The sequence below is a fragment of the Shouchella lonarensis genome (assembly GCF_900096965.1).
In the GTDB taxonomy this organism is placed as follows: domain Bacteria; phylum Bacillota; class Bacilli; order Bacillales; family Bacillaceae_D; genus Shouchella; species Shouchella lonarensis.
In genome coordinates, this window is the sequence record NZ_FMYM01000007.1 from 57672 (window position 1) to 115210 (window position 57539).

Here is a 57539-nt window from a genome sequence, read left to right on the forward strand (position 1 = left end):
TGTTCTCTTTGCTACCATGATGATGTTAGCAGCAAATATGGTGTGGGATATTGAAATTAAAGGAGCAAGCCCGAAAGTGGCGCAGGAGCTACGTGAAGTAGTGGACGCACTTGGAATCAAACGAGGAAAATTCCAATTTCTTTTACCACCACCGGATGAAATTCAACTTCTTGTCACAGAAGAAGTGGACGAGGCAACTTGGATTGGGGTGCGTAAAAAAGGGACGACCTTTGAATTTGAGGTTGTGGAGCAAGTGAGGCAAGCGCCAGCAGAGCGGTTAAGCCCTCGCCATCTCGTTGCTTCAAAACGGGCGGTCATTCATAAGATTTTTGTCGAAAACGGGAAAGCTTTAAAACATACAAATGATTATGTGGAGAAGGGGGATGTCATTGTTTCGGGTGTCATTGGTGTAGAGGGAAAAGAAAAGATTGTTGCCGCAAAAGCGACTGTGATCGGTGAAATATGGTATACTTCAAATGTAACCATTCCATTAAAAAACACGTTCACAACGTTGACAGGCACGCAAAAAAACCGACGCTCACTTATGCTTGGTGGTTTTGAAGTTCCCGTTTGGGCGTTTACAAAGCCGGCGTATGAGCAGTATGAGACATTTGAGCGAGAAACAGACTGGTCATTATTTGGTTATCGGTTACCAGTTCAGTTCAAAACGACAGAACAACGTGAAACATTTTCATTTGAACGTACGTATACAGAAGAAGAGGCAAAAAAAGTCGCAATGGCAGGGGCACGGACAGAATTACGGGAGCGGCTACCGGAAGATGCAGTCATTAAATCTGAAAATATTTTGCAGCAACGTGTTGAGGATGGTACAGTTTCATTAACGATTCATTACCAAGTTTTAGAAGAAATTACGCAAGAAAAACCAATTATACAAGGAGACTGATGCGATTGTCAGAAGCATTTGTAATCCAACTAGATACAGAAGATGCTGCGTTGACGCAAGCATTATATGGTCCAGGTGATGCACATTTACACCAGTTAGAACAAGCATTATCCCTTCAACTCGTGACACGCGGAGAGGAGATTTTGGCAACCGGAGAAAAAGGCAATGTTGATCGGGCGACCCGTGTGCTGAAAGCGCTTGTCCAAGTAGTGAGCCAGAAAATCGAATTGACGGAACGTGATGTGCTCTATGCGGTCCAATTAGAAGCGCAAGGGAAACTGGATGACTTACATGACCTATACGGTGATAAAATTACAACGACGATTAAAGGAAAAGAGGTCCAGGCGAAAACACTCGGACAACGACATTACGTGTCTCTCATCAAAAATAAGGACATGGTTTTTGGTGTCGGACCTGCAGGCACAGGAAAAACGTATTTAGCTGTTGTCATGGCAGTAACGGCACTGAAGGAAGGCAAAGTGGAGCGCATTGTTTTATCAAGACCTGCTGTAGAAGCAGGCGAGAGCTTAGGTTTTTTACCGGGTGACTTGAAAGAAAAGGTTGATCCGTATTTGCGTCCTATTTATGATGCGTTGCATGACGTTTTAGGTGTAGAACATACAGCGAGACTGATGGAAAAAGGAACGATTGAAGTGGCGCCACTCGCATATATGCGCGGACGTACTTTAGAAAATGCGTTTGTCATTTTAGATGAGGCACAAAACACGACAGAAGAACAAATAAAAATGTTTGTGACCCGGTTAGGATTTGGTTCAAAGATGGTCGTCAACGGTGACTTGACGCAAATTGATTTACCAAAGGGAAAACGATCGGGATTGAAAGCTGCTACTGAAAAGTTAAAGCACGTATCTGGCATTGGATTTTCATATTTACAAGCAAGTGATGTGATTCGTCATGTGTTGGTACAGCAAATTTTACATGCGTATGAGAGCGAAAGTCAGGAGTCTGAGGCGGGAAGTTAGAAAGGATTTTAATGAGTTAGCCCGGAGCTCCCCTCCGGCAACCAATTTCTGAACGCTTGAATGGAGGTGATGAAATGACAAAGAAGAAAAAAGCTTCTGCGGCGTCTGGATGGTGGTCGAAAGTCAAACATCAGCCATATACGCGAGCGGTGATTTTCGCGCTCATTGGCGTGATCATGTATGTCATGATGATTGACAATATCATACCTGAGCGTTTAAACATTGCATTGTCAACGCCTGCGGAACAGGATCTTCATTCCCGTGTAACAGTGGAAGATAAACAAGCGACGGAAAAGCGGCGTGAAGAAGCAAGAGAAAGTATTGAATCACAGATGAAGCACAAGAAAAATTATAAAGAAGAGCGTCGGCAACATGTAGAAACGATTTTTAGTGTGGTTGCTAAAGTGCGTGATGAAGCGAAAGAAGCCGACAAGAAGATGTCGGTCAAGGATCAGATTAAGGAAATACGTAACGATTTTTCAGATAGCATGAACACAGAGATTTCTGATGATCAGTTGACTGTCTTGTTAGATACGCCCGATCAACAATTCGAGCTTGCCAAAGATACAGCGGTAAGTGCTGTTTATGAAACGATGAGTGAACAAATTCGCGTCGGTGAGCTGCAAGAGGCAAAGCAGCTGGCAAAAGAGCAAGTGGCAAGTGTGTCTAATTTAATGGCAGGTGTGCGAGAAACGGTAAGTGGTCTTGTCGATACTGCAATTACGTTTAATGTGACATATGATGCAGAAGCTACAGAACGTTTACGTAAAGAAGCTGCAGATGAGGTTGAACCGGTAGTGATTCGCGATGGGGAATTGCTCGTGAAAGCAGGGGACATGATCACACATCCTGTGTATGAAAAGTTACGGCTAGTCGGTTTGTTAGATGATGCCCCGATTATTTATCCTTATATTGGACTAGCGCTGCTCGTATCTTTAATCGTGGGGATGTTGGTTTATTTTTTAAACGACTCTCAAACAAGTGTCGCGACAAACCATTCACACTTACTCATGTTTGCAATGGTGTTTGTCATGATGTTATTAATTTTAAAGGGATGTAGTTATTTGGCTCCAATGGTTGATCAGAGTGGTTTAGGGTATGCCGTTCCAGCAGCTGCAGGTGCGATGTTACTGTCACTACTCATTCATCCTAAGATTGCGATTATGACAAGCTTTATTTTTGCGATCATTGGCAGTGTATTTTATAACAACGATTCTCCAGGGACATTTGCATTTACGTACGGTTTATATATTCTTATCAGTTGCTTAAGTGCCATTTACTTTTTAAAGCATACAAATCGGGCCACGCGTATTTTGCGGGCAGGATTTTTTGTCGCTTGTGCGAACATCGTGACGGTACTCACACTTTTGTTGATCAAGACAATTCATATTGATTGGGTTGAATTTGGTATACATTTTGGCGCAGCATTCTTATCGGCTTTTATTGCTGCTGTACTAACGATTGGAATTTTGCCGTTTATTGAGACAGGTTTTGGTGTGTTGTCTGTATCTCGCTTGATTGAGTTGTCAAATCCGAATCATCCGTTACTGAGAAAAATATTAATTGAAGCACCCGGAACGTATCACCACAGTGTTGTTGTCGGTAACTTATCAGAAGCAGCTTGTGAAGTGCTCGGTGAAAATGGATTGCTCGCACGTGTGGGTGCGTATTATCATGACTTAGGAAAAACAAAACGTCCTCACTTTTTTATCGAGAATCAGTTAAAGGGGGAAAACCCTCATGATAAAATTTCTCCGCAACTGAGTAAAACGATTATCATTTCACATCCGTATGACGGTGCAGAATTGTTACGTGAACATAAAATGCCAAAAGAGATCATTGATATCGCTGAACAACATCACGGGACAAGCTTGCTAAAATACTTTTATCATAAAGCGAATGAAGAAAGCGATCAGCCATTACCTGAATCCCAATTCCGTTACCCGGGTCCGAAACCACAAACGAAAGTCACATCGATCATCTCTATTGCTGATAGTGTGGAGGCAGCTGTTCGCTCAATGCAAAAACCAACACCGGAGAGAATCGAGCACCTTGTTGATAAAATCATTAAAGATAAGCTAGAAGATGGTCAATTTGATGAATCAGACTTAACGTTAAAGGAATTGAATAAGATTAAGCGATCAATCTGCGAGACGTTAAAAGGAACTTTCCATCAACGGATTGAGTACCCAGAAGACACGTTAAAAGGAGACAAGTAAATGTTAGAGATTGAAGTAACCGATGAAACAAACACACTGACTTCAGCACAATTAACGATTGCTAAGCAAGTATTGACTCATGCAGCAGCAGAAGAAAATGTCAGTCGTCTAAGTGAAGTGTCTGTAACGTTTGTTGATGAAAAAGAGATCCAGTCTTTAAATGCTACACACCGCGGGTTAGACAAAGCAACAGATGTGTTGTCCTTCGCTTTACATGATGGTGAAGAAGAGGTGGATTTGATTCTGCCTGAAGGGATGAGGGACATGCTTGGCGATATCGTTATTTCGGTGCCGCATATAGAGCGCCAGGCATCAGAGTACGGGCATACGTATGAACGAGAGCTTGCATTTTTACTTGTGCACGGTTTTTTACATCTATTAGGGTACGATCATATGAATGAAACGGATGAAAAAAAGATGTTCACAAGACAGGAGGAGATTTTACAATCTTATGGGCTTGGAAGACCGCAATCGTAAAGGGATTCGTCGGCTGTTTCGATCTTTTGGTTATGCAATGTCAGGGCTCGCTTATGTATGCAAAAATGAGCAAAACATGCAAGTTCATCTTGTCAGTGCCGCACTTGTCATATGTGCGGGATGGTATTTAGCTATTCCCCTAACCCATTGGCTCGTGTTGCTGCTCGTGATTGGGGGCATGCTTACGTTAGAAATTATGAATACCGCCATCGAGCGAACGGTTGACTTAGTTGTAGAAGCGTACCATCCATTAGCGAAGCGGGCGAAAGATATTGCAGCTGCGGCGGTGTTTATGTTCAGTTTATTTGCTGTAATAATTGGTCTGTTTATTTTTATCCCGCCAATTGTAAAATTGTTTTGAGAGGAGCATATTTATGGATAAGAAAGCATTAATGGAGCAAGCGCTGGAGGCACGACGTCATGCGTATATTCCTTATTCATCCTTTGCAGTCGGAGCGGCATTGTTACTTGCTGATGGGACAGTTGTACATGGTGCCAACATTGAAAATGCTTCGTACGGTTTAACAAATTGTGCCGAGCGAACAGCACTTTTCAAGGCATACAAAGAGGGGCATGCGCCGTTTCAAGCGATCGCGGTTGTCGCTGATACCGATGAACCAATTTCTCCTTGTGGGGCTTGTCGTCAAGTATTAGTTGAGCTTTGTCCGCCGGATATGCCTGTTTATTTAGGGAACTTACAAGGTGATTGGCAAGAAACAACTGTTCAAGCACTATTACCAGGATTTTTTAAAGCGGAGGACATGTATGAGCGTTAAGGAACAATCATTTAAGTCAGGTTTTGTCTCGATTATCGGTCGACCGAATGTCGGCAAGTCGACGTTATTAAACCATGTGATCGGTCAAAAAATTGCAATCATGTCAGACAAACCACAAACAACGAGAAACAAAGTACAAGGCGTGTATACGGATGCTGATGTGCAAGTTATTTTCATTGATACACCAGGGATCCATAAGCCGAAACATCGTCTCGGTGATTTCATGATGAAAGTGGCTAAAAATACGTTACGTGAAGTCGATCTCATTTTATATGTCATTTCTGCCGATGAACAATTCGGCCCGGGTGAACAATATATTCTCGAACGTTTACAGGAAACGAACCAGCCGGTATTTTTGGTCGTTAATAAAATTGATAAGGTGACCTCAGATGAATTGCTTCATATGATCGCATCTTATAAGGATCGGTATGATTTTGCAGAAATTGTTCCGATTTCAGCACTGGAGGGTGAGAATGTCCCAACACTGATGAAACAAATCGTGTCTTATATGAAAGAAGGACCTCAATATTATCCGGCTGACCAAGTGACAGACCACCCAGAACGATTCATTGTTTCCGAGCTCATTCGTGAGAAGGTGTTGCAGTTAACACGCGAAGAAATTCCCCATGCAATCGCGGTTGTTATTGAACAAATGAAGCGGCGGGACAATGGAAAAGTGTATGTAGGAGCGACGGTCATTGTCGAGCGTTCTTCGCAAAAAGGAATGATTATCGGGAAGCGTGGGGCAATGTTGAAAGAGATCGGTCAGCTTGCACGTGCAGATATTGAAGCCTTGCTTGGTTCGGGCGTGTTTTTAGAATTATGGGTGAAGGTGCAAAAAGATTGGCGTAATCGTCCTGCACAACTACGCGATTTTGGTTTTAATGAAGAGGACTATTCGTAAGCAGGACACGTAATTTTGAAAAAGTCAAGGGTGGGGAATTAACAATTTTTCCATAGCATGATACGTGCGTCTACAGGTGAACATAACAAGCAAAGGGTCGCCCCGTAGAAGACGGTGCGTTTGTAAAAGAACCTAGGAAATGAAAGGGTGGCTTTTAATGCTTGAGCTATTATGGAAAGTATTTTCGCAGACAGGGAATGTAGACATGTATTTGTTATTGAAAGAGCTAGAGGAAAACGGAGAAGACCTTGAAAATAACACAAGTGAAACCGGCTCACTTGGTCCTTCTCCTCTTTAAAAACCCGCACCAATATAGGGAGAGGTCATGTTAAAAAAAGTCGACGGCATTGTGCTGAAATCGATTGATTACGGAGAGACAGATAAAATTGTGACATTGTATACAACGTCTTATGGGAAGATGGCTGTGTTAGCAAAAGGGGCCAAAAAAGGGACGAGCCGTTTTTCAGCAGTGACACAGCCATTTGTGTATGGGTCGTTTTTGTTTTTTCAAGGACGAGGCATGCCATCACTTAGTCAAGGTGATGTGTTGCAGTCGTTTAAAACAATTCATATGGATATGACAAAAGCTGCGTATGCCGCATACATGGTAGAGTTAGTCGATAAACTTACAGAAGCGCGGCGGATATATTTGCATGTATTTGACTGGCTTATTGTCGCACTAAAACAACTTGAAACAGGATACGATGGTGAAGTGATTGCACGTATCGTCGATTTGAAAATGTTAACGGTCGCCGGCGCAAAACCTGTGTTGGATTATTGCGCGGTTTGTCGTTCAGACACTCATGATCCAACCGTATTTTCGATTACACAGGCAGGTTTTTTATGTGTCACTTGCGCGTACCGTGATCAGCATGCTTATCCAATATCAATTACCTTTGCCCAGTTGTTACGTACACTTTATTATGTCGACTTAAACAAGATCGGCACAATTTCAATTTCAGCAAGCACAAAGAAGCGACTCCGTACAATGTTGCATATGTATTACGACGAATATGTAGGGATTCATTTAAAGACACGGGGGTTTATTACGCAACTAGAGCGGTATGATCCACGTCTTTTCACGCTTGACAATGATTAAAAAAGCGACTATAATGAGCAAACAATGAAAAGGTGCGTCTGAGGGAAAAAAGAGCGTTTGCGTCACTTGATGCATAGCGATCCTAGGGTGGTGTGAGCTAGGACATCAAAGCAAGTGTACAGGCAATTCCCGAGCATAATCGGATAAAGTGATCGACCATCAGCAGTCAGGAATTAGAGACCAGAAGTCGGAACAAAAGGGCATCATCCGACCTCGGGCGACTGATTTTTGACTTCCGGTCGATAAGTAGGGTGGAACCGCGGGCAAACTGCTCGTCCCTATGCCACATGGGCGTAGAGGCGAGTTTTTTTTGTCGTCTACTGCCCCTAATAAAGGAGGACAATCAATGGATGTTCAGTCAATGATTTTAACGTTGCAATCTTTTTGGTCAAAGCAAAACTGTATCATTATGAATGCCTATGACATAGAGAAAGGGGCAGGAACGATGAGTCCGCATACGTTGCTACGTACAATTGGCCCTGAGCCATGGAACGTGGCCTATGTGGAACCGTCGCGCCGTCCTGCTGACGGGCGTTACGGAGAAAATCCAAATCGCTTATACCAACATCACCAATTTCAAGTCATTATGAAACCATCGCCGCTTCATATTCAGGAGCTCTATTTAGATAGTTTGCGGGCGTTAGGTATTGATCCGTTAGCGCACGACATTCGTTTTGTGGAAGATAACTGGGAGAATCCGACGCTTGGCTGTGCAGGCCTCGGCTGGGAAGTATGGTTAGATGGCATGGAGATCACGCAATTTACGTACTTCCAGCAAGTAGGTGGTATGGAAGCGAATCCCGTCTCTGCCGAAATTACGTATGGCCTTGAACGGTTAGCGATGTATATTCAAGACAAGGAAAATGTGTTTGAGCTTGCCTGGGTCGATGAATTTACATACGGTGATATTTTCCATCAGCCAGAGTACGAGCATTCTAAATATACGTTCGAGGTGTCGGACACGAAGATGTTGTTTTCGCTGTTCTCGACGTATGAAACAGAGGCGACGCGTGCACTTGAGGCAGGACTTGTCTTTCCTGCGTACGATTACATTCTCAAATGTTCGCACACGTTCAATTTGCTTGATGCACGGGGCGCGATTTCAGTCACTGAACGAACTGGATATATTGGGCGTGTACGTACGCTTGCGCGGAAAGCAGCGCGTCTCTATTATGATGAAAGAGAAAGGCTTGGTTTTCCGATGTTAAAGAAGGAGGGCTCCTCACATGAATCATAAGCCATTGTTATTAGAAATTGGTGTAGAAGAATTGCCAGCACGAGAAGTCGTACCGGCTGTGAAGCAGCTCGGTGAGAAAGTGCGCGCATGGCTGGATGACAAAGGATTGTCATATGAAAAAGTCGAGACGTACGCGACACCGCGGCGTTTGGCTGTCATTGTTGAGGCACTTGCTGTAAAGCAGCCAGATGTCACTGCTGAAGTACGTGGACCGGCAAAAAGGATTGCGATGGATGCTTCTGGTGAATGGACAAAAGCGGCCCTTGGGTTTGCCCGCGGTCAAGGCGTCGAGGCGCAAGCACTTCAAGTCAAGCACGTTGGAGATGTCGAATATATTTTTGCCAATACATTTACGGCTGGAAAAGAAACGATTTCCCTTTTGCCTGAGCTAAAAGACATCGTAACGTCGCTTAATTTTTCGAAAAATATGCGTTGGCATACGTATGATTTACGTTACGCGCGCCCGATTCAATGGCTTGTGGCGCTTTATGGAGAAGACGTTGTCCCTTTTTCAATCACAGCCGTTTCAACAAACCGACATACAAAGGGGCACCGCTTTTTAGGGGAGGAAGTCACGTTACACTCTCCGGATGAGTATGTAGAAAAGTTAGAAGCGCAATATGTCATGGTTGATGTAGAGAAGCGTAAGTCGCGCATTTGTATGCAATTAGAACAACTGATGACGAAAAATGGTTGGCATATTCCAATTGACAAAGCATTGTTGGAAGAAGTGACGAACTTAGTGGAATATCCAACGGCACTTGCTGGTCAGTTTGATGAAGCATTTCTATCTTTGCCAAAAGAAGTGCTTGTAACGACCATGCGTGAGCACCAACGCTATTTTCCAGTTACAGACGCCAATGGTCAGTTGCTTCCTTATTTTGTGACCATTCGCAATGGGAACGATGCATCTATCGCGCAAGTGGTGAAGGGCAATGAAAAAGTGTTACGAGCGCGCTTGGCAGATGCGAAATTTTTCTATGAAGAAGACGGAAACCGTTCGATTGAAGAGTCAATTGCGAAGCTAGACCACATTGTTTTCCACGAATCAATTGGGACAATTGGCCAAAAAGTGGCGCGCACGACTGCGATAGCCACATGGTTAGCAACACAAAGTGGTTTATCGGAAGCGGAACAAGAGACGGTGCGTCGTGCTGCAGCAATGAGCAAATTTGATCTTGTGACGAATATGGTAGGTGAATTTCCAGAACTACAAGGACGAATGGGGCAAGTGTACGCGCTGAAAGCAGGTGAGGCGGAAGCCGTTGCAACAGCCATTTATGAGCAATATTTGCCACGGTTTGCAAAAGACGTGACGCCAACAAGTGCAGCGGGAACAATGCTTGCGTTAGCAGACCGCCTAGATACGCTTGTATCATGTTTTGGAATTGGACTCATTCCAACCGGTTCTCAAGATCCCTATGCACTGAGACGACAAGCAAGTGGCGTTGTTTACCTGTTACTTGCCTATAAATCCCGACTACATTTGGATACATTACTTGATTATGCGTTGGAAGTTGCCTCAAAAGAAGGATTTATGACTACGTCTGTCGAAGAAACAAAGGAGGCGCTCTTAACATTTTTTGAGACACGTTTGAAATACGCTTTTACTGAAGCCGGAAATCGCTATGACGTGGTCGATGCGGTGCTACAAGCTCCACAAACGGATGTAGAAACAATGCTTGCGAAAAGCCAGTTGCTCACAGAAAAGGTGGATGACGCGACATTTAAAAAGAGTGTAGAAGCGTTTCGACGTGTGACAAATTTAGCAACAAAAGCAACACACGACGAGGAAGTGTCAAATGATCTTTTTGAAAATGAGTCAGAAAGTATGTTATGTCAAGCAACGTTGAAAGTCGAAAAAGAGATGGGTCAAGCTTTAGCGGCACGTGATGTGAAAGCAGCGTTTGCATCATTAACAGCGTGTGAACCGGCAATTGCTGCGTTTTTCGCGGACACGATGGTCATGTGTGACGATGCGCGCATCCGTCACAATCGGTTGGCATTGTTGCGACGGCTGGCACAGTCGATAGAAGCTTTTGCTGACTTTCAGCAACTCGTTCTTCCTACGTGAGTAAGGCAAAAGAGAGGTGATCCAAATCGAACTGTCGAAGCGTCAACAACAAATTATTGACATTGTGAAAGAGAATGGCCCTATAACAGGGGAGCATATCGCTGAGCGGCTCTCTTTGGCGCGGGCGACACTTCGTCCAGATTTGGCCATCTTAACGATGTCCGGATATTTGGATGCACGACCACGTGTTGGTTATTTTTATACAGGGAAAACAGGCGGGCAAATGTTGTCAGATAAAATTAAAGATATTACAGTTGCCCATTACCAGTCACGTCCTGTACTCGTTTCAGCGTCATCATCTGTATATGAAGCGATTTGTACGATGTTCTTAGAGGACTGTGGCACCTTATTCGTTGTGGATAAATCAAATACATTAATTGGTGTTGCTTCTAGAAAAGACCTTTTGCGCGCAAGTTTAGGCGAGGGGTCGTTAGAAACAACCCCAGTGAGTGTCGTGATGTCCCGCATGCCTAACATCGCGATGTGTCAGAAGGAAGATGCAATCATTGAAGTCGCACAAACGTTAATGACACGACAAATAGATGGATTACCTATTGTGAAAAAAGTCGCTGTAGGATCAGGATATGAGGTCATTGGACGCGTAACGAAAACAAATTTGACCGCGCTATTGGTTGATTTGGCAAATAATGATTTTGAATGAGATGAAATAGTGATAGTAGAACATATAGTTCATTTTTTAAGGGGATGAATCCAGTGATGACAAAGAGCCGTGAACGCCTTGTCGTATATGTCGTTTCAGATTCAGTTGGAGAAACGGCTGAACTTGTTGCCAAAGCGGCAATGAGCCAATTTAGTGAAGCGGGCGTCGATCTTCGTCGCATTCCTTACGTTGAAGACAAAGGAACATTGAAAGAAATTATTGAGCTTGCTCAAGAAGAAGATGCACTCATTGCATTTACGCTTGTGATCCCAGAAATGAAACACTTTTTATTAACAGAAGCGGCGGCAGTTGGGGTGGAAACGGTCGATATCATTGGTCCGATGTTGGCGAAGATTCATGAATTGACAAATGAAGAGCCTCGTTATGAACCGGGATTGATTCATCGCTTAGATGAAGATTATTTTCGTAAGGTCGAAGCGATCGAATTTGCGGTAAAGTATGATGACGGTCGTGATCCTCGAGGGATTATTTTAGCAGATGTCGTATTAATTGGTGTGTCTCGCACGTCTAAAACCCCACTTTCACAGTATTTAGCGCACAAACGGTTTAAAGTAGCTAACGTTCCGCTCGTACCCGAGGTGGAACCACCAGAAGAGTTATTTCATATCTCACCAAAAAAATGTGTCGGTTTAAAAATTAGTCCAGAAAAGTTAAATGGCATTCGTGCTGAACGTTTAAAAGCATTAGGTTTGAAAACGGAAGCCAAATATGCAGATATGAACCGTATTAAGGAAGAATTGGACTATGCATCACGTGTGATGGCAAGAATTCAATGTCCCATCATCGATGTTTCAACAAAGGCAGTTGAAGAAACAGCAAATATGATTTCTGATATGTTTCGGAAAAAAGGATAAAGGATGAAGTGGTAGTCCTTTAAATAGATCTATTTATAAACACGCGTGAAATGACGTCTTTTCAAACCCGTTACTTTTCAGTATAATGGGTACTTGTGATTGTTTTTAATGATGTGTATGTATATTGGGCGCATCTAGCAAATAAATATGGAAAAGTCAAGACTTTTTTCTGTTTTTTTGGCAATGATAGAAGAGGAAGGATAAAAATGGTGCCTTCGACATATTTTTTTTGTTTTCGTCAAGTTAGGAAGGAAATACTCGTCATGGTGTAGAAAGATATAGTTATGGGAACAAAAAGAAACCAAATTGTATATGTAGATGCTGATTCGTGTCCTGTAAAAGAAGAAATTATTTCTTTGTGTGAGACGTATGAATGTGACGTGGTGTTTGTTTGTTCCTATGCCCACGATCTAAACGCACCAGCACATATAAAAATTGTGCAAGTAGATTGTCATAAAGAAGCTGTTGATTTATATATTTTAGCAGCAGTTAAAGAGACTGACGTATGTGTGACACAAGATTATGGTCTCGCTTCGCTCTTACTGATGAAAGGAGTGTACGTCGTCTCTCCACGTGGACATCGTTACGACGAGAAAACAATGGATGAGATGTTACAGTCGCGCTACCTTTCACAAAAGGAGCGACGATCAGGAAAGAAAGTACGCGGGGGGCCGAAAAAATTTACAGCAATTGAGCGGGATCGTTTTAAACAAAATTTGGCTTCTTTGCTGGATGGTGAGTGAGCGTACGAAAGGATTTGGTGATTGCCCATGGTGGATAAAATACAGGATGAGCAATTGGCTGAGATTCGTAGGGCAAATGACATTGTAGAAGTGATTGGTGAATATGTCCAGCTCACAAAGCAAGGGCGTGGTCATAGTGGACTTTGTCCATTTCATCACGAAAAGACACCATCATTTTCTGTCTCGAGTGAGAAGCAGTTGTATCATTGTTTTGGGTGCGGTGCAGGAGGCAATGTGTTTACCTTTTTGCAAGAAATAGAAGGCTGGCATTTTACCGAAGCGGCACATCATTTGGCGCGTAGGGCACGTATTGCGCTGCCAGAAGCAACAAAAAATACCACTCATAAGACAAGTATGCACGCTGATCTCCAGGTGATGAAAGAAGCGCATACGCTCGCGGCGGAAACGTATCATAATGTATTACGCATGACTGAAGAAGGTGCACCTGGACGGGTGTATGCAGAGGAGAGAAAGTTATCTGCTGCACAACTTGAGCACTTTCAAATCGGCTACGCACCGGACCATTGGGAGGCACTTACGACGATTTTTTCAAACAAGAAGTGGTCTCTCTCGCTCATGGCACAATGTGGATTGCTTTCCGCAAGAAAACAAGCTGAAGGGTACTATGATTTATTTCGGCATCGCCTCATGTTTCCTGTGAAAGATGGCAAAGGACAGGTCATTGCGTTTGGTGGTCGGGCGATTGGCGCTGACCAGCCCAAATATTTAAACAGTCCAGAAACCCCATTGTTTCAAAAAGGGAAGACACTGTTTAACTTGCATGATGCAAGGTCAGGTATGAGACAGCGTGACCAAGTGATTTTATTTGAAGGAGCGTTTGATGTCATTGCTGCATGGCAAACAGGTGTTACAAATGCGGTTGCGACTTTTGGTACGGCGCTGACAATTGAACAGGCGACATTGTTGCGGCGAAATGTTTCGCAAGTTGTTCTTTGTTATGACGGTGATCAGGCTGGGCTTGAAGCAACACGTAAAGCGATTTCCGTGCTTGAAGGTGTAGGGTGTGAAGTGAAAATATGTTTGTTACCAGACGGACTTGATCCAGACGGATTTATTGCTCATCACGGCGCACAGTCATTTCGATTGCATTTGGAAAAAGAATTGATGTCGGTTATGATGTTTCGTATGCATGATCGTAGGATTGGGAAAAATCTTCAAAATGAAGGAGATCGGCTACGCTATATTGAAGAAGTAATGCGGGATTTAGCAAAGTATCCGCAAGCAGTCACACGTGAATATTATATGCGCCAACTAGCAGATGAGTTCGGCTTATCAATAGAAGTGCTTCGCGAGGAACAGACGCGTTTTAGAAAAGAGGTGGCACAGGCAAAGCGAAAAGAAGAAAATTCGTTTGCTACGGCGCCGTCTGAAAGAAAATCTAATATACGCTTACCAGCAGCATATGTGCAGGCAGAAAGGGCTTTACTCGGTTATATGTTGCGCGATATTGAAATGGTATGGCGTGTGTCTACCCAATTAACAGGACAGTTTAATATTGATGCGCATCAAGCGTTATATGCGTATTTATTATCATTTGTGTCACGAACACCTGGAGCAAATATGGATCTTTTTATTGCCGAGCTAGAGGATCGCGACCTTGCGCGTCTTGCAGCTGAATTATTAGTACAGCCATTAGAGGAACCATGTAGCGATGAGGCATTTCGCGATTATATAAAGCGGATTGAACAATACCCAAAATGGGCACAATTACTTGCACAGAAACAAGCGATTAAGCAAGCAGAGGACCCAGTAGCTGCGGCAAAGCTTGCCCAAGCATTGCAGGAAGAGTCACTCCGATTAAAGAATGAATTTGCCAGCAGCTAAGTTAGCAGCGTCAATTTTGGAAGGAGGGGATCGTATGGCGGAAAAAACACCACGTCCATTGACAGAAGGTGATCTTACCATCGATCAAATGAAGGAACAACTTGTCGAGCTTGGGAAGAAGCGTGGCACGCTCACATACGCTGAAATTATAGAGAAAATGGCTGTCTATGAGCAAGACTCTGACCATATGGATGAGTTTTATGAGTACCTTGGTGAACAAGGGATTGAACTGGTAAATGAACCCGATGATGAGGCTGCGACGATTCGTCAAGTAGTGAAAGAAGAGGATGAATTTGATTTAAATGACCTGAGTGTACCACCAGGTATAAAAATTAATGACCCTGTGCGAATGTATTTAAAAGAAATAGGTCGCGTCGCACTATTGTCTGCCGATGAGGAAGTAAATTTGGCTAAACGAATTGAACAAGGAGACGAGGAAGCAAAGAAGCGGTTAGCAGAAGCAAATTTACGGTTAGTCGTTTCAATTGCGAAACGTTACGTCGGACGTGGGATGTTGTTCCTTGACTTAATTCAAGAAGGGAACATGGGGCTCATTAAAGCGGTCGAGAAATTTGATCATGACAAAGGCTTTAAATTTAGTACGTATGCAACATGGTGGATTCGTCAAGCCATTACACGCGCGATTGCTGACCAAGCACGTACAATTCGGATCCCGGTGCATATGGTTGAGACCATTAATAAGTTGATCCGTGTACAACGACAACTGTTGCAAGAATATGGGCGTGAACCAACACCGGAAGAAGTTGCAAAAGAGATGGAATTAACCCCAGAGAAAGTGCGCGAAATTCTTAAAATCGCTCAAGAGCCTGTGTCATTGGAAACACCCATTGGTGAAGAGGATGACTCTCACTTAGGTGACTTTATTGAGGACCAAGAAGCGCTTGCCCCATCCGATGCAGCAGCGTACGAATTGTTAAAAGAACAACTAGAAGATGTGCTTGATACATTAACTGACCGTGAAGAAAATGTGCTCCGCTTGCGTTTTGGTTTAGATGATGGACGTACGCGTACACTTGAAGAAGTAGGAAAAGTGTTTGGCGTCACGCGCGAACGTATTAGACAAATTGAAGCAAAAGCACTGCGTAAATTGCGTCATCCGAGCCGCAGCAAGCGATTAAAAGACTTTTTAGAGTAGTCGACAACCATCTGACCTTAAAGGTGAGAAGAGAGGTCAGATGCGTCACTCTTTTAAAAGGAAAAAAGCGTTTTTCTCTTACTTCTTTTATTGTACTGTGTGCGCGCACAGAATGCAAATGAGATGGACTTTTTGTCACAATGGAGAAAAACGTATGCTCTCTTTTCATATGAACAAAAGTAAAGTAAAATAAGGTGGATGCGGTTTCTTTTACATATATTTTGAAACAGCAACAGAGAAAGGGGTCGATCAAATGAAGAGACGTCCGTTACTCCCATTTGCGCTTATCGCGCTACTTGGGGTCATTCTTATTGTCGTACTTTCGACAGTAGGACAACAACAACGCGCAAATATGGATAAAGAAGGTGATGACACTGGTGAACCAATGGTCATCGAAGATCCAATTGCTCATGGAGAACAAGTTGTACAAAAATCATGTGTGTCCTGTCATGCAACGGATTTAGCTGGGACAGGCAATGCACCTGCATTAAATGCGTTAGAAGGTAAATTAAGTAAGGAAGAAATCATTGAAGTCGTAAAAAATGGCCGAGGTGGGATGCCATCCTTTAGCGGTACATTCAAAGATGAAGAAATCGATGCAATTGCAGAATACTTGTTATCTCTATCAAAGTAAGGTGAAAAAGCAGGGGGCGACCTCTGCTTTTTCAATAAGGGTGTGAAAACGTGAATGAACAGAATCTCTCAAAACGATTAGCGTGTGTTGCATCCTACTTAAGTGGTGTGACAAAAGTGGCCGACATCGGCTCAGATCACGCCTATTTGCCATGCTATCTGTGTTTAAAAAATGAAGACTGTTATGTGGTCGCTGGTGAAGTGAATGAAGGACCTTACCAATCCGCGAAAGCACAAGTGAGACAGGCTGGATTATGTGACCAGATTGATGTGCGGAAAGGAAACGGTCTCGCTGTTTTACGAGAAGAAGATGGGATTGAGGCGGTTGTTATTGCTGGCATGGGTGGTCCATTAATTGTAGACATTTTAACAGAGGGGCGAGAAGCATTAAAAAATGTGCATACACTTGTGTTACAGCCGAATGTGGCGGCACAGGTCATTCGGTTATGGTGCGTCGCACATCATTGGACGCTCATTGCAGAAGAAATGATAGAAGAAGACGGGAAAATTTATGAGGTACTTGTCGCTAAGAAGGAAAGTGGAAAAAGACAGGCATTGTCAGCAGCTGATTTATTGCTTGGCCCATTTTTAAGAGAAGAGAAATCAGCGGTATTCCGGAAAAAATGGTCTGATGAAGTAGCGAGTTGGACGCGTGTCCTCGCGCAGTTAGATAAAAGTCAAGATCCAATCGCAGCAAGTGAGAAGCGACAAAAGATAGAGGAAAACATTGCGCTCGTTCGGGAGGTTTTACAATGAAAAAGAAAGCCTTGCATATGCAAACATTGCTCGCCCATTTTGCAACATTTGCACCGAAGCATTATGAAATGGACGGCGATAAGAACGGACTCATGGTCGGCACGTTAAATAAGCACGTCAAGCGTGTCATGACTGCCCTCGATGTGCTAGAAGAAACGATTGATGAAGCCATTGACGAGCAAGTTGACTTGATCATCGCCCATCATCCGCTCTTATTTCGTCCGTTAAAGCAAATTGATACGAGCACAGCGATTGGGCGGATCGTTTCCAAGGCACTCCAGCATGATATCACCATCTATGCGGCACACACAAATCTCGATGTCGCACAAGGTGGCGTCAATGACTTGCTTGCGAAGCAGTTAAACTTAACAAACACGCGGGTCCTCGTCCCGACACACACAGAAGCAATGCAAAAGCTTGTCGTCTTCGTCCCAATGTCACATATAGAAGAAGTGAGAGAAGCGCTCGGTCAAGCTGGTGCCGGTCATATTGGCGAGTATAGCCATTGTGCGTTTCAAACTGAAGGAACAGGCACATTCCGCCCGAGTGTTGGTGCCAATCCGTATATCGGTTCAGCTGGTAAACAAGAATTTGTGGAAGAAATCCGCCTCGAAACGATTGTGACGAAGAAGCAGTGTAAAGCTGTGCTGACAGCATTGAAGCGCGCACACCCGTATGAAGAGCCAGCTTATGATGTGTATTCATTAGAGGAACCGGCAGAACAGCTTGGTCTCGGACGGATCGGCTCAGTACATGAAGCGACAAACCTTAATGCATACGCGCAGTTTGTGAAAGAAGCCCTCCAGCTGCAGGCAGTACGTGTCGTTGGGAACGGTGATACGCCAATCCGGAAAGTAGCTGTACTCGGAGGAGATGGCAATAAATACGTCGGGGCTGCGAAGCGAGCTGGTGCGGATGTACTCATTACTGGTGATGTGTACTACCACGTTGCCCAAGACGCATTAATGGATGGGTTTTGCCTCATTGATGCCGGGCACCATATTGAGCACGTTATGAAAGAAGGCGTTGCGTCGCGATTACAAGCGTTTGTAGTGCAGGAAGGCTATGACGCAGAAGTATTTGCCTCGACGCGGAGCACAGATCCGTTTTTGTTTGTTTAGATCGAGAAAACCTGTGTAGCACCGGTGTGGGGTTGTACAGGTTTTTTGGGGTGGGTTGAACTTGCCTCTAATCATTAAGTGAAGGCAAGCGATATACTTTGTCAGATCTATAAGAGAAAATAAATGAATCATGCAGGATTTCCGTCTCCTTTTGTTGAAGTGTAACAACGAAGTACGAAAAATGACAGGAGGCGGTGTCGGGAATGGGTGTATCCGAGAAAAAACGAAGTTATCGAGATTTAAAGCCTTTAGAGGAAAAATTTACGTCTAGTCTTGGTGCAATGATTGCAGAGCACAAATTAACTGAGGCGGCATTAATGTACTGGTTGGAGAAAGAGAAGACAAGAGAGGGTATGACAGAATCTGAATTGCAGATTCATAAGAAGAGCTTCGCTTCTGTCGTACCAGAATTCAATCGGAGGCTCCATCTTTTCTTTGGAGAGCTGGAAGAGTCTTGGGAAACGTTGAAACAAGAAATCGTGAAATGTGTACAGACAGCAAAACAGCGCAAGTTTGTGATGGAGTATGTGTTTGAGCGGCAAAATGCTGTGAATAGCGAGAAAAAGAAGATGCGTAAGTTAGAAAAAAAGCTATGTCGCTACGCTGTGAAGTGGGGGAAAGAAGAGTAGGCGTAAACTTTTCAATAAAGTGTGTCAGTATGATATTTGAAAACCTTATGGGATATAAAAACAAAATAATTAAATACTATTAAACTTGTCGGTATGATTTGCAAGCGGTTCCTATGTGATGCGTACACAAACTAAAGATCTAGTCATAAAGTGTAATAAGGACAACGCACGACCCCGTTTGTGCAGAGTGAACCCGCTCGCTCCATGAGCGAGTGGGTACTCGTATTGATGAAATGTGTCAAGCTTTTAACATGTTCAGCTCTTTGGCGCTCGCACTTTTGGTAAAATTTTCTCCAGTGGTACTTTCTTCGTTGTGTCCCACGTCTCAGGATTTTCAGGCTCATATTGGCTAATGAAATTGATGACTTCTCGTGTGATGGGCGTTGGTGTAGATGCACCAGATGTCACCCCAACTTTTTTCGCCGATTTGATCCAATCAAGATTCAGCTCTGACAAGTCACCAATCCGGTAGGCAGGTGTGCCGGCAATTTGTTCTGATACTTGCGCTAAACGGTTGGAGTTGTTACTTTTTGGATCACCAACAACGATGACGACATCGCACGTGGCCGCTTGTTCGGCGACTGCTTCTTGCCGTACTTGTGTTGCCAAGCAAATCTCATTATGAACTTCAGCACGGGGATACATGTCCATGGCCCGCTTCATAATGTCAGCAACATCCCATTGGCTCATAGTGGTTTGGTTTGTAATAATGATGTCACGGTCATCAAGTTGTAGTTTTTCTAAGTCTTCAAGCGTTTCAACAAGATGAACAGCATCTGGGGCAACACCCATAGCGCCTTCTGGTTCAGGGTGACCTTGTTTCCCAATGTAAATAAATTGATGGCCTTCTGCGGCTTTTTCACGAATTAAATCATGTGTTTTCGTGACGTCAGGGCAGGTCGCATCAATGCATGTAAGCCCTTTTTCACGCGCGAGACGGCGCACTTCAGGTGAAACGCCGTGTGCTGTAAAAATAACGGTACCGTGTGTCACATTTTTCAAGATTTCTAGCCGGTTCGGACCGTCGAGAGAAATGATGCCGTCTTCTTCAAACGCGTCTGTCACGTGTTGATTATGAACAATTTGACCTAATATATAAAGCGGTCGAGGTAGATCTAAATTTTGTGCGGCTTGTCGTGCCATGACCATCGCGTCAACGACACCATAACAATAGCCTCGTGGGGAAATTTTTAAAACGTCCATGTCAATTAATACCTCCTATGGAGAATGAGCAAAGAGGCAAGCGAAAAGGAACAACGCGGACAGCATTGTTCCTGGCTCCGGATCATTGATAGTGGAGATTCACTTGTCTTACATCTATTGTAAAGGAGAAAAGGTGTGTTCGCAATGTCATTGTGTTTGTTTCAGTACATTGGCATCGATAAATTCATATGCCTGCTCTTCTGAATAGTCATTGACAAGCGCGATCTCACTTGCAACAAGTTGACGCGCTTTTTGTAAGTAGTTTCGGTCTTGGATGTGCAATCCATTTGAACGTTCTGATTGTTTTTTAGATAAAGCAGAAACGAGATGAGCAGCATCAATAATGTTTCCCGATTTTAACATGTTCTCTGTATCTCGTGAAAATTGGTTGGTCGAAGGGAGTTTTTCAGGTCCTTCCTTTAATGCTTCGACAACTTCTTCAATTTGAGAAGAGGAAATAATGCGTCGGAGGGACGACTCTTGAATCCGGTTTTCGGGTAACATGAGTGTAATATCGACGAGCGGGAAATGTAAAATAAAATAGGAATGTGTTTCTCCTAAAATTTGTCTTTCCTCGATGTCTTGAATGGTGCCTGCACCGTGATACGGATAGACAACTTTGTCACCAACTTTAAACATGGACATTCCTCCAATCAAGTGATTGTGTTATTATAACATGAGGAGATATAAATTTCAAATTATACTACTCCGCTAGGATGGTTGTCAACAAGAAATTTCTAGATGTACAATTTCGGTTGAGATGTCGTTCTTTGCTCATAGTTGGATGGTGTGTGTAGCTGTGGGGTAGAGATTGGTGAGTGCGCAGTCATGGATGGTTCACTTCTATTGCCACCGGATACAGGTTGTGTGGATTGCATGCTGCGTAGCATTCGCCATAATGCTGGGATGCGCTTCACATATGGACCATATTGTTGGATCATCGGTGTCACTTGTTGCGTGACGCCGATGACACGTTGGGCATAGACTAAAATGGTTGCGAGCGTAATGCCCTCTCCAAGAGCAGCAGTACCGCTACCAAATAATTGTGGTAGGAACCGTCCACTTGGACGCGGTTTTGTTGGCGTGGGATCAGGCTGTACAAGCGGTCCAAAGTGATGAGTAGGCGTCATGCCCATCAGCCGACTGCCAGTTGGCGGAAAGCGATGTTGTAAAGGAATAGCACTATGAGGTGGGCCTAAAAAAGGATTCATGTGAATTGCCTCCTCTCTTACGATCAAAAATAGTCAGTGTACGGTTAGTACAATGTATGCGCGATGATCAGTGTGTGTGAGGTTTGACAATAGACGATCTAATGTTTCTATGGTAAAATGAACGCTTATGAAGAGCGATACGGAAAGTAGGAATAACGATGCAGGCAGAAAATTTTAGCCGGTTTGGCTTAGACCGACGTTTAATTACAGCGTTAAGTGAGCTTGGCATAGCGCAACCGACAGAGATTCAAGAGCGATTAATTCCCGCCATTTTGAATGGACGTGATTGTATCGGGCAGTCGCAAACGGGAACAGGGAAAACATTTGCATTTTTGTTGCCGCTAGTCAATCAAATTGATACGACCCGTCCGGAATTACAAGCAATCGTGACAGCACCGACACGGGAACTGGCAACACAATTATTTCAAGAACTTAAAAAGCTCCTTGTACATTTTGAAGGTACGCTAGATGCGCAACTATTTGTTGGAGGGACGGACAGAAAACGACAAGCAGATAAATTGGCCACGAAACAACCTCACATTGTTGTGGGCACACCGGGACGAATTGGAGATTTAATTAAAAACCAATGGTTGGTTGCTTATACTGCGACAACATTTGTCGTTGATGAAGCGGATCAAATGTTAGATATGGGTTTCCTTGAGGACGTCGATCAAATTGCTGCGCGGTTGGCTGCAGATTTACAGATGCTTGTCTTTTCTGCGACAGTCCCGGAGAATCTCCAGCCATTTTTGCGAAAGTATATGAATGACCCAAGGCATGTTCATGTGTCGCCGCATCAAACTGCTGCTACACGTGTGACACACCAGCTTGTTCCGATTCGTCACCAAGAAAAATTGACGGTTTTAAAACAGGTCATTCAAGGGCTGTCGCCATATTTGGCACTCGTTTTCACAAATACAAAGGAGGAAGCCGATGAGGTAACCGATGCGTTAGTGAAAGAAGGCGTGAATGTCGATTGCCTCCATGGTGGTTTATCTCCTCGCGAGCGCAAACAAGTGATGAAGCGCGTGGCAGCTGTCGACATTCAATATTTAGTGGCAACGGATTTAGCGGCGCGCGGTATGGATATAAAAGGTGTCAGTCATGTCATCAATTTTTCGTTTCCAACAGATTTAGACTATTATGTTCACCGGATTGGACGGACAGCACGTGCTGGTGCGGATGGACTGGCCCTCACATTATACGACCAAAAAGACGAAGCCGCGTTTGCGAAGCTTGTAAAACGGGGAATTGTTTTTCAGTTTGTAGAGTATAAAAAAGATGAGTGGATCGTATTAGATAAACCACCAGTTGGCGCCGGACGAGTAGCAAAACGCACGACGAAAAGCGAGTCACATGCAAAGAAAGATGCGCCCAAAAAACCAGCGACACGTACAGGTGGCAAAGCAAAAGCAAAGCCGAAAAAAGTAAAGCCAGCATATAAGCGAAAAGCACGTGTCTCTGCAGAGAAGAAAAAACCACGGTCTGCACGGAAAGGCTAAAGACGTTTAAAGGGGGAGGAGCGTTTATGACATTGCAAATAGGTTCCCATGTATCAATGAGCGGAAAGAAAATGTTGTTACAAGCGAGTGAAGAAGCTGCTTCGTATGGGGCAACGACATTTATGATTTATACAGGTGCGCCACAAAATACGCGCCGTAAACCAATTGAAGAGTTAAATATTGCGGCTGGACAAGCTCATATGAAAGAGAATGGTTTAACAAATATCGTTGTACATGCACCGTATATTATTAACATCGGTAATTCCATCAAACCAGCGACATTCCAACTAGGTGTTGACTTTTTACGTTCAGAAATTGAACGGACAGAGGCAATCGGGGCGAAGCAAATTGTGTTGCATCCTGGCGCTCACGTTGGTGCAGGTGTAGATGTAGGCATTGCAAAGATTATTGAAGGATTAAATGAAGTATTAGAAGAAAAACGTGATGTACAAATTGCTTTGGAAACGATGGCTGGGAAAGGATCGGAGTGTGGACGATCGTTTGAAGAGATTGCCCGTATTATAGACGGAGTGACGCATAATGAACGCTTATCTGTTTGCTTTGATACATGCCACACACATGATGCTGGGTATGACATTGTGAATGACTTTGACGGGGTGTTAAATGAATTTGACCATCTCATTGGGTGCGACCGATTAAAAGTGTTGCATATTAACGATTCAAAAAATGAGCGTGGTGCGGGGAAAGACCGTCATGAAAATATCGGTCATGGGTTTATTGGTTTAAAGGCATTACAATATATTGTGCACCATCCACAACTGGAAGACGTGCCAAAAATATTGGAGACCCCTTACATCGTGTGCCCAGATCAAAAAGAGAAGCAACCACCGTATCAGCATGAAATTTCTCTTTTCCGTGGTGAAGTCTCGTCACCTATTGAAAAAGTCATTTCTTAATTCAATGCAAAAGTCCCCGTCATGGTGATGAAGTGACGGGGACTTTTGCTCGTTTTAGCCTAAATAATGTCCATATTGTTGGAAAAGTTCACTGACAATGTGCGCGATGCGGGGATCAGTTTCTGTTTTTAAACGATGGATAATGTGATGTATTTGTGCTTTGTTTCCGACGTCTACTTTTTGTGCATGTACGATACGCAAAATACTTTTTGCTTGCATTAAATCAAGTGTGTAACCATTGTCTTGTGCAAGCGAGATAAGCTCGCTTTCAGTTAGACTGTTAATTTTTTTATTGGCTAGCTGTTGCATAATGATATTCAAAGCAGTCGCCCCTTTGTGAACAGAGTCGTTCTACTATATGCACTTATATATGTTTTAGAACCGATGGGTGCAATTGAAAATTAATTTTGGCACAATAAAGGGAAATCCGTTGTTTAGCGCGAATGTATTTTGTAGGAAAAAATCATGTAAGGGAAGGTGGAGAAGAAAGATGTCGCAATCAGTCATCTCAATTACGGATGATATTTTATCAGAAATGAATGAGCAACCATCGTTATTTTCATTTATTCAAGTACTAAGACTGCCATATGTAAAGGTAGATGAGCACAATAGATGTGTGCACTGGAGTGATTCTTTCCTTGATATTGTCGATCTTGCTCATGTAGATTTGCAAAATAAAACAATGGTGCAATTAGCAAATAAGACAGAGGTCTTACGATGTATTAATCATGTTTTAGCAGAGGCGCGGCAATTGTACATCGCATCGCGTGGACAATATGATCAAGATGAAACGCTAATTAATGTTACAGTGATGCCGGAATGGGAGAGAGAGCAGGTCGTTTATTATATCTTACTAGAGGATTTATCAGGACAACGTAAATTTGAGCAGTTATTATTGTTTTATGATCAGATGGAGAATGTTTCGCGCATTTCAGCAAGTGTTGCGCATGAAATTCGTAACCCATTGTCAATGATCCGTGGCATTTTTCAATTGGCGCAGCGGACGAATAATGTAGACAAGTATGCAAAGACAGTCATCTCCGAAATTGATCGTACAAATTTATTATTGGAGGAATTTGTATCGTTATCAAGGAGAAAACGCAGCAAAAGTTGGCAGTCACCGCTGTTACTCATCGAGTCGTTTACAGGTGTCATGCAGTCAGAATGTACACTATGTGGGGTTGCTTTTAAAGCCGTATTATCGCGTTCATACGCTGTTTGTTATATTGATGAGACGATATTAAAACAGGTGATGTTAAATTTACTTAGGCGTGCAATGGAGACGTATGATCATACACGTGTAAATGGTTTTTTACATATAAAAATGGATCTTATTGGTGAGTGGGTCAACATTGAAATGATTGATAATGGTGGCGACCTATCACAACAAACATTGAAACCAAAGCGTAACATGTCTCTCTGTAAAAAAATGATTGAAGAAAATGGCGGAACGCTGTTGATTCGTAGTGAGATGAATATTGGTACAAAGGTGACCATACAATTTCCCGTATTAGTATAAAGAAAATGACGATGAGATCGTTTTTTTGGCAAGAAATGTGTATATAAGTAAGAAAATGAGCACCTTATAAGTGATGAGGAATGATTAGATGATTTTACTGGTTCCTTTTTAATATGGTAACTTTGAGGTGGCTGCTGTTGAATACACGAAAAAAGTGGGTCATAGCTGTTAGTATAAGTGTGCTTGTCGTATTGTTACTTGTTGTCATCCAGCGTGATATGCCATTCAAGCAGCAGTATGGTAAAGATAAGGATACCGCTACATTAGAGGAGGCATATCGCTCGTTAGAGAAGGAATTGGCGACGGCACAAGTGGACGTGATCCCATTTGACATGAAAGAACATCGGGCTTTATGGGAGCGCGCGTTTCATTTATCTGAACATTTATATCAGGATAGCAGTGGTTACTTCCAAAAAGAGTGGGGTTTATTTTTAGGTCAATTATCTGAAGACAGGGGCATTGATCCTTACGTCGTGTATGAATTATTAAAAGTAGAAAGTGGTCACACATTTGATCCCGATGCTATTGGACCAGAGACACGGTATGGGCAAGCATATGGAATGGCGCAGTTTATGGAAAATACGGCCCCGTGGATAGCGGAAATGGCTGACCTTCCGTATGAAAAGGAATTATTATTTCATCCACTGTATGCGATTCGATTATCTGTAGAATACCTCGATTTTTTATATCAACAATACAATGACTGGAACTATGCCCTCACTGCTTACCATCGTGGGATGGGCGGTTTGGAATCGTATATTGCCCGCAATGGACATGCAAAAAGTGAGTACGCAGTGACAATACAAGAAAGAGCAAAGAAACATGCAGCACAATCTGCATAAGGATTATAGCCAAACTGTCTCTTCTTTGAAAGGGGCAGTTTTTGTGTCATAAAAATTTTTATGACTAGACATTTGGCTCATTATGATTATAATAAAGAAGAAGTGATAAATCGTAATCATTCTTAAAAATGTTTGTGTAAGGAGGTTGGAGCGCATGGAGAAACAAGACGTATTGGCGCAATTAAGTCACGTTGCTTTTCGTTATCATAAACGCCCAGTGTTGCGCAATGTGTCTTTGACCATTGAGCGTGGGGCTTTTTTAGGTCTTGTCGGACCTAATGGCTCAGGAAAATCAACGTTGGTAAAGTTATTGCTGGGTCAGTTAAAACCAACCGTGGGTGATGTTTATTTGTTTCAACAACCGGTGCAGCAATTTAAACAATGGGATAAAATCGGCTATGTGTCGCAAAAAGCAAATCGTTTTAGTAGTGGATTCCCAGCGACAGTGTATGAAGTTGTCTCAATGGGTTTGTATGGCCAAATTGGTTTATTCCGTTTTTTACGTAAGCATCATAAGGAGAAGGTGTTGGAAGTTGTTAAACAAGTTGGGTTGCAAGATTATTTGAATGAAAATATTGGTGAACTATCCGGCGGACAGCAACAGCGGGTTTTTATCGCCCGGGCTTTAGTAAGTGATCCAGAGCTGCTCATTTTGGATGAACCGACAGTAGGTGTCGATGCTAAAAGTGTAGACCAATTTTATGGGTTGCTACGTGAACTGAATGAGCGTCATCGCAAGACATTGCTATTAATAACGCACGACATTGGCGCGGTGACTACGTACGTCAGTCAAGTCGCGTGTTTAAACCAGACCATTCATTTTCACGGTGAAAGTGAGGAGTTTGCGGCAAAGAAAGACAAACTTGATTTTTACAATCATGATGTACATTTATTGACACATCATCACGAAGAGGTTCCTCATGTTTGATGCATTTATGACTTATGACTTTTTACGTTACGCATTTTTGACAGGGATCATGATCGGTTTATTGGCGCCGACATTAGGTGTATTTCTTGTTGTGCGACGGATGTCACTCATTGCTGACGCATTGTCACATATTACACTTTCAGGTATTGCATTAAGTTTGTTATTAGGTCGCCATTTTATTTTCATGCAAGGTGTCAATCCACTTTTTCTTGGGATGGGTTTTTCTGTGGCTGGCTCATTATTAATGGAGAAGTTACGTCAAGTGTACGTACATTATAAAGAGATCGCCATCCCAATTATGATGTCTAGTGGGATTGGACTTGGCGTTATTTTTATTTCTATGGCAAAAGGCTTTAATAAGGATTTACTTGACTACTTATTTGGATCCATTCTTGCTGTCAACAAAAGTGATTTTCTGACAATTACGTTCATCACAGTCGTCGTATTGATTGTCCTATTTTTATTTTACAAGGAATTGTTTTTCTTATCGTTTGATGAAGAACAGGCTGTGATATCTGGAATAAGAAAGCGACTGGTGCATTTTGTGTTTATCGTGATGGTAGCACTGGTCATTGCTGCATCAATGCGCGTTGTTGGTATTTTGCTCGTCTCATCTCTCATGACCTTGCCCGTTGCCAGTGCGATGCGGTTTGCAAAAGGTTTTAAACAATTATTTTTCTATGCAATCATTTTCGCGGAGATTTCAGTGATGGGTGGGCTGATCCTTGCTTATCAACTTGGTTTGTCGCCGGGTGGTGTCATTGTCATGATTGCAGTGGTCATCTTGCTCATTTCAATTATGTGGCAAAAATGGACTCGCCGCTTTTATAAACACGAGAAGGACATGGACAATAGGGTAGAGGATTAGAGGGTTAAGCGAGATCGACAGGTTGGAGTGAAATTAGACGACGTTATCCGCAGCTGAAGGGACACGTCTTAATGGAGGGAAGTGTCATGAATGTCGCCCATGCGCTCCGTTTATTGAAGGAGAAGGGATATAAATATACAGGGAAACGTGAAGATATGTTGCACATTTTTGCGCGTGAAGCGCGTTACTTGTCAGCAAAAGAGTTGCTTGAAATGATGAATCATAAATATCCGGGTGTGAGTGTAGATACCATTTACCGTAATTTATCTTTGTTTGCTCAGCTAGGCATATTAGAGACAACGGAATTGGAAGGGGAAAAACGTTTTCGTTATCGATGTGACACATCTACGCATCATCACCATGTAATCTGTCTCTCATGTGGCAAAACAGAGTCGTTTCAGCATTGTCCGATGGACGAATTTACACGGCAACATTTCCCCCGATTTGACGTAACGGGTCATAAATTTGAAGTATATGGAAGATGTGAAAGTTGTCAATTGTAATATACGTGTTATAGAGGAATTCACTTCCATGAATGGTTTTGGACAAGTTGCAGATCCTATGACTATAGGAGGGGATGCATATGACTGGACCAGTGGTAAAGTGTAATGTCGCAAACTGTGCATATTGGACAGCGGGAAACCGTTGTAGTGCGGACGAAATTCTTGTGGAAATTGATGCGCATGCCACAAAGGATTACGATGTTGAAGCAAGCGGAGAGTTAAGTGCGGACGCGCTTCATAAAGATAAGGCTGAAAATACGGCAGAGACGTGTTGTCATACGTTTAAACCGAAAGAATCTAAATAAAAACAGTGGGTGACACGTGTATGTATGTGTCACCCACTGTTTTTATGTAATTAGAATTGTGGGCATGGTTTCGTGACAAACTAACGGTATCTCATGTAGAAAGAAGGGATACGTTGTGAAAAAGGAAGAAAAAAATGAGCCAGTTCGTCTTGTTGATGAAAATGACCCATCGCTCACATTTGTCAATACGCATGTGGATGGACATGACGGGGCAAAAGGAACGGAGTATGTTTACAATGCAAAATCTAACCATACGTATGATGAAGAAGTAGCAACAGAATTCCCAGCGACAAATGATTATGTCGACCCATCACCAACGACCGATGATGAAGAAGACACATTTGAAGCACCCGGAAAGGGAATTGGAACGATGGGACTCGTCTTGGCGATTACGTCATTATTTTTTGTCCCATTGCTACTTGGGGTGGCAGGGGCGATTTGCGGCGTAATTGCTTGGAGCAAAGGTGCACGGACGCTCGGTGTATGGTCTATCATTATCGCTGTTGCCTCTGTCGTAGGCACGTTGTTGTTTTCACCGTACTTGTAAATGGTGCTGTTACATGGAAAAAGGCCTACACGATCGTATAGGCTTTTTTCTCTTTTATGCACTATTTATTTAGCTGCGCTTGGCGTTCCTTCTCGTGATGTTCTGCAGCTAATTTATCAATTTCCTTTTTCAACTCTTCTACCATTGTTTCCTCAGGAACTTTGCGGACAATTTCGCCCTTCATGAAAAGCAAACCTTCTCCACGCGCGCCAGCAATGCCGATGTCCGCTTCTCGGGCTTCCCCCGGGCCGTTGACGGCACAACCGAGCACCGCGACTTTAAGAGGTGCCTTGACTTGGGCAATATATTCCTCGACTTCATTGGCGATGCTAATTAAGTCAATTTCGATGCGACCGCATGTTGGGCAAGAAATAAGCGTCGCTGCATTTGCGGCTAAGCCAAATGTTTTCAAAAGTTCGCGTGCGACTTTTACTTCTTCAACCGGATCAGCGGACAAGGAGATACGAAGTGTATTTCCAATCCCATGGTGAAGCAAAATGCCAACACCAGCTGCGCTTTTCACTGTCCCGGCAAAAAGTGTGCCTGACTCCGTAATGCCAAGATGGAGCGGATAATCAAATGCTTCAGCTGCCTTTTTATACGCTTCAACCGCTAAGTGTACATCAGACGCTTTTAAAGAAACGATGATATCGTAAAAATCAAGGTCCTCTAAAATTTTAATATGATGCAGGGCACTTTCAACCATTGCCTCAGCGGTTGGATAGCCGTATTTTTCAAGTAAATGCTTTTCAAGTGAGCCGGCATTGACACCAATCCGAATGGGAATGCCTTTTTCTTTTGCTGCTTTGACAACAGCTTCAACGTTTTCGCGTTTGCCAATGTTACCTGGGTTAATACGGATTTTATCGGCGCCGCCTTCAATCGCTTTTAAGGCAAACTTGTAGTTGAAATGAATATCAACAACGAGTGGTAAATTAATTCTTTTTTTTATGTCTGCGATCGCTTCGGCTGCACGCATATCTGGGCATGCGACGCGGACAATTTGACATCCTGCTTCTTCCAGACGATTAATTTCAGCAACGGTTGCTTCTACATCATGTGTTTTGGTTGTTGTCATACTTTGAATGATCACTTCATCGTGACCACCAATCGTTAAATGCCCGACTTTAACAGGGCGTGTAATTTTACGGTGAATCATTTTGGTCATAGACCTTCTCTCCTTTGCGGGCACGGTAGCCCGACTATAGTCTCCCATGGAAGTCTGCTCTTATTTTACCAATGATGACGGGGGCTGGCAAGCGAATTGGTGAGAAAGCCGGAAATCCCCATGTCTAGTCTGTATTGTAAAGAGGAAAGCGATACGTTTGTCCAATTTGAAGTGTTTCTGTCTGTTTCATGCCGTTTAGTTGGTGGAAATCATCAACAATTTTTTCAATTGGTACAGATACTGGTTGGTCATGTAAGCGCTCGACCACCGAAAGAATGGTTTGTCCGGGTTGAATGATGACTTCTTGGTAAGGAGCTGTTACGGTAGGCAGACTGTCTTTTTCTTGAATCTGAACGGATCCGTTTGACAAATCGTGGCGTACACCTAGCACGATCAGTAGTGAAACAATGGCAAAAGTAAGTTTTTTCATCAGTGCACATCCTCCAAGCAGCTGCAATTGGGAATAACTACTACATGTAGAATATGAAAAGCGACGACATGCTATACCAAAAGTCGGAAATCAGCGACCGTAATTCAGAGCCCGCCTCTTAGCGTCTAAATGTTGATTTCTGAAACGAGGTGTAGGCATGGGGCGGATTGTGCTATTATTGTTGCCAACGTTAATTGTCATCGGAAATTCAATGTACTTACCACTATTACCAGCCATCCAAGAAAGTTTTGCAATGACTGAGCGTCAAAGTGCATGGGTGTTAAGCATTTTTACGTTAGCAGGCATTGTGGCGATTCCTTTTGGTTTATGGTTGGCCGATCGTACGAGCTTTCGCGTAGCCATGCAAACTGGATGTGGGTGTGTCATTTTAGGCGCGCTTGGCAGTGTCCTGTTTCCTGTTGTAGGTGAAAATGGATATGGCCTTTTTATTGCGGGTCGCATCGTAGAAGGATTAGGAGCGGGTAGTCTAACTGCGCTTACATATACATATGTTGGGAGTGTCGTTGCGTTTTCACAACGATTGAGGATGTTTGGTTTTCTTGAGAGAAGTAATGGACTGGCCAAGATGATGAGCCCATTGCTAGGTAGCGTCTTTTTATATACGATGTGGTCATATAGTTCATTACTTCTGATGGGCATTGCCTTGTTCTGTCTTGGATGGTTGTCGTTTGGTGCTGTAAATGAGCAGACACAAACAGATAGAGATGAAAAAAAAGAGCAACGTAGTGTCTCGGGACAGACGAGGCTCATCGTAGTTAGTTACACAATGAGTCTTATCCATTTATTCCTTTTATATGGATTGCTCTATCATGCAACGTACATGTTCTCTCTGTTTGGGTTGTCACCTATATGGCGTGGGATGCTGCTGTCACTGCCGTTTCTCGCAATGGTGCTCATCTCTTCACAAGTTGGACGATTAGAGAAGTATTCCTTTGTCTATCGAGCGCCGATGTTCTTGTTGGTATTTAGTGCAATTTTGTTATATGCTAAAGGCAGCAGCATCGCATTAATGTTGGCATTAATGGTCATCGGTGCAAGCAACGGGTTAGCGTTGCCAGTTGCCAGTCAAATGCTGGCGCAAGTATCGCCGCTTTCGTTAAAGCAGCGTGCGCTTTCTGGTTTATCGATGGCTCGTTTTGCCGGTATCGCGTTTGCGCCGCTTGTGTATGCGCGTTGGATGACGCATGATACAGGTGTGGCGTGGGGGACAATGCTACTGGCTGTTGGTGCTTTTTTTCTTGTTTTTGTGCTACACCGGCACATACAACCGCAAAAAATATAAAGAGAGATCGTTTTTTCTAGCGTGTATAGGGGGAGATGAAGATGATAAAAAAGATAGGGTTACACCGTTTATTTATGGTGATGGCTGTACTTGGGATGATATTTGCTTCTCAAGCGCCAGCTGCTCAAGCAGATGCGATTACGGCTGATGTTGTCGTCACACTCGGGGAGGACTTAACTGCAGCGCAACGAACAGAGATTTTAAAAAGATTGGATGTGCCTGAAGACGTCGCAACGGTTTCTGTAAGCAACGCAGAAGAGCATGCGTACTTAGGAAATTATATTAGCGCAAAACAAATTGGGACGCGCGCGCTGTCATCGGCGAAAATGACGATAGAGCCGAAAGGGACCGGTGTCCAAGTCACATCTGACAATATTACGTGGGTGACAGACGAGATGTATGCAAATGCATTAATTACAGCTGGTGTCGTTGATGCAAAGATTCATGTCACTGCGCCGTTCCGTGTCTCTGGTACAGCAGCGCTTACAGGTTTGATGAAGGCGTATGAGTCTGCCGCTGATAAAGTCATTCCTGAAGAGCAAAAGACAGTAGCAACGGAAGAAATGATTCGTACAGCAGAGCTTTCTGACACCATTGGTGCCGCACAAGCCAATGAATTAATGTCGCAGTTAAAGGAAGCATTGGCCGATGGGCGTATTGCGAACGAAGAAGACTTGCAACAACTGGTCAAAGAATTAGAAGTCAAATTAAATGTGACCATTACGGATGAAGAGATGAAGAAGCTTGAGTCACTATTTATGAAGATGAAGGATTTAAATATTGATTGGAGCCAACTTCAAGACCAGCTCGATAAAGCACGTCAATATTGGAATGACCTGATAGATATTGATATGGAAGAGGCGAAATCGTGGTTCGACAATGTGATTGCATTTTTAAAAGATGTGTTTGATGCAATTGTCGACTTTTTTCGGTCATTGTTTAGCTAATACATGTTGCAGTATTGATAAAATAAATGAAACATTTATGATCGCGGGCACGTATATAAAGATGAGAAGAGGAGGGAATGACAAGTGCTTGAGTGGCTCAATATCGCAACAGTCGGTTTTATCGTTGTTTTTCTTGGAACACTGTTTTTAATAGGCGAGCTTTTAGTGCGGGCAAAAGGGGTCTTTAGTTTAATCGGTGTTGGGATGATTTCAATTTACTTTATCCATCATTTAACTGGGGATGTAGGCACATGGGTCGTTTTATTTTATGTCATCGGTCTTGCGCTCATTATTTTTGATGGCAATGTGACTTCGGATGGGACGATTGCAGCAATTGGGATTGTATTTATGATTATTGCTTTGGCAGTCCCAGCTCCTGATATGGTCTATCGTATTCTTGTCGGTATGGCAGTGATCATTGGTGCATTAGCAGCGCTCATGTTCTTAAGAGTATTTCCGAAGCGGAACATGTGGACAAAAATGACGTTGAAAGACCAACTGACATCTGAACGTGGTTACAACACGATGAACGAATCATACAAGGCGTTAGTTGGCAAAACCGGAGAAACATTGACCGTTTTTCGCCCGGCGGGGACCGTTGAGATTGAAGGGCAGCCGTATAGTGCAATTAGCGGCGGTCAATTTTTACAAGCAGGCGTCAAGGTAGAAGTTGTTTTGGTGGATGGCACAGGAATTGTCATAAAACCGTGTGAAGACAAAGAAGAAAGCTAACCCTATGTGAGGGTCGGCTTTCTCTTTTTAGGTGGTATTTTTTTTAAGGCAAAGATGGAAAGTGTCAAGGTTGCGGCGATCAGCGTAGCACTGAGTAAGGTGGAAAGTAATGGCAGATCACTGTACGTCCGTACAAGCAAATCAGTTGTCAAAAATAATAATAGTGGTCCAGAGGTCGCATGTGCAGTAATCCCCCATAGATGGCGATACGTAATATGAGCGTGTGCCTCTTTTTTGAAAAGAAGGGTGATCGAGGCTACCAAAGAGATAAGAATAAAGACCCCTGTTGCATAGAGCATGTAAATCATAAGGCTAAAAATGACGACAATGATCGGTAAAAATGACTGCATGGATGTCACGGTGTCAAGCAAACGATCGCTAGATACTGAAGATCCCGCAAAGGCGTATGGGATGGTTTGCTCAGAGTCATTGGAAAAGACAAGGAGTGAGGTCGGACCGAACACGACTCCTTGTTGGTGTTTGCTTATAAAAGAAGCGATGTGTCCTTCATCGTTGGTTAACAAAAACGCGTGGTCATCAAAAAAATAAGTTTGTTCTTTCTCAATTGTAAGTTGTTGATTTTCAATGGTTACATCGACATTCGTTGAATCTAAAAAAGTAACAACTTGGTCAATTTGCTTATGTAAAGTGACGCCAAGAGACACAAAAAAAGGCATACAAGCAATGAGTAAAACAAACAGTACATGAAAAATGGTTTGTGTAATTGGGCGCATGCGGCTTGCGCTTAACATTGGGAGGTGGTATAAACTTTTTGTAATCCACTTCCAAAAATTCATAAAAAATGCCTCCCTAGATCAAAATAAGAACGGTGTAGCGTATCCGTCCTTCAAGTTTAGCGGATGCATTGATTGGACACAAGTAGAAATAAATGCGAAGGCAACGCTTACATAGAAATTTTTTTTGGTAAATAGAGAAATTGTAAAAAAGGTTATTTACAAACAGCCCAAGCTGTTTAATAATAGACACGGTGGGTCATGTTGAGGCTTGTCAAAGACAGTCAAAAAACATTTACATAATGAAGGGATGAGATGTGTGGAAGATTTACAGGCGTTGCTGTTTATGTTCCTAGGAGGAGTAGGGATTTTCCTTTTCTCTGTAAAGTATATGGGGGACGGACTCCAAAAAACAGCAGGCGATGGCTTGCGAAATTTGTTGGATAGGTATACGACAAATCCGTTTATGGGGTTGATGGTTGGAATTATTGTCACGATTTTATTGCAGAGTAGTTCAGCAACCACTGTCTTAACGGTTGGACTTGTAAATGCCGGCTTTATGCGACTCCGTCAATCGGTCGCAGTGATTATGGGGGCAAATATTGGGACGACAACAACGGCCTTTATTATCGGGTTAAATTTAAAAGAATACAGTTTGCCAATTATGGCTATCGGCGCATTTTTAATCTTCTTTTTCAAAATCAAAAAGGTGAACAACATTGGACAAATCATTTTTGGTTTTGGAGGATTGTTTTATGGTTTAGCTTTAATGGGGAGTAGTTTACGTCCACTCAGTAGTTGGGAGCCGTTTGTTGATTTTACCATTCGTATGGGTGAACACCCGGTTTTAGGTGTTATTGTGGGTGTAATTCTTGCTGTTTCTTTGCAAAGTTCGTCTGCAGCAATTGGTCTTGTCCAACAATTGTACGAGCAAGGTGCGATTGGTTTACAAGCTGCTTTACCGGTATTAATCGGGGATAATATTGGAACGACGATCACTGCGATTCTCGTATCAATTGGTGCGACAGTTGCCGCACGCCGAGCGGCGCTCACACATGTGATGTTTAATGTGCTTGGAGCCATTTTAATCATGATCATTTTCCCATTTTTCGTCAACTTTATCGAATTCCTAGCAGGACAATTTAATTTAAATCCATCCATGCAGATTGCGGCTGCTCACGGGGTATACAACACAGCAAATGTACTGATTCAATTTCCGTTTATTGCGGTGTTGGTACTAATTGTAACGAAGCTTGTGCCGGGTGAGGAGCTTGAGCTTGATTATAAGCCAAAGCATTTAGACCCAATTTTTATCGGCAGTTCACCAGGAATTGCATTGGGTCAAGCGAAACAAGAAGTGTTGCACATGGCGAGTTATTCTCAACATGCATTAAAGCATGCGATCCGTTATATGGAAACTGGTGAAAAGAAAGATGCCGACAAGGCGTTAAAATATGAGGATGCGATCAACAATTTGGATAAAGAAATCACGGAGTACTTAATTAAAGTGTCTTCACGATCATTGTCAGCGTCCGATTCTAACACGCACTCTGTTCTTTTAAATGTCGTTCGTGACATTGAGCGGATTGGGGATCATATGGAGAACATTGTCGAATTAAAAGATTATCAAAAAGCGAACAAAGTCACGCTGAGCGATGTCGCCATTCAAGATTTAAATGAGATGTTTGAGTTGACCCACTCGACGTTACAAAGCGCAATGGACTCACTTGAACACGACGACTTAGACAAAGCGCATGAAGTATTAAAGCACGAGGAACTGATTGACAAAATGGAGAGAAAACTGCGTAAGCAACATATCGTTCGCATGAATGAAGGCGCATGTACAGGTGCTGCAGGGATTATTTTCGTAGATATCATTAGTAACTTAGAGCGAATTGGCGACCACTCTGTCAATATTGCCGAAACGGTTATTGGTGAGGAATAGCGTTTTAAAACAACGAAGGAAAAAGAGGACAGAAAAAATTGTCCTCTTTTTTTCTAAAAGCCATTGCGAAGCTGCTTAAACCATGGTATTATAGTTCTTGTCTTGATTGATCCACAGTAGCTCAGTGGTAGAGCTATCGGCTGTTAACCGATCGGTCGCAGGTTCGAATCCTGCCTGTGGAGCTTATTTTTATGGCGGTGTAGCTCAGCTGGCTAGAGCGTACGGTTCATACCCGTGAGGTCGGGGGTTCGATCCCCTCCGCCGCTATATATCTTTATGGCGATTGTGGCGAAGTGGTTAACGCACCGGATTGTGGTTCCGGCATTCGTGGGTTCGATTCCCATCAGTCGCCCCATTTTTATTCGGACCCTTAGCTCAGTTGGTCAGAGCACTCGGCTCATAACCGATTGGTCGTAGGTTCGAGTCCTACAGGGTCCACTTTAAAGGTCATGTGAACCTTTAACACCTAACATGGAGGAATACCCAAGTCCGGCTGAAGGGATCGGTCTTGAAAACCGACAGGCGGGTTAAACCGCGCGGGGGTTCGAATCCCTCTTCCTCCGTTTATAGTACGAGTGAAATGAAAACCCGCAGAAATGTTGCTAGTCGACGTTTTTGTGGGTTTTTGTGTTGGGAGTGGGTATCCGGTGTTACACACATGAAAATGATAACATGTTTGGATTGGTGTATCTCTTTCTGGTTAGGTCGATTAGTTTTTAGTCATTAGTTGATGAGTATATTCCTTCCCATAGATTTCTACTTTTACGCATAGTCTTATATTATGACATCGACGAAAATAAATGGGATATGATCATTTCTCCGATGGAGTTAGTCAAGGAAGCAAACAAAAGTGATGCAGTCATTCTATAGTGTGGAACGATTTATTTATTTAAATCCCTGAAGACCGAAAATATGGTACGGATAGCTTAAAGAGGATCGCGTTAAAGGCGTTTGAGTATAGGATGTAAAAAAGCCCCGTCCACAGAGGACAGGGCACTAGAGAATAAAGAAGATTACTTTGTGGACTTCAATTGTAACACACAAAACCTGTTTTAGCCATAATCTGACCCTATCATAATTGAGTGGCGACAATCACCATGCGTAAATCGGGAATTCATGTCATGTTCTCTTCGACTCTTCTTTATTTGTGTGCCTTTTTGACCACATCAAAATAACCCCTCCCCCAATTATAACACTAGACAGCCAACTTAGATGCGAATTTCCTATGCCCAAAAAGATATACATAAACGCCACGACACAAGCGCCGACGAACAATAGATACCCTAAAATACGCATGATAAACCACCCATTCCGTTTTTAATTTAATTTACAGAAGAAAAAACACAAGCCCTCTTGCTATAACATCTGCCATCCAGCCAGTAACGCCAACCTTTTTGAGAGCATACCGGATACCATCTTCAGCGGTACCCTCAACACCTAGTAGGATATCTAAAGTCTTCCAGGCAATTTTATAACCCAACCAGTATCTCAGAGCTTTTTTTGTTTTGTTATTGATAAGCGGAATCTTATCAACCCACTCTTTAACAGATTCGTCCCATGCTTTTTGTCCTATGCCTTTCAGTTTCTTCATCATTTGCTTAGCAGCAGCTTTAGCCGCCTGCCCTTTTATACCTTGTGCAGTAACTATACCATCATCAACAGGAAAAGCTATTGTACCTCCAAGGTTGGGGAGACGATTATTTATCCCCAAGTCTTTACCAATACCTTGCAACAAAAACTGAAAGTCTACTTGCTCTAGTTCCTCTAACATCTCTGCATCAAATTCAAATTCATCTAAGACAAAAACATCTTGATCCAACTTTTCAGCACTTTGTGCATTCGCAAGCGTCGGCAAAACTGCCGTAGACAACATCAATGCAGATAAAGCTGCGATGCTTGCTTTCTTCATCTTGTTCATTTTAAAATCTCTCCCCTATGTGTATATTATTTTGTTACAAGAATATGCTAGCACACAGGAAAGTAGCGAAACAATGAATAATTTGTAAATTCGACATGATTAGTTATAGATAGACTAAACTAGTCAGTATTAAACAAAACAAGTCAATATATGCTATTGATTTTTTTGTTTCGTTCTGTTATAAGACATTTTTATAGTTCGATAGTGTAAATAGTTTAACATCTATCGATATATATTACAACATCTTATATGTAGGATGTATTTAAATTCTGCTAGTGCTTGGTAATTTTCGTCTGAAACAGCGTTGAACAATAACATACGATGTATTATTGTATTGTTGCATAACACACATAGTGTTGCTCAGGTCTTTAAATTAATGCCCTTTGTAAAGAATCGTTTACGGAAAATAAACAAATATTAACGTCATCTCCATTGAGCGTGCATATCACACTTGTATAGTGAAAATGCACGATCATTCATGAATTGGGGAGGGCTTTTTTATATGAAATTTAAAAACTGTATTGTTGCTTTTGGTGCTGTACTCACGTTGTCTGCCGCTTATCCGGTGCAGGCGGTTGATCAACATGTTGCACCCCCGGAAGATCCATCAACAAAGACGGCTAAAAACGTCATTTTTTTAGTTCCTGATGGCTTCTCGCAAAGCTATGCATCGAGTTACCGGCTTTATAAAGAGGACGGTTTACCGATCTGGGACGAGAAGAGGATGTTACGTGGGGGCGTTCAGACGTATTCAGCTGATCGGGCGATCACCGATTCAGCAGCAGCTGCAACAGCACTTGCAAGTGGTAAAAAGACAAATAATGGGATGGTGGGTCTCACACCAGACGGCAAAGAAGTGACAACGATGGTGGATGTAGCTAAACAGCACGGAAAGCGGACAGGCCTTGTGGCGACTTCGACGATCACGCATGCGACACCAGCCGCATTTGCGACGCATGTCCAGTCACGAAATGAGTATTTGGAAATTGCCAATCAACTTGTTCATAATGAAAATGTTGATTTGTTATTTGGTGGCGGTCGGCACGAGTTTATGCCAAGTGAAAAAGGCGGTCTCCGTAAAGATGGGCAAAACTTAATTGAAAAAGCAAAGGAATCTGGATATGGATACATTGAAACGGTAAATGATCTTGAAACTTGGAGTGGTGATGAGCAGCGGTTGCTTGGATTATTTGCCGATGAGGCGTTACAGCCGGTTTTAGAGCGAGGGCAAGAAGAGCCGAGCTTAGCTGAGATGACGACGCAGGCAATTAATTTTCTTTCGCAAGAAGAAGCCGGGTTCTTCTTAATGGTAGAGGGGAGTCAAATTGACTGGGGCGGACATGACAATGATGCTGCGTATGCAATGACAGAAATGGCGGAGTTTGATGATGCTGTAAAAGTCGCAGTGGATTTTGCGGATACAAATGAGGAAACACTGATTGTAATCGTCGCGGATCATGATACTGGTGGAATGGCTGTTCATGCGACGGATAAAGCGCATCCTTCGATGTTGCATGGCGTGAAAGCAACTGGGGGGACGATTGCTTCGAAAGTGAAGAAAAATTTTAGTAACTTGAAGAAGGTACTTGAGGATCAAACGAATTTTAAATGGGATTCCTCAGAATTGAAGCGATTGAAAAAGAGCAAGGATTTCACACTGGAGTTAAATCGCATGATAAGTGAAAAGGCAGGTATTGCTTGGACAACAACGGGCCATACAGGTGTGGACGTGCCTCTTTATGCGTATGGTGTGGGAGCAGATTTGTTTTATGGAACGATGAATAATACAGATGTACCCGGGAAAATGAGCGAAGCATTAGGCATCAGCGGATTTTAAGGAGGTAGAAGCAGGCGGGGTAAGTCTTCCTACGCTTGCTTTTTTTATATAATCCAAAGGTGTATTAGATGACATTGTTTAGTGTGTTAATTTTACTCTATAAGGAGCAAAAAAGAACCTTCTACGGGACAGGTGCGAACCTGAGGTGCACATGAAATCCCCGGGAGGTTCGCACCAACAAAGTGGTATTATTTGTATGTTTATCGTCTGTATTTGGCTATTTTGAAACGTTTGTTCGAGATATTTTTGTGAAATACAAGATATTTATCCTTAGGAGAGGGCTTTAATCTCCTTTTTATGGGATAAATCGCTGTCGCACCCTGCTTGGGTGCGTGGATTGAAATTAAGTAAGGTGCGAGCCTTTTCTTGAAATGACCATGTCGCACCCTGCTTGGGTGCGTGGATTGAAATTTTTTTGAGGCTGTATGACATCTGCACTGCACGCGTCGCACCCTGCTTGGGTGCGTGGATTGAAATTTCGGTGAAGTTCAAAAAAAAATTGTAAACACAACGTCGCACCCTGCTTGGGTGCGTGGATTGAAATAAAATGCAATATCCCCAGAAAGAGAAACACCCTTGTCGCACCCTGCTTGGGTGCGTGGATTGAAATCCCTTCCCGCTCATCCGCGTGCCTATGATATCCCCGTCGCACCCTGCTTGGGTGCGTGGATTGAAATAAATCGCGTGCGGTCTTTGATTGATCCTACTAACGTCGCACCCTGCTTGGGTGCGTGGATTGAAATAAGTCTAGGGTTATAGAGGGTAGCGGAGACGAAGAGTCGCACCCTGCTTGGGTGCGTGGATTGAAATTTTTAAGCTTTTCAGCATTTTCAGTTGTGTACTGGGTCGCACCCTGCTTGGGTGCGTGGATTGAAATCCGCATTTTCCGTCACTCCCCTTTTTGTCTTATGTCGCACCCTGCTTGGGTGCGTGGATTGAAATTATGGGCGATTTAAGAGACGAGATTCATTTGCTATACCGTCGCACCCTGCTTGGGTGCGTGGATTGAAATGGTTGGGAAAAAAGTGTAACGCGCAAACCGCTGGGTCGCACCCTGCTTGGGTGCGTGGATTGAAATACCTTGGATTGAGAGTCCGTTACATGATAAGGATTGTCGCACCCTGCTTGGGTGCGTGGATTGAAATCACATACCGCTTATACGCCACTTGATATTCCAAGCCGTTGTACCCTGCTTGGGTGCGTGAATTGAAATGCCTTTTTTGCACACGATGTTGCTTGTTGAAATTGTCGCACCCTGCTTCGGTGCGTGGATCCGATCTATGGACATGAGCAAATTCATTGCGGCGCACGCTGTTTTTTGTTACGATCAGGTTAGATGTAAGCGATGTAAGTGCTTATGTCTAGGAAATGCTTATTTTTAAGGAGGAAGAAAACCATGGCTTATACATTACCAACATTACCTTATGCAGTAGATGCGCTTGAGCCGCATATTGATGCAAAGACGATGGAGATCCATCACGGTAAGCACCATAACACGTACGTAACGAATTTAAATGCGGCACTTGAAGGGCATGCAGAGCTCGCAAGCAAAGACATTGAGTCGCTTGTAACAGATTTAAACGCATTACCTGAAAGCGTGCGCACGGCTGTGCGTAATAACGGAGGTGGACACGCAAACCACTCTTTATTCTGGCAAATTCTTAGCCCAAATGGCGGCGGTGAACCAACAGGTGAGCTTGCCGAGGATATTAAAGCAACTTTTGGTAGCTTTGAAGCGTTTAAAACAAAGGTTGCAGACGCTGGAAAAGCGCGCTTTGGTTCAGGTTGGGCATGGCTCGTTGTTAACAATGGTAAGCTAGAAGTGATGAGCACACCAAACCAAGATAGCCCGTTGTCTGAAGGAAAGACACCCATTCTTGGATTGGACGTTTGGGAGCACGCATACTACTTAAATTACCAAAATCGTCGCCCGGATTATATTAATGCATTTTGGAATGTAGTCAACTGGGATGAGGTTGCAAAGCGTTACGCTGCTGCAAAATAACACAAACAAAACACACCGCTAGAGGTACGTCTTTGGCGGTGTGTTTAATACTAGTGTTTAATTGTTCTATCCCCATCTCATTCGTTCATGTGAGTGAAGAATCATTTCAGATGACGAAAGTCAGTCACCGGAAGTCAGATTTGAGTAGCTTCACTTCCAGAATCATTCTGCTGTTCGGCGTGCTTTGAGCATACATACTTTCTTTTGCGACAACCCTGTTACTTTGACAATCAACATCAGATCCAATCCTTCCTCCAACATTCGCTCTGCTGTTTCTACACGACCTTTCTCCCAACCACGGCGCTCATAAGATGTCATGAAATCGGCAATCGTGACGCTTTCATCTGGCTTCAATTCCCTTACCTCTCTTTCCAATGCCATCTCCTCCTCATTCGTTAATATGAGATACGAATCAAAAAACTGCATGACAAAGTGACGGTGGGCTTCCTTTAATTCTAATTTCATCAGTAGACGCAAAAACGTTTTTTTGCAAGCGACTTTCTCTCCCTCATTATAGCCCATTTTTGACAACAATGCAGCCGTGGCTGCATTTTCCATGTTAATGAAATCTCGCCATGCCAACTTCCTTAAAAATAGGCTTTCATAGCGAAAAGAAAAATATGTGTGTCCGTTGATAATATGAACGATCTCATTTAGTGGTTCTTTTCCTGGGGTGTCGTAACTGAAAATGGCAATTGGTAAGATAGGGCATTTGTAGCGGTCAATGAGGCGAGCGTGGTAGCTGTACATGCGGTGTTGGAAGTTCGGGTCGTAACTCGACTGGGCTTCCACGTGGACGAGTATCACGACATCTTCGCTTTTGAGCCTTGTTTTCACGACAAAGTCTGGGCGAAGAGGGGCGTCTTGTTCACCTGAGAACCACGCATCGGTCGACAATGGTTCTAATGAATGCAAGTCAATGGAAGCAGCTAACTTGGGGAAGAATGCCTTCATAAAATCAGCGAAGAAATAATCGAATAGTTGACGGAAAAGTTGATCGTGCGGAGGGTGTGGCGGGGTCATAAGACGGGGCTCCTTTCAATATAAAAGGTGTTCATAAAAATATTCGGTGTGAATCGCTATTTTCCTGCTGGAAAGATGATTTTCTTACATAAAATTTGACAAGAAATACATCCCTTTTTCTTCGCTATTGAATGACTTTCGATTGCATACCCGCACCACAATAAAGCCACACTACCCTTTAGGGAGGTGGCATCATGCGCACGAATTGGGCAACGAAATTATTTGGGCCAGTAGAAGTAACAAAAGACTTAAAGTTATTGCTCCTTATTGGTGGTCTTTACGCACTAAGTGTTGCGCTCTCCAACACGTTTGTAAATGTATTTTTGTGGAAGCAATCTGGGGAATTTATTGACTTGGCTTTGTATAATTTGATGGTAGTCATTTTTCAGCCACTTTCTTTTTGGGCAGCAGGGATGTTAACGAAGCGGATTGACCGGGCGCATGTATTGCGTATTGGTGTGGTGCTCATGTCTTTATTTTACATAGCTGTTTTACTTGCTTCACACCATGTGAATGATTATTTACTCGTATTAGGCGCGTTACTTGGCATCGGTGTTGGTTGTTATTGGCTCGCTTTTAATGTATTAACATTTGAAGTGACTGAACCTGCCACACGCGATTTTTTCAATGGCTTTTTAGGGTTACTTACTTCTTTTGCCGGGATGACAGGTCCTTTGCTCGCTGGGTTTATTATTACAAGTATGAGTGGTTACAGCGGGTATTTTATTATTTTTGCTACGTCATTGACATTGTTTCTTTTAGCCATCTTACTGACATTTTCTCTTTCAAAGCGACATGCGCACGGACGGTTTTGTATTAAAGCTGCTTTAATGGAGCGGCAAGATAATGAAAATTGGCGTCGCATTTTAACTGCACATATTTTCGAAGGGCTACGTGAGGGGACGTTTATTTTTGTTATTGTCGTATGGATTTATGTGGTCGCTAAAAATGAATTGGCGCTTGGCATGTACGGGCTTGTGACATCGAGTATTCAGCTTGTCTGTTACTACGTGGTGGCGCGTTTCCTCAAACCTTCATTGCGTAAGAAAAGCATTCTCTTAGGGGGAATATTGCTTTATGGCGCGGTGTTTTTGCTTGTGGTGAACTTAAGTTTTACAAAACTGATGACATACGGGATCGTTATTTCTATTGCATACCCAATCCTATTAATCCCATATGTTTCGCTCACTTACGATGTCATTGGCACAGCGACAAGAGCGTCTGAATTACGCGTGGAGTATATCGTTGTCCGAGAATGGTTTATTAATATTGGTCGCATTTTATCCATCGTCTTGTTCATTGCCGCAATTACGTTGTTTGATGAAGTGTGGGCAATCCCGATTGTCCTTCTGATCGTTGGTTCAGGGCACTTGTGGCTATACTTGTTTGTGCGCCGTATTCACTTGCCAGAAAGAGAACCGCCACCAGGAACAGCGATGCGCGCAGTTAATCAAGGGGACGGGAATGGGGGAACGGTGTGAGGAAGGTGTCAATCTTTGACACCGTTCATCGCACGTCTTATAATAAAAATGAAAGCACCGTGGCGTTGATACCACGGTCTATCGCTGTTCGGTTAGAAATAGACGAAAGCCCCATAGGACGATGGGGTGAGGAGGAGTACCGTGACAAAATTCAAACCAAAAAAACGGAGACAAATTTCAGTGCGTTTGAATGCATTATTTGTGCTTGTTTTTTTATTGTTTGCTGCGCTTATTTTGAAACTAGGCATCGTGCAAATTGCACAAGGAGACCACTTTAAAGAAGAATTAACGAAAACAACGAGTCAAGTGGCGCATATGGACGCACCGCGCGGAAAGATGTTTGACCGGTTCGGACATGTGCTTGTTGATAATAACCTTGAACTATCGCTTACATATACGAATCCAGGTGGCGTCAAGGCAGAGGATATGCTGGAACTAGCAAAAGAGGTTGCTCAGTTGATTGAGCTAGATGTGAGTAAAGTGCGTGAGCGCGATCAGCGGGAGTATTATTATACGACATTGAATGAGAAAGAACGGAAAAAGCTTTTACCAAAAAAGGATGTTAAGCCTAAGGATGAGTATAAAGAAATCATTAAAGCCATCCCCGATGAAGTATTGGAAGGTTTATCAGACGAAGAAAACGAAGTGGCTACGATTTTTGGCAGAATGGCAAGTGGCATGACCGGTGAGCCACAGCGAATTAAGCAAAACTTAACAGAACCTGAGCAGCATAAGATTGCGGAACGACTTGATACGTTGCCACATATGGATTTACAACGCGATGCGTCTCGTGCCTATGTGTATGGGTCGACGTTTAAGCAAGCGTACGGACGAGTCGGGCAAATTCCAATTGAGGATGCGGATAGTTACTTAGCAAAAGGATACAAACGTTCCGATTATGTCGGCACAAGTTACTTAGAAGCGCAGTATGAAGATGTGTTACGCGGAAAAAAAGCGGAAGTTGCAAGCACATTTACCCGCCAAGGACGTGGACCAAGTGAAAGTGAAATTGAGGAAAAGCTCGGTAGCCGCGGAAACGACCTCGAATTGACGATCGACATGGCGTATCAGCAGAAGTTGGATGAAATTGTGAAGAGTACGGTGAATGCCAATTCTTATGTTGGTAATCGTAGTGCCTATGCCATTGTAATGGACCCGAAAACAGGCGACATTTTGGCGATGAGTGGGTATATTTACGATCGTGACAAAAAGGAAGGGTATCATAATGAAATTGGGGTGATTAATGCTGCTTTTGAGCCAGGTTCAGCGATCAAAGGGGCGTCGGTGTTAACGGGGTTTGAGACGGGGGTTTTTAGTCCGGGAGAAGGAGTCGATGATAAACAACTAAAGTTTAAGGGTACACAACCGAAAAAATCGCACACTTATTTAGGGTATGTGAATCACTTGAGTGCTTTAGAACGGTCGTCTAATACGTACATGTTTCATGTAGCCATGAGAATGGCTGATTATCAATATGTACCAGATAAATCATTTATTTCTGTTCCGCACGCACAGAAAGTGCTAGACAAAGTTCGCTATTACTTTAACCAATTTGGTTTAGGCGCAGATACTGGAATTGACCTGCCAAATGCATCTTCAGGTTTGATGGGGACATTACATCAAGGTGAGTCAGGTAAATTACTTGACATGATGATCGGACAATATGACACGTATTCAACGTTACAACTAGGGCAATATGTAAGTACCATCGCTAATGACGGCGTACGTATGCGTCCACGTCTCGTACAAAGTGTACTTGAACCGTCACCTGATGGAGAAGGTGGTACAGTTCAAATGGAACGACCACCGGAAGTGTTGAATCGCGTAGATATGAGTATTGAACATATTAGAGAGGTGCAAAAAGGTTTTCGTTTAGTGACAGGGAGCAACGGTACAGCAAAAGATATGAGAACTAGCGTAAATGTCCCGTTTGCCGCAAAAACAGGTACAGCGCAAGTTGGTTCGTTTTACAATGTGAGTTTTGTTGGTTACGCACCTTATGATGATCCTGAGATTGCCTTTGCAGTGATTGCTCCTGGTGTGACGCATGATAAATCTCCGGCAGCAAAAAACATCTCCAAAAACCTCATCAACGACTACTTCGATCTCAAAGAAGACCGCAAAGCCCCGAAGGAAGTAGACGAGATTATTGAAGAAGTCGATATGTCCGGGAATTAACCGCATACGGTACTTGAACACCTGAAGTCATGGTTCACGCCATCATTTCAGGTGTTCTTTGTCATGGAAACATTTGTGCGCATGTTTTCTCAATACCAAATACCTGCCCACATTGCGTGCATGTTTTGCCATATGTGCGGGATGCTATACAAACAAGAGGTAACGATGAGAGGTGGTGCACAATTAGTGGTGAAAAAGCAAGAACCAGCCTTTGATGAATTGTCGTTGGATGAGAAAATAGCGAAGCTACAAGAGGTTTTTGAAGATGATAGCGAGTTTCATGTCCGTCATGTAAAAAAAGGTGATCTCACACTGACATTTGCGTGCATCACTAGTTTGGTGTCGATGGCAAAAATCAATGATTTTCTCATTCCGACATTGATGAGGTTGCCAGCAGAAGAAATTGATACGTATGTACATAATTTGCAAACGATCGAGGCGACGACCTATGATGATGCGATCAACCAAATTTTGGCCGGCAGTGTCATGATTTGTGTTGGTGACGATCATTTTTATACGGTGTATTTAAAAGAAGATACTGCGCGTGATATTACTGAGCCAAATGCGGAGCAAGTGGTGCACGGCTCGCATGAAGGGTTTGTAGAAGACTTACAAACGAATGTCCGGCTTGTGCGCAATCGGGTGCGGAGTCGTCATTTAAAAGTAGAGCATATTGAAATTGGGACAGAAACGAAAACGAAAGTAGCCATTGTATACATGAAAGACTTGGTCAATGAAGACATTTTAGCAGAACTGAAACGACGAATGAATTATATTGAGACGGACATGGTTGTGACAACAAACTATTTGGAGGAGTTTATTGAAGATAGTCCATTTTCGATCTTCCCACAAATGATATCCACGGAGCGCCCGGACAAGGTGGAAGCCAATTTACTGGATGGAAAAATTGCGCTTTTGTCTGATGGTGGTCCAAATTCGCTTATTATGCCGGTTACTTTTTTTAGTTTTTTTCAGTCTCCAGATGATTATAACAGCCGATGGATGACGGCGTCATTCATTCGGATGCTTCGCTTTGTTAGCTTTCTTATTGCGATTATTTTACCAGCGTTATATATCGCGGTTGTGAGTTTTCACTTCGAAGTTTTACCGGATGAGCTCGTCATGCCGCTGAAGTTATCGGTGTCGACGGTGCCCTATCCGCCAATTATGGAAGCACTGTTAATGGAATTGACGATTGAGCTCATTAGGGAAGCAGGGATTCGCTTGCCCTCCCCAATTAGCCAGACGATCGGGATTGTTGGTGGTTTGGTCATTGGAGATGCGGTTGTACAAGCAGGACTCGTGTCGAATGTAATGATCATCGTCGTGGCCATTACAGCCATTGCTTCTTACATTATTCCATCTAATGAATTTAGCGCATCCATCCGTTTACTACGGTTTCCGATTATGCTTTTAGCAGCGATGTTTGGCTTTATCGGCATCATTTTTGGGCTCATTATCATGCTCATGCAGTTATGTAAGCAAGAGTCTTTTGGGGTCGCTTACTTTTATCCAATTGCACCATTTAAGTGGAATGGCTTAAAAGATGCGTTTATTCGAGTGCCGTTATGGCTAATGAAGCGCCGTCCACTTGACGCAAAACCGAAAAAACGATTCCGCTTTAGACAAACGCGAGGTTGGGATATTGATGGAAAGTCTTAAACAAAAAGTAAAAGCTAGTCATGTATTTTTGTTAATTATCCACACCCAAATTGGCGTGGGCGTGTTGTCGCTTCCATATACGTTGTCGCAAGCATCCGGTGCCGACGGATGGATGTCTTTAATTCTTGCCGGAGTGTGGATCCAAGTGTTGCTCGGCACATTCTTTTTGTTATATCGACGTTTTCCAAATAAAAACTTGGATCAGATTGTGCAAACGTTGCTTGGGAATTGGGTTGGCAATGTAGCCAAAGTACTCTTCCTACTTTTTTTCTTTTTGATTGATGTGCTGTTCATTGCCATTCTTGTGAGAATGCTTGACCGTTGGATCTTACCAGAAACGCCAAGTGTTGTAATCAGTTTGATTGTACTTGTGTTGAGTTTTTATTTAGCGAGAGAAAGTTTGCAAGTCATTTTACGCTTTTTGATTGCAGTCACCCCTGTGCTTGTATTATTGGTAACCATTGCGACTTACTCTTTAAAAGACGCAAACATTTATCATTTGTTGCCAATCGGTCATCAAGGGATAGGCACCATTTTTAAAGGAAGCTTGGATGCCATTTTGCCACTAATGGGATTTGAGGTCATCTTGTTTTTAAATGCATATATTACCGGAACAGTAAAAGCAAAATTTAAAATGGCGGTATGGGCAAATGTGTTTACACTTATGTTGTATTTGTACTTAACGCTTGTTTGCTTTTTATACTTTAGTCCAGAAGAGATTGCTTTTCTCCCTGAACCGATGATTTACCTCATTAAATCCTATACGTTCCAAATTATTGAACGAACAGACTTAGTGTTTTTGTCTGTGTGGGTCGTGTATATCTTCACTTCCTTTGTCATGTTTACGTTTATTTGTGGAGACATTTTAAAGTCGTTTTTTAAAAAGAAGAAGCGAGCGGACAGAGCACTAGCTGTTTTCTTATTGGCTGTCCTTTGTTTAGCTGCATACGTGTGGCAAATTGAGGAAAGAATTGATGAATATAGCATGTATTTGACTTATAGTGGCTATGTGTTATTGCTCATTCCAGGTTTGCTTTATATTCTGTCATTATGTATGAGGAAGAGGGATGATATTGAGAAAACTCATTAGCATTGCTTGCATCGCTTCGTTGCTTACGTTGTCAGGGTGTTGGGATCAACATTTATTAAAAGACGTGACACTAGTGAAAAGTGCAGGGATTGACTTAGTTGAAGATGAGAAATATTTAGTATCTGTGACCATTCGATCTATTCAAGAACCGACAAGTACAGAAGAGGCAGGTGTCTCGGCACCAAAAACGATGCAAGTGGAAAGCAACACCATTCGAGAGGCACGAGACTTGTTAGACCGCAGAATTGGGAAGGCATATGATTCGTCCAAATTGGAAGTATTGGTTTTGGGAGAAGAGTTAGCGAAAGATGATATCCTTTTATTGTTAGATGTTTTTTACCGTAACCCACGGAGTCCTTTAAGTACGAAGCTCGTCATTTCCGAGGGAGAGGCACAAGACATCATTAAATTAGGAGAGGGTTATCCGTTGCAAATTGGTGAGTATATTGCTGACTTGTTAAGCAGTTTAGAGGGTGAGACAGAGGTTCCAAACGAGAATATCCAGTCTATTTCAGCGCGTTTATTAAGTGGGGGAGAAGACATTACCTTGCCACTCATCAAACCTCTTGATGATGTGACTGCGACAGTTGTTGGATTGGCGTTGTTTGATGGGACAAAATACACAGGCAAAATTGAGCACCAAATGTCGACATTGTTTTTGTTAATGAATGGACAATTAGGTAAGAATGCGCGGTTTTCAAAGAAAATACATGACGACAAGGAAGTGAATATCGCTAACTATATTACAATTGATGTGACCGGCGTTGATAGGGACTTGCAATTGGTTGCAAATAGTGTCGATGACATTACAGTAAAATTAAATTTTAAATTTGATGTCGATGTGGTCGAATTACCGGTTGATGTCCCTATGCCTATATCAGAGGTTAGGAAGCTAAACAAAAAGCTTGGGGATTTGTTTACGAAAGAAGCAAAGATCGTGACCGACAGATTATTGGAAGCAAACTCTGATGCCCTTGGGATTGGGAAGCGTATTCATGCGTTTCATCATGACATATGGAAAGAGAAGGATTGGAAAGAAGTGTATCCAAATATTAAATTTGAAACGAATATCGAGGTTCGAATTGACCAGCAAGGAATTCTTTATTAATGGTAGATGAGAACTGAATATGAAAAAGCGGGATGACCCGCTTTTTTTGTCTTTAGCTTTTAGCGGACATGTGATATAATTGTGACGAGCAGGAAATAAAAGCGTTTGCAAAATAGGCTGAGGCGCATAATTGGGCTTATGGAGACATTAGTTAGATAATTATTATTATTTCCTTTGCTTTTGTCGCAGTCGTGTCAACGGGAGAAAATGAGTCTATATACATAATGATTGTGGGAGGGGATTTTTTATGAAAAAGAATCGGTTTATGTTGGCATCGCTGGCATTAGCAACGTCGCTTGTTGTGACAGCATGTGGGGACGGTGAAGGTAGTTTGCGTATGGTCACAGGGGGGACGAGTGGGACATACTATCCGCTTGGTGGCGGTATGGCGAAGACGATTCAAGACAATACCGATTTGAAAATCGATGTGTCGTCTTCTAATGCATCAGTGGAGAACATGCTTGCTTTGAGTGAAGGGAAAGCAGACATTGCATTTGTACAAACAGATGTGATGGCAAATGGGCTTGCTGGTGGCGAAGGTTTTGAGGGAGAGATCACCAATGTGTTGGCGCTCGGCTCTCTTTACCCAGAGATGATCCAAATTGTCACAACAGCCGACTCAGGAATTGAAAGTGTAGAAGATTTAAAAGGGAAAAAAGTCTCGATTGGTGCACCAGGATCAGGTGCGCGTGCCAATGCGGAGGAAATTTTGGAGATTCACGGCATGACGGTGGAAGATATTGATGCCCAGAATTTGGATTTTGGCGAATCGACAGGTGGCATCCAAGATGGGAACATTGATGCAGCCTTTATTACAGCAGGGACGCCAACAGCAGCAGTAGAAAATTTATCTGCCACGACAGATGTGTCTGTTGTGCCAATTGCAGCTGATAAAGCACAAGCATTAATTGAGAAGTATCCGTACTACGCGGCAGAAACAATCCCGTCCGGCACATATAATTTAACCGAAGACGTGGAAACAGTGGCTGTTCTTGCAATGATCGCTGTGAAGAAAGATTTACCAGAAGACGATGTATATGAGATCACAAAAGCCATTTATGAAAACAAAGTGGCACATGCCAAAGGAACTGAGATCACTTTGGAAACAGCGTTAGACGGTGTGACCAATTTACATCCAGGCGCAAAGAAGTATTTTGAAGAACAAGGGTTAAGTGTTGAGTAGAATGACTGTGTGAAAGATGATCAACCGGCTGCGTACGTGCGTAGTGTACATGCAGCCGGTCTTTCTTTTTAAACAGTGCTGGCAAGTTGAGAAAGGGGCGTGCATCAAGTGAAACGGATCATCATTTCGATGTTGCTTTTTCTCCTTCTGCTACTGTATATCTTTTTTTACCCTGTTTCGATGGCGCTCGTCTTTTATAATGAGGATACAAATGAACGCCAAGCTTTTTTACCGCTAGAGTATGGAGATGAGTTTCAAATCATTTTTACCCATTCCGTCCATTTGTCAGATGTGGTGGAAAAATACCGCGTTACATCAGACAAACAAATCGAACAATTTGAATTCATATTTGAAGAGTTTGGCGTCGGCATGCCATCGAACGCTCAAACAGGCGAGACATTTGTGTATGAAGAGGGTCGTTATCACATTCGTGATATGAAAAATTTATTTCCTGAGCTGCGTGTACGAAATGGGAAAGCTGTTTCTCAGCATCGGCTTGTCTGGGGGACGCATGAAGTAACTTTTAATGACTATATGGAGCCAGGCGCATGGATGACTTTAAAGATAGAGCATTTAACATTATGGCAGTGGCTGAAAGGAGCACGTATTCATGAGCAAAACACAAACTAACCAAGATGTAAACCAAGAAGAGTTAATGGAAAAATATGATGCAGAGTCGAGAACACGGAAGTTATCTGGCGTGGCAGCGGGTATCGTGTTCACAGGGCTACTGGCATTCTCTTTATTTCAATTATATACAGGTGCATTCGGTCAATTTACAGCGTATATTCAGCGTACGATCCATTTAGGATTTGCCTTGGCACTCATTTTCTTGTTGTTCCCGGCAAGGAGAAAGACGAAGAGAGACCATGTGCCGTGGTATGACTACGGACTCATGGGCTTATCAATCATTGTGTGTGCATACTGGCCTTTCTTTTATGAAACGCTTGTTCAACAGCTTGGATCGATCACAGGGGTACAGTTATTTATTGGATCAGTGGCGATCTTACTTGTGTTAGAAGCAGCGAGACGAGCGGTTGGGTTGCCGATCGTCACAATCGCAAGTCTATTTATCGCTTATGCATTGCTAGGACCGTACATGCCGGGAATGTTGTCACATGGCGGTTTGAACTTAGATGAATTTGTAAAGTCTATGTTCTTTACAACGGAAGGCATTCTTGGTACACCATTACAAGTGTCGTCAACATATATTTTCTTATTTCTATTATTTGGTGCTTTTCTCGTTCAAACAGGGGTAGGCGGTTACTTCAACGATTTGGCACTTGCGATTGCCGGGCGACGCGTTGGCGGGCCTGCGAAAGTGGCGATCTTTTCAAGTGCGCTAAATGGCACCATTTCCGGAAGCTCGGTTGCCAATACAGTCACAACAGGTTCATATACAATCCCAATGATGAAAAAGCTAGGTTATAAACCAAATTTTGCTGGTGCAGTTGAAGCAGCTGCCTCAACTGGTGGACAAATTATGCCACCCATTATGGGCGCAGCAGCGTTTCTTATGATTGAATTTGCCGGTGTGGGTTATTGGGAAATTGCGAAGGCAGCATTGGTACCTGCCATGCTTTATTTTGTTGGGATATGGGTGATGACGCATTTTGAGGCAAAGCGACTCGGACTAAAAGGATTACCGAAAGAATCGCTGCCTCGTAAAATTGATGTACTAAAAAAGTTGTATTTGTTGTTGCCAATTGTCGCCATTGTTGTGCTCTTGTTTCAAGGCTTTAGTATTGAGCGGACAGCGTTACTAGGTATCGCGATCACCATTCTTGTAAGTTTGTTTCATAAAGATACGCGCTTGACACCAAGTAAATTTGTGCTTGCATTAACAAGTGGTGCACGCACAGCATTAGGTGTTGCGGCTGCAACAGCGTGTGCAGGGATTATTGTTGGTGTCGTGACAAAGACAGGGCTTGGATTAAAATTAGGTGGCAGCATTGTCGGCGTGGCGGCATCGTTAACGTCGTCGGCAGACTTGCAACTGTTGCTAACGTTATTCTTCACAATGATTACAGCGATCATTTTAGGAATGGGATCACCGACAACAGCCAATTATATTATTACGTCAACAATTGCGTTGCCAGCCATTCTTGCTTTAAATAATCAACTAGATGTCGCAATTCCAGCTTTAGCGGCGCACATGTTCGTCTTTTACTTTGGCATTGTGGCTGATATTACGCCTCCCGTTGCACTCTCTGCATTTGCTGCTACAGGCATATCCGGTGGTGATCCGATAAAAACTGGGGTAAATGCCGCGAAACTTGCAATTGCTGCTTTTATTATTCCATACATGTTTGTGTTACAGCCGCAACTGCTTATGATTGATTCAACGATATTTGAAACAGGTCATGCGCTCATTACTGCCATTTTCGGGATGATTGCAATTGGCGCTTGCCTCATTGGTTATTGGTATAAGTCGCTTGCCTGGCACGAACGGCTCATTGCGTTCGTCACTGGTTTCTTGCTCATTTATCCTGATGGATATACAGACTTGGTTGGTATGGCTGTATTTGTCATGTTGCTCATTTATCAATGGAGCTTTTTGAATAGACAGCGCGAAGAAGCAAAGTCTCGCTCAAAAGGAGCGTAAAAAAAAGCAGTTGCCTCGAATCGAGGTAACTGCTTTTTTTGACCTATATGCTAGAAAAAGGCGTCGACAAGCTCATCGAGACTCATGTCACTTGATACTTCTGTTTTTTGTGGCTTTAATTGATCAGCAACCCCTTTGTCCTCTACTTTCTTAGAGAAGGCAAGTGCATCATCAATGATTTTTTCCTCCTTGAGTGCTTGAGCAATATGCCCACCTGTCATGCCCGGTTTTACTTCAATCACAACAGTATGCTTGTCGTCATCCTTTTTCTCGTCGTCTTTCTTGTCTTCGTCTTTTTTGTCTTCGTCTTTCTTATCGTCGTTTTTCTTGTCTTTTACCTCTTTTAAAGCGGCCTCTGTTTCAGCAAGGGCTGTTTTGGTCTTTTCTAAATCTGTTTCAAGTGTTTCCCATTCTTTTGCTTTTTCAACTTTATAGCCAGCGTCGGCAAGTGCAGCGCGAAGTTCCGTTTCAGAGAGTGCGCTTGCGTCAGTTGCCTGATCCGCTTGAATGTAATAAGCAGCAGTCGTCACGCTCACGGCAACAAGTAAACCAGCAGCAAAACTACGAATTGTTTTAGGTGTCATGAGCGACCTACTTTCACGCGCGATGCAGCTGCTTCAATGAAAGGTGCAAGTAAGCGCGTCACTTCTGATTCTTCAAGACCCGACTCAGCAGAAATGCTTTCAGCAGAATAGCCACGTTTATGTAAATCTAACACCGTTCGAAGCGTTGCTTGTTCCTCTGGTGCCCGCACATAACGACCACTTTCTTGTGCTGCGATTTCTACGTCCAGTTCTAAATCACGAATGTGCGATTTCAAATGATGGATTTCCTCCATAAATGAGATAGAGAGTTGTTCAATTGCTTCCTCCGCTCTCGGTGACTTCTCTGCTTTGAAATAAGACATCGCAAGCAATATTGCTGAGACAGCAATTAAAATAATGAAAGTCCATTCCATCGTAATTCCCTCCTAAATGAATTTGAAATGTGCAGATGGAAGCTGCACGGTAAAACTTTAAATCGGTCATATTGTGGCCTCGTCTCTATTATACATGAATTCCCCCGTATTTCGATTTAAAATTTAAATTTCTATTCTGTTACAATTGATTTTGACATAGCTGGACAGCAATCTTTGTTGAGGTATTTTTAAAAGTGATTATGTAGCTGTAACGCTTGTGGCACAAGGGGTTTTCCGTTTACAAAAACATACAATTTGCCCTCCTTGTGTAGGATAAAAATAACAGGTATGCTTATAGTAGAACATGGTGATCTTTGGTAGAAATTTTGTCACGGATTATAACCGAAGGGCATAGAGGAGGGGAATAGATGCACAATTTCTCAGAAGCATCCGATCATGAAAACGCTTACGATATAGCCATTCACGATGCATTAAAAACAACTGCGTCTCTCTCACCGGTTGGGCGATTAGGTATTTGGTATGAAGGTGAAATATCATGGGTAGGCGATGCAGCATGGGCAATCGATCGTGCATTCTCAGTGAATGACACGTCTGTCGTGAGTCATGCTTACCATAAGCAATGGAATGTGAGTTTAACGGTTTTTGATCGCACAGCACCTCAGAAACTAGGTTGTGTTCGAGAAGTCATGTTTAAAAATGAAAGCACAGCTGTAATGAAAGTAAAGTTAATGATGCATCATCTCCCTCAACGTGACAGCTCAGGTATGACGTTTTACGCGCCAGAAGAGCAAGCGCTTGTCCATCATTATGATGACATTTGCTCGTTGTTTGCGCTACATATGCCTAAAGCGACCTATATTCAGCACGTGGCAGGAAGTATGGATAAACATTGGTGCGGTAACGAAGGCAGGTTATCGTTTTCGCCTTTTTCCTCAGACAGTGCCGAGAGTGTGGTTAGTGCGACGCTTTCGATCGCACCTGAGGAACAACAAGTAGGGGCAGGTTGGTTACTCGTTGCAAAACAGTATGACTTGTTAAAGGATGTTCATCGACGTTTGCGCGCAACTGGTCAGGAACGATAAAAAGCACTTGCTTTGTGGAGAAACTTTTGCTATGATAGTTCAAGTATGGTAGAAGAGTTTGGAGGGATTAGTATGCGTGTTCAAGTAACGCTTGCTTGCACTGAGACAGGTGATCGTAATTACATTACGACAAAAAACAAGCGAACCAATTCTGAGCGAATTGAGCTGAAGAAATATAGCCCGCGATTAAAGCGCCACACATTACATCGCGAAACAAAGTAAGCAGACGGACTTATCCGCTGCTTGCTTTTTTATGTGTGATGCACGAAAAGGATGGGAGAGCAATGGACAAGAAGGTGATGATTCGTCGAGAAGTCAAATCATTATTACAAAAGATGTCGCAGGCGATGTATCGTGAGCGCTCGGCGTGCATTGTGAGCCAACTTACAGGACGGAACATGTGGAAAGTTGCTAAGTGTATGGGTGTGACGAAAGCCATTTTCCCAGAAGTAGATACAGTACCTCTCATTGAACAAGCTTGGTGCGACGAGAAGGAAATCGCACTGCCACGTGTGCACATGCGTACAAAAACGATGGCTTTTTATGTAGTGACTTCGTGGGATCAATTAGAAGAGACAAAATACGGATTGTTAGAGCCTGTGGTCTCAAAATGTCGACGTGTAGATGAACAAGCAATGGATTTAATGATCGTTCCTGGTGTGGCGTTTACAAGGAAAGGGGATCGTTTAGGGATGGGGGGCGGTTTCTATGATCGGTTGCTGCCAGCTTATAGAGGAACGACCGTGTCTCTT

Annotated in this window: 57 protein-coding genes, 5 tRNA genes and 1 CRISPR repeat array (2 of these 63 cut by a window edge); of the genes, 51 read left to right on the top strand and 11 right to left on the bottom strand. The window is 43.0% G+C overall.

Annotated features, from left to right (window positions below; all coding sequences use genetic code 11):
• The 20 genes from yqfD to BLT29_RS08500 all read left to right on the top strand — a co-directional run.
• On the top strand, positions 1–904 hold the 3' portion of the coding sequence (yqfD, locus tag BLT29_RS08405; protein WP_090775879.1) for a sporulation protein YqfD. It extends 284 nt beyond the left edge of the window; 904 of the gene's 1188 nt are visible here — the last part of the coding sequence; the start codon falls outside the window, past its left edge; its stop codon occupies positions 902–904.
• A gap of 5 nt (positions 905–909) precedes the next feature.
• A complete protein-coding gene (locus BLT29_RS08410) occupies positions 910–1887 on the top strand; it encodes a PhoH family protein (RefSeq protein ID WP_245701180.1) in 978 nt (325 codons plus the stop codon).
• Between the two features lie 74 nt (positions 1888–1961).
• Positions 1962–4106 (top strand): HD family phosphohydrolase, encoded by a 2145-nt coding sequence (locus BLT29_RS08415; RefSeq protein ID WP_090775881.1) that lies wholly within the window; start codon positions 1962–1964, stop codon positions 4104–4106.
• Positions 4107–4583 (top strand): rRNA maturation RNase YbeY, encoded by a 477-nt coding sequence (gene ybeY / locus BLT29_RS08420; RefSeq protein WP_090775882.1) that lies wholly within the window; start codon positions 4107–4109, stop codon positions 4581–4583.
• Positions 4558–4944 (top strand): diacylglycerol kinase family protein, encoded by a 387-nt coding sequence (locus tag BLT29_RS08425; RefSeq protein ID WP_090775883.1) that lies wholly within the window; start codon positions 4558–4560, stop codon positions 4942–4944. The genes ybeY and BLT29_RS08425 overlap by 26 nt, the downstream gene beginning before the upstream one ends.
• A 13-nt stretch (positions 4945–4957) precedes the next feature.
• A complete protein-coding gene (locus BLT29_RS08430) occupies positions 4958–5359 on the top strand; it encodes a cytidine deaminase (protein ID WP_090775884.1) in 402 nt (133 codons plus the stop codon).
• On the top strand, positions 5349–6263 hold the full coding sequence (gene era, locus BLT29_RS08435; protein ID WP_090775885.1) for a GTPase Era: 915 nt from the start codon (positions 5349–5351) through the stop codon (positions 6261–6263). Before BLT29_RS08430 ends, era begins: the two co-directional genes overlap by 11 nt.
• 157 nt (positions 6264–6420) lie before the next feature.
• A complete protein-coding gene (locus tag BLT29_RS08440) occupies positions 6421–6561 on the top strand; it encodes a YqzL family protein (protein ID WP_090775886.1) in 141 nt (46 codons plus the stop codon).
• A gap of 27 nt (positions 6562–6588) precedes the next feature.
• Positions 6589–7362, top strand: a complete 774-nt coding sequence (gene recO, locus BLT29_RS08445; protein WP_090775887.1) for a DNA repair protein RecO — start codon at positions 6589–6591, stop codon at positions 7360–7362.
• A 346-nt stretch (positions 7363–7708) separates the two neighbouring features.
• Positions 7709–8599: a glycine--tRNA ligase subunit alpha gene (gene glyQ, locus BLT29_RS08450; RefSeq protein ID WP_090775888.1), complete on the top strand. Its 891-nt coding sequence runs from the start codon at positions 7709–7711 to the stop codon at positions 8597–8599.
• Complete coding sequence (gene glyS, locus BLT29_RS08455) at positions 8589–10673, top strand: glycine--tRNA ligase subunit beta (protein ID WP_090775889.1); 2085 nt, start codon at positions 8589–8591, stop codon at positions 10671–10673. The genes glyQ and glyS overlap by 11 nt, the downstream gene beginning before the upstream one ends.
• A gap of 16 nt (positions 10674–10689) precedes the next feature.
• Positions 10690–11334 (top strand): transcriptional regulator CcpN, encoded by a 645-nt coding sequence (gene ccpN / locus BLT29_RS08460; protein WP_090775890.1) that lies wholly within the window; start codon positions 10690–10692, stop codon positions 11332–11334.
• A gap of 56 nt (positions 11335–11390) precedes the next feature.
• The gene (locus BLT29_RS08465; protein WP_090776001.1) at positions 11391–12209 is read left to right on the top strand and encodes a pyruvate, water dikinase regulatory protein; all 819 of its coding nucleotides are present in this window, start codon (positions 11391–11393) and stop codon (positions 12207–12209) included.
• A 284-nt stretch (positions 12210–12493) separates the two neighbouring features.
• On the top strand, positions 12494–12952 hold the full coding sequence (locus tag BLT29_RS08470) for a YaiI/YqxD family protein (RefSeq protein WP_090775891.1): 459 nt from the start codon (positions 12494–12496) through the stop codon (positions 12950–12952).
• 27 nt (positions 12953–12979) lie between these two features.
• Positions 12980–14797 carry a DNA primase gene (gene dnaG / locus BLT29_RS08475; protein WP_090775892.1) on the top strand — a complete coding sequence of 606 codons (1818 nt, stop codon included), beginning with the start codon at positions 12980–12982 and terminating at the stop codon, positions 14795–14797.
• A gap of 34 nt (positions 14798–14831) precedes the next feature.
• On the top strand, positions 14832–15953 hold the full coding sequence (rpoD, locus tag BLT29_RS08480) for an RNA polymerase sigma factor RpoD (protein WP_090775893.1): 1122 nt from the start codon (positions 14832–14834) through the stop codon (positions 15951–15953).
• Positions 15954–16206: 253 nt separating this feature from the next.
• A complete protein-coding gene (locus tag BLT29_RS08485; RefSeq protein ID WP_090775894.1) occupies positions 16207–16587 on the top strand; it encodes a c-type cytochrome in 381 nt (126 codons plus the stop codon).
• 50 nt (positions 16588–16637) lie between these two features.
• On the top strand, positions 16638–17342 hold the full coding sequence (locus tag BLT29_RS08490) for a tRNA (adenine(22)-N(1))-methyltransferase (protein WP_090775895.1): 705 nt from the start codon (positions 16638–16640) through the stop codon (positions 17340–17342).
• Positions 17339–18463, top strand: coding sequence for a Nif3-like dinuclear metal center hexameric protein (locus BLT29_RS08495; RefSeq protein WP_090775896.1), 1125 nt, complete (start codon positions 17339–17341; stop codon positions 18461–18463). The genes BLT29_RS08490 and BLT29_RS08495 overlap by 4 nt, the downstream gene beginning before the upstream one ends.
• A 203-nt stretch (positions 18464–18666) precedes the next feature.
• The gene (locus BLT29_RS08500) at positions 18667–19092 is read left to right on the top strand and encodes a hypothetical protein (RefSeq protein ID WP_090775897.1); all 426 of its coding nucleotides are present in this window, start codon (positions 18667–18669) and stop codon (positions 19090–19092) included.
• A gap of 255 nt (positions 19093–19347) precedes the next feature.
• Here BLT29_RS08500 and BLT29_RS08505 read toward each other — a convergent pair whose 3' ends face one another.
• The 3 genes from BLT29_RS08505 to vrrA all read right to left on the bottom strand — a co-directional run bounded on the left by BLT29_RS08505 (position 19348) and on the right by vrrA (position 21506).
• On the bottom strand, positions 19348–20295 hold the full coding sequence (locus BLT29_RS08505; RefSeq protein WP_090775898.1) for a 4-hydroxy-3-methylbut-2-enyl diphosphate reductase: 948 nt from the start codon (positions 20293–20295) through the stop codon (positions 19348–19350).
• Positions 20296–20442: 147 nt separating this feature from the next.
• Positions 20443–20934 carry a CarD family transcriptional regulator gene (locus tag BLT29_RS08510; RefSeq protein ID WP_090775899.1) on the bottom strand — a complete coding sequence of 164 codons (492 nt, stop codon included), beginning with the start codon at positions 20932–20934 and terminating at the stop codon, positions 20443–20445.
• A 98-nt stretch (positions 20935–21032) separates the two neighbouring features.
• Positions 21033–21506, bottom strand: a complete 474-nt coding sequence (gene vrrA / locus BLT29_RS08515) for a VrrA/YqfQ family protein (protein ID WP_090775900.1) — start codon at positions 21504–21506, stop codon at positions 21033–21035.
• Positions 21507–21664: 158 nt separating this feature from the next.
• Between vrrA and BLT29_RS08520 the strand changes: the two genes are divergently transcribed.
• Positions 21665–23008, top strand: a complete 1344-nt coding sequence (locus tag BLT29_RS08520; RefSeq protein WP_090775901.1) for a DEAD/DEAH box helicase — start codon at positions 21665–21667, stop codon at positions 23006–23008.
• A 26-nt stretch (positions 23009–23034) separates the two neighbouring features.
• Positions 23035–23925, top strand: coding sequence for a deoxyribonuclease IV (locus BLT29_RS08525; RefSeq protein ID WP_176763870.1), 891 nt, complete (start codon positions 23035–23037; stop codon positions 23923–23925).
• 54 nt (positions 23926–23979) lie between these two features.
• Here the strand turns inward: BLT29_RS08525 and BLT29_RS08530 are convergent, their stop codons facing one another.
• Positions 23980–24246 carry a DUF2624 family protein gene (locus BLT29_RS08530; protein ID WP_090775902.1) on the bottom strand — a complete coding sequence of 89 codons (267 nt, stop codon included), beginning with the start codon at positions 24244–24246 and terminating at the stop codon, positions 23980–23982.
• Positions 24247–24415: 169 nt separating this feature from the next.
• Here BLT29_RS08530 and BLT29_RS08535 point away from each other — a divergent pair, with 169 nt between their 5' ends.
• From BLT29_RS08535 to BLT29_RS08565, 7 genes are all read left to right on the top strand, one after another.
• The gene (locus BLT29_RS08535; RefSeq protein ID WP_090775903.1) at positions 24416–25444 is read left to right on the top strand and encodes a sensor histidine kinase; all 1029 of its coding nucleotides are present in this window, start codon (positions 24416–24418) and stop codon (positions 25442–25444) included.
• 137 nt (positions 25445–25581) lie between these two features.
• The gene (locus tag BLT29_RS08540) at positions 25582–26286 is read left to right on the top strand and encodes a lytic transglycosylase domain-containing protein (protein WP_245701182.1); all 705 of its coding nucleotides are present in this window, start codon (positions 25582–25584) and stop codon (positions 26284–26286) included.
• 154 nt (positions 26287–26440) lie between these two features.
• Positions 26441–27214, top strand: coding sequence for a metal ABC transporter ATP-binding protein (locus tag BLT29_RS08545; protein WP_090775904.1), 774 nt, complete (start codon positions 26441–26443; stop codon positions 27212–27214).
• Positions 27207–28082, top strand: coding sequence for a metal ABC transporter permease (locus BLT29_RS08550; protein ID WP_090775905.1), 876 nt, complete (start codon positions 27207–27209; stop codon positions 28080–28082). The genes BLT29_RS08545 and BLT29_RS08550 overlap by 8 nt, the downstream gene beginning before the upstream one ends.
• Before the next feature lie 86 nt (positions 28083–28168).
• The gene (locus tag BLT29_RS08555) at positions 28169–28585 is read left to right on the top strand and encodes a Fur family transcriptional regulator (RefSeq protein ID WP_090776004.1); all 417 of its coding nucleotides are present in this window, start codon (positions 28169–28171) and stop codon (positions 28583–28585) included.
• Positions 28586–28665: 80 nt separating this feature from the next.
• The gene (locus tag BLT29_RS08560; RefSeq protein ID WP_090775906.1) at positions 28666–28890 is read left to right on the top strand and encodes a DUF1540 domain-containing protein; all 225 of its coding nucleotides are present in this window, start codon (positions 28666–28668) and stop codon (positions 28888–28890) included.
• 115 nt (positions 28891–29005) lie between these two features.
• Positions 29006–29437: an ABC transporter permease family protein gene (locus BLT29_RS08565; RefSeq protein WP_090775907.1), complete on the top strand. Its 432-nt coding sequence runs from the start codon at positions 29006–29008 to the stop codon at positions 29435–29437.
• Between the two features lie 61 nt (positions 29438–29498).
• Here the strand turns inward: BLT29_RS08565 and ispG are convergent, their stop codons facing one another.
• Positions 29499–30605, bottom strand: a complete 1107-nt coding sequence (ispG, locus tag BLT29_RS08570) for a flavodoxin-dependent (E)-4-hydroxy-3-methylbut-2-enyl-diphosphate synthase (protein ID WP_090775908.1) — start codon at positions 30603–30605, stop codon at positions 29499–29501.
• Between the two features lie 124 nt (positions 30606–30729).
• Positions 30730–31035, bottom strand: a complete 306-nt coding sequence (gene yqfZ, locus BLT29_RS08575; RefSeq protein ID WP_090775909.1) for a protein YqfZ — start codon at positions 31033–31035, stop codon at positions 30730–30732.
• Positions 31036–31192: 157 nt separating this feature from the next.
• On the opposite strand from yqfZ, the gene BLT29_RS08580 reads away from it, so the two are divergent.
• From BLT29_RS08580 to BLT29_RS08590, 3 genes are all read left to right on the top strand, one after another.
• Entirely contained in the window at positions 31193–32338 is a 1146-nt protein-coding gene (locus BLT29_RS08580) for an MFS transporter (RefSeq protein ID WP_090775910.1), read from the top strand.
• A gap of 41 nt (positions 32339–32379) precedes the next feature.
• Positions 32380–33285 (top strand): DUF1002 domain-containing protein, encoded by a 906-nt coding sequence (locus BLT29_RS08585; protein WP_245701184.1) that lies wholly within the window; start codon positions 32380–32382, stop codon positions 33283–33285.
• 84 nt (positions 33286–33369) lie between these two features.
• The gene (locus BLT29_RS08590; protein WP_090775911.1) at positions 33370–34017 is read left to right on the top strand and encodes an NfeD family protein; all 648 of its coding nucleotides are present in this window, start codon (positions 33370–33372) and stop codon (positions 34015–34017) included.
• Between the two features lie 2 nt (positions 34018–34019).
• Here the strand turns inward: BLT29_RS08590 and BLT29_RS08595 are convergent, their stop codons facing one another.
• Complete coding sequence (locus BLT29_RS08595) at positions 34020–34814, bottom strand: DUF1189 family protein (RefSeq protein WP_090775912.1); 795 nt, start codon at positions 34812–34814, stop codon at positions 34020–34022.
• A 283-nt stretch (positions 34815–35097) separates the two neighbouring features.
• Between BLT29_RS08595 and BLT29_RS08600 the strand changes: the two genes are divergently transcribed.
• The 6 genes from BLT29_RS08600 (at position 35098) to BLT29_RS08625 (ending at position 37259) form a co-directional block, all read left to right on the top strand.
• The gene (locus BLT29_RS08600) at positions 35098–36696 is read left to right on the top strand and encodes a Na/Pi cotransporter family protein (RefSeq protein WP_437182636.1); all 1599 of its coding nucleotides are present in this window, start codon (positions 35098–35100) and stop codon (positions 36694–36696) included.
• Between the two features lie 110 nt (positions 36697–36806).
• Positions 36807–36878: transfer RNA gene (locus BLT29_RS08605), tRNA-Asn, on the top strand.
• An 11-nt stretch (positions 36879–36889) separates the two neighbouring features.
• A tRNA-Met gene (locus BLT29_RS08610) sits at positions 36890–36963 on the top strand.
• Positions 36964–36975: 12 nt separating this feature from the next.
• A tRNA-His gene (locus BLT29_RS08615) sits at positions 36976–37051 on the top strand.
• Positions 37052–37060: 9 nt separating this feature from the next.
• Positions 37061–37134 (top strand) — tRNA-Ile (locus tag BLT29_RS08620).
• Between the two features lie 35 nt (positions 37135–37169).
• Positions 37170–37259, top strand: a tRNA-Ser gene (locus tag BLT29_RS08625).
• Between the two features lie 764 nt (positions 37260–38023).
• Here the strand turns inward: BLT29_RS08625 and BLT29_RS08630 are convergent.
• Complete coding sequence (locus BLT29_RS08630; RefSeq protein ID WP_090775913.1) at positions 38024–38614, bottom strand: hypothetical protein; 591 nt, start codon at positions 38612–38614, stop codon at positions 38024–38026.
• A gap of 502 nt (positions 38615–39116) precedes the next feature.
• Between BLT29_RS08630 and BLT29_RS08635 the strand changes: the two genes are divergently transcribed.
• Together BLT29_RS08635 and BLT29_RS08640 are read left to right on the top strand one after the other, a co-directional pair.
• Positions 39117–40451, top strand: coding sequence for an alkaline phosphatase (locus BLT29_RS08635; protein WP_176763871.1), 1335 nt, complete (start codon positions 39117–39119; stop codon positions 40449–40451).
• Between the two features lie 312 nt (positions 40452–40763).
• Positions 40764–41730: direct repeats of the CRISPR family, unit length 32 nt; unit sequence GTCGCACCCTGCTTGGGTGCGTGGATTGAAAT.
• 117 nt (positions 41731–41847) lie between these two features.
• Positions 41848–42456, top strand: a complete 609-nt coding sequence (locus BLT29_RS08640) for a superoxide dismutase (RefSeq protein WP_090775915.1) — start codon at positions 41848–41850, stop codon at positions 42454–42456.
• A gap of 162 nt (positions 42457–42618) precedes the next feature.
• Here BLT29_RS08640 and BLT29_RS08645 read toward each other — a convergent pair whose 3' ends face one another.
• Positions 42619–43479: an RpnC/YadD family protein gene (locus BLT29_RS08645; protein WP_090775916.1), complete on the bottom strand. Its 861-nt coding sequence runs from the start codon at positions 43477–43479 to the stop codon at positions 42619–42621.
• Positions 43480–43673: 194 nt separating this feature from the next.
• Between BLT29_RS08645 and BLT29_RS08650 the strand changes: the two genes are divergently transcribed.
• The 8 genes from BLT29_RS08650 (at position 43674) to BLT29_RS08685 (ending at position 54786) form a co-directional block, all read left to right on the top strand.
• Complete coding sequence (locus BLT29_RS08650) at positions 43674–44960, top strand: MFS transporter (RefSeq protein WP_090775917.1); 1287 nt, start codon at positions 43674–43676, stop codon at positions 44958–44960.
• 141 nt (positions 44961–45101) lie between these two features.
• Positions 45102–47138 (top strand): peptidoglycan D,D-transpeptidase FtsI family protein, encoded by a 2037-nt coding sequence (locus tag BLT29_RS08655; RefSeq protein WP_090775918.1) that lies wholly within the window; start codon positions 45102–45104, stop codon positions 47136–47138.
• A 63-nt stretch (positions 47139–47201) separates the two neighbouring features.
• Positions 47202–48800: a spore germination protein gene (locus BLT29_RS08660; RefSeq protein WP_090775919.1), complete on the top strand. Its 1599-nt coding sequence runs from the start codon at positions 47202–47204 to the stop codon at positions 48798–48800.
• Positions 48787–49890, top strand: coding sequence for a GerAB/ArcD/ProY family transporter (locus BLT29_RS08665; protein ID WP_090775920.1), 1104 nt, complete (start codon positions 48787–48789; stop codon positions 49888–49890). Before BLT29_RS08660 ends, BLT29_RS08665 begins: the two co-directional genes overlap by 14 nt.
• Entirely contained in the window at positions 49868–50998 is a 1131-nt protein-coding gene (locus BLT29_RS08670) for a Ger(x)C family spore germination protein (RefSeq protein ID WP_090775921.1), read from the top strand. The genes BLT29_RS08665 and BLT29_RS08670 overlap by 23 nt, the downstream gene beginning before the upstream one ends.
• A gap of 247 nt (positions 50999–51245) precedes the next feature.
• Complete coding sequence (locus BLT29_RS08675; protein WP_090775922.1) at positions 51246–52181, top strand: TAXI family TRAP transporter solute-binding subunit; 936 nt, start codon at positions 51246–51248, stop codon at positions 52179–52181.
• Between the two features lie 108 nt (positions 52182–52289).
• On the top strand, positions 52290–52811 hold the full coding sequence (locus tag BLT29_RS08680; RefSeq protein ID WP_245701186.1) for a DUF1850 domain-containing protein: 522 nt from the start codon (positions 52290–52292) through the stop codon (positions 52809–52811).
• Positions 52792–54786 carry a TRAP transporter permease gene (locus BLT29_RS08685; RefSeq protein WP_090775923.1) on the top strand — a complete coding sequence of 665 codons (1995 nt, stop codon included), beginning with the start codon at positions 52792–52794 and terminating at the stop codon, positions 54784–54786. Before BLT29_RS08680 ends, BLT29_RS08685 begins: the two co-directional genes overlap by 20 nt.
• A gap of 50 nt (positions 54787–54836) precedes the next feature.
• On the opposite strand, the gene BLT29_RS08690 is transcribed toward BLT29_RS08685, so the two are convergent.
• Positions 54837–55370, bottom strand: a complete 534-nt coding sequence (locus BLT29_RS08690; protein WP_090775924.1) for a hypothetical protein — start codon at positions 55368–55370, stop codon at positions 54837–54839.
• Complete coding sequence (locus BLT29_RS08695; protein WP_090775925.1) at positions 55367–55744, bottom strand: hypothetical protein; 378 nt, start codon at positions 55742–55744, stop codon at positions 55367–55369. Before BLT29_RS08695 ends, BLT29_RS08690 begins: the two co-directional genes overlap by 4 nt.
• Before the next feature lie 368 nt (positions 55745–56112).
• On the opposite strand from BLT29_RS08695, the gene BLT29_RS08700 reads away from it, so the two are divergent.
• From BLT29_RS08700 to BLT29_RS08710, 3 genes are all read left to right on the top strand, one after another.
• Complete coding sequence (locus BLT29_RS08700; RefSeq protein WP_090775926.1) at positions 56113–56787, top strand: hypothetical protein; 675 nt, start codon at positions 56113–56115, stop codon at positions 56785–56787.
• A 72-nt stretch (positions 56788–56859) separates the two neighbouring features.
• Positions 56860–57009 carry a 50S ribosomal protein L33 gene (gene rpmG / locus BLT29_RS08705; RefSeq protein WP_090776008.1) on the top strand — a complete coding sequence of 50 codons (150 nt, stop codon included), beginning with the start codon at positions 56860–56862 and terminating at the stop codon, positions 57007–57009.
• 62 nt (positions 57010–57071) lie between these two features.
• Positions 57072–57539, top strand: partial view of a 5-formyltetrahydrofolate cyclo-ligase gene (locus BLT29_RS08710; protein ID WP_176763872.1) — the 5' portion only. Its footprint extends 93 nt past the window's final position; only the first 468 of its 561 coding nucleotides appear in the window; its start codon is at positions 57072–57074; its stop codon lies beyond the right edge, outside the window.

Coding starts and splice junctions, on each gene's coding strand:
- BLT29_RS08415 (WP_090775881.1), top strand. CDS start 1,962: ATGACAAAGAAGAAAAAAGCTTCTGCGGCGTCTGGATGGTGGTCGAAA.
- ybeY (WP_090775882.1), top strand. CDS start 4,107: ATGTTAGAGATTGAAGTAACCGATGAAACAAACACACTGACTTCAGCA.
- BLT29_RS08425 (WP_090775883.1), top strand. CDS start 4,558: ATGGGCTTGGAAGACCGCAATCGTAAAGGGATTCGTCGGCTGTTTCGA.
- BLT29_RS08430 (WP_090775884.1), top strand. CDS start 4,958: ATGGATAAGAAAGCATTAATGGAGCAAGCGCTGGAGGCACGACGTCAT.
- era (WP_090775885.1), top strand. CDS start 5,349: ATGAGCGTTAAGGAACAATCATTTAAGTCAGGTTTTGTCTCGATTATC.
- BLT29_RS08440 (WP_090775886.1), top strand. CDS start 6,421: ATGCTTGAGCTATTATGGAAAGTATTTTCGCAGACAGGGAATGTAGAC.
- recO (WP_090775887.1), top strand. CDS start 6,589: ATGTTAAAAAAAGTCGACGGCATTGTGCTGAAATCGATTGATTACGGA.
- glyQ (WP_090775888.1), top strand. CDS start 7,709: ATGGATGTTCAGTCAATGATTTTAACGTTGCAATCTTTTTGGTCAAAG.
- glyS (WP_090775889.1), top strand. CDS start 8,589: ATGAATCATAAGCCATTGTTATTAGAAATTGGTGTAGAAGAATTGCCA.
- BLT29_RS08465 (WP_090776001.1), top strand. CDS start 11,391: ATGACAAAGAGCCGTGAACGCCTTGTCGTATATGTCGTTTCAGATTCA.
- BLT29_RS08470 (WP_090775891.1), top strand. CDS start 12,494: ATGGGAACAAAAAGAAACCAAATTGTATATGTAGATGCTGATTCGTGT.
- dnaG (WP_090775892.1), top strand. CDS start 12,980: ATGGTGGATAAAATACAGGATGAGCAATTGGCTGAGATTCGTAGGGCA.
- rpoD (WP_090775893.1), top strand. CDS start 14,832: ATGGCGGAAAAAACACCACGTCCATTGACAGAAGGTGATCTTACCATC.
- BLT29_RS08485 (WP_090775894.1), top strand. CDS start 16,207: ATGAAGAGACGTCCGTTACTCCCATTTGCGCTTATCGCGCTACTTGGG.
- BLT29_RS08495 (WP_090775896.1), top strand. CDS start 17,339: ATGAAAAAGAAAGCCTTGCATATGCAAACATTGCTCGCCCATTTTGCA.
- BLT29_RS08500 (WP_090775897.1), top strand. CDS start 18,667: ATGGGTGTATCCGAGAAAAAACGAAGTTATCGAGATTTAAAGCCTTTA.
- BLT29_RS08505 (WP_090775898.1), bottom strand. CDS start 20,295: ATGGACGTTTTAAAAATTTCCCCACGAGGCTATTGTTATGGTGTCGTT.
- BLT29_RS08510 (WP_090775899.1), bottom strand. CDS start 20,934: ATGTTTAAAGTTGGTGACAAAGTTGTCTATCCGTATCACGGTGCAGGC.
- vrrA (WP_090775900.1), bottom strand. CDS start 21,506: ATGAATCCTTTTTTAGGCCCACCTCATAGTGCTATTCCTTTACAACAT.
- BLT29_RS08520 (WP_090775901.1), top strand. CDS start 21,665: ATGCAGGCAGAAAATTTTAGCCGGTTTGGCTTAGACCGACGTTTAATT.
- BLT29_RS08525 (WP_176763870.1), top strand. CDS start 23,035: ATGACATTGCAAATAGGTTCCCATGTATCAATGAGCGGAAAGAAAATG.
- BLT29_RS08535 (WP_090775903.1), top strand. CDS start 24,416: ATGTCGCAATCAGTCATCTCAATTACGGATGATATTTTATCAGAAATG.
- BLT29_RS08545 (WP_090775904.1), top strand. CDS start 26,441: ATGGAGAAACAAGACGTATTGGCGCAATTAAGTCACGTTGCTTTTCGT.
- BLT29_RS08550 (WP_090775905.1), top strand. CDS start 27,207: ATGTTTGATGCATTTATGACTTATGACTTTTTACGTTACGCATTTTTG.
- BLT29_RS08555 (WP_090776004.1), top strand. CDS start 28,169: ATGAATGTCGCCCATGCGCTCCGTTTATTGAAGGAGAAGGGATATAAA.
- BLT29_RS08560 (WP_090775906.1), top strand. CDS start 28,666: ATGACTGGACCAGTGGTAAAGTGTAATGTCGCAAACTGTGCATATTGG.
- ispG (WP_090775908.1), bottom strand. CDS start 30,605: ATGACCAAAATGATTCACCGTAAAATTACACGCCCTGTTAAAGTCGGG.
- yqfZ (WP_090775909.1), bottom strand. CDS start 31,035: ATGAAAAAACTTACTTTTGCCATTGTTTCACTACTGATCGTGCTAGGT.
- BLT29_RS08580 (WP_090775910.1), top strand. CDS start 31,193: ATGGGGCGGATTGTGCTATTATTGTTGCCAACGTTAATTGTCATCGGA.
- BLT29_RS08585 (WP_245701184.1), top strand. CDS start 32,380: ATGATAAAAAAGATAGGGTTACACCGTTTATTTATGGTGATGGCTGTA.
- BLT29_RS08595 (WP_090775912.1), bottom strand. CDS start 34,814: ATGAATTTTTGGAAGTGGATTACAAAAAGTTTATACCACCTCCCAATG.
- BLT29_RS08600 (WP_437182636.1), top strand. CDS start 35,098: ATGTTCCTAGGAGGAGTAGGGATTTTCCTTTTCTCTGTAAAGTATATG.
- BLT29_RS08630 (WP_090775913.1), bottom strand. CDS start 38,614: ATGAACAAGATGAAGAAAGCAAGCATCGCAGCTTTATCTGCATTGATG.
- BLT29_RS08635 (WP_176763871.1), top strand. CDS start 39,117: ATGAAATTTAAAAACTGTATTGTTGCTTTTGGTGCTGTACTCACGTTG.
- BLT29_RS08640 (WP_090775915.1), top strand. CDS start 41,848: ATGGCTTATACATTACCAACATTACCTTATGCAGTAGATGCGCTTGAG.
- BLT29_RS08645 (WP_090775916.1), bottom strand. CDS start 43,479: ATGACCCCGCCACACCCTCCGCACGATCAACTTTTCCGTCAACTATTC.
- BLT29_RS08650 (WP_090775917.1), top strand. CDS start 43,674: ATGCGCACGAATTGGGCAACGAAATTATTTGGGCCAGTAGAAGTAACA.
- BLT29_RS08660 (WP_090775919.1), top strand. CDS start 47,202: ATGGAAACATTTGTGCGCATGTTTTCTCAATACCAAATACCTGCCCAC.
- BLT29_RS08665 (WP_090775920.1), top strand. CDS start 48,787: ATGGAAAGTCTTAAACAAAAAGTAAAAGCTAGTCATGTATTTTTGTTA.
- BLT29_RS08670 (WP_090775921.1), top strand. CDS start 49,868: ATGATATTGAGAAAACTCATTAGCATTGCTTGCATCGCTTCGTTGCTT.
- BLT29_RS08675 (WP_090775922.1), top strand. CDS start 51,246: ATGAAAAAGAATCGGTTTATGTTGGCATCGCTGGCATTAGCAACGTCG.
- BLT29_RS08685 (WP_090775923.1), top strand. CDS start 52,792: ATGAGCAAAACACAAACTAACCAAGATGTAAACCAAGAAGAGTTAATG.
- BLT29_RS08690 (WP_090775924.1), bottom strand. CDS start 55,370: ATGACACCTAAAACAATTCGTAGTTTTGCTGCTGGTTTACTTGTTGCC.
- BLT29_RS08695 (WP_090775925.1), bottom strand. CDS start 55,744: ATGGAATGGACTTTCATTATTTTAATTGCTGTCTCAGCAATATTGCTT.
- BLT29_RS08700 (WP_090775926.1), top strand. CDS start 56,113: ATGCACAATTTCTCAGAAGCATCCGATCATGAAAACGCTTACGATATA.
- rpmG (WP_090776008.1), top strand. CDS start 56,860: ATGCGTGTTCAAGTAACGCTTGCTTGCACTGAGACAGGTGATCGTAAT.